At 60.3% G+C, this 56,179-nt stretch carries 60 protein-coding genes and 1 pseudogene (1 of these 61 running past the window's edge); 2 read left to right on the top strand and 59 right to left on the bottom strand.

All coding sequences use genetic code 11. The features are described 5' to 3' along the window. Positions 1-734: 734 nt before the first annotated feature. The 10 genes from AC07XF_RS09100 to ccmA all read right to left on the bottom strand — a co-directional run bounded on the left by AC07XF_RS09100 (position 735) and on the right by ccmA (position 8,102). Positions 735-1,142, bottom strand: a complete 408-nt coding sequence (locus AC07XF_RS09100) for a hypothetical protein (protein WP_495026224.1) — start codon at positions 1,140-1,142, stop codon at positions 735-737. 15 nt (positions 1,143-1,157) lie between these two features. Beyond that, positions 1,158-2,360 (bottom strand): c-type cytochrome biogenesis protein CcmI, encoded by a 1,203-nt coding sequence (gene ccmI / locus AC07XF_RS09095; protein WP_495026223.1) that lies wholly within the window; start codon positions 2,358-2,360, stop codon positions 1,158-1,160. Continuing rightward, on the bottom strand, positions 2,353-2,826 hold the full coding sequence (locus AC07XF_RS09090) for a cytochrome c-type biogenesis protein (protein WP_409078493.1): 474 nt from the start codon (positions 2,824-2,826) through the stop codon (positions 2,353-2,355). The genes ccmI and AC07XF_RS09090 overlap by 8 nt, the downstream gene beginning before the upstream one ends. After that, complete coding sequence (locus AC07XF_RS09085) at positions 2,823-3,359, bottom strand: DsbE family thiol:disulfide interchange protein (protein WP_495026222.1); 537 nt, start codon at positions 3,357-3,359, stop codon at positions 2,823-2,825. The genes AC07XF_RS09090 and AC07XF_RS09085 overlap by 4 nt, the downstream gene beginning before the upstream one ends. Next, complete coding sequence (locus AC07XF_RS09080; RefSeq protein WP_495026221.1) at positions 3,356-5,344, bottom strand: heme lyase CcmF/NrfE family subunit; 1,989 nt, start codon at positions 5,342-5,344, stop codon at positions 3,356-3,358. The genes AC07XF_RS09085 and AC07XF_RS09080 overlap by 4 nt, the downstream gene beginning before the upstream one ends. A 3-nt stretch (positions 5,345-5,347) precedes the next feature. Then, positions 5,348-5,803, bottom strand: a complete 456-nt coding sequence (gene ccmE / locus AC07XF_RS09075; protein WP_046037679.1) for a cytochrome c maturation protein CcmE — start codon at positions 5,801-5,803, stop codon at positions 5,348-5,350. Then, entirely contained in the window at positions 5,800-5,976 is a 177-nt protein-coding gene (gene ccmD / locus AC07XF_RS09070) for a heme exporter protein CcmD (RefSeq protein ID WP_060541438.1), read from the bottom strand. The genes ccmE and ccmD overlap by 4 nt, the downstream gene beginning before the upstream one ends. Continuing rightward, complete coding sequence (locus AC07XF_RS09065) at positions 5,973-6,728, bottom strand: heme ABC transporter permease (RefSeq protein ID WP_495026220.1); 756 nt, start codon at positions 6,726-6,728, stop codon at positions 5,973-5,975. Before AC07XF_RS09065 ends, ccmD begins: the two co-directional genes overlap by 4 nt. 73 nt (positions 6,729-6,801) lie before the next feature. After that, entirely contained in the window at positions 6,802-7,470 is a 669-nt protein-coding gene (ccmB, locus tag AC07XF_RS09060) for a heme exporter protein CcmB (protein WP_007983326.1), read from the bottom strand. Further along, positions 7,467-8,102, bottom strand: a complete 636-nt coding sequence (gene ccmA / locus AC07XF_RS09055) for a cytochrome c biogenesis heme-transporting ATPase CcmA (RefSeq protein WP_495026219.1) — start codon at positions 8,100-8,102, stop codon at positions 7,467-7,469. Before ccmA ends, ccmB begins: the two co-directional genes overlap by 4 nt. 199 nt (positions 8,103-8,301) lie before the next feature. On the opposite strand from ccmA, the gene fliK reads away from it, so the two are divergent. Then, the gene (fliK, locus tag AC07XF_RS09050; RefSeq protein ID WP_495026218.1) at positions 8,302-9,876 is read left to right on the top strand and encodes a flagellar hook-length control protein FliK; all 1,575 of its coding nucleotides are present in this window, start codon (positions 8,302-8,304) and stop codon (positions 9,874-9,876) included. Further along, entirely contained in the window at positions 9,873-10,202 is a 330-nt protein-coding gene (locus tag AC07XF_RS09045; RefSeq protein WP_495026217.1) for an EscU/YscU/HrcU family type III secretion system export apparatus switch protein, read from the top strand. Before fliK ends, AC07XF_RS09045 begins: the two co-directional genes overlap by 4 nt. Before the next feature lie 176 nt (positions 10,203-10,378). On the opposite strand, the gene AC07XF_RS09040 is transcribed toward AC07XF_RS09045, so the two are convergent. The 49 genes and pseudogenes from AC07XF_RS09040 to AC07XF_RS08800 all read right to left on the bottom strand — a co-directional run. Further along, positions 10,379-10,759 (bottom strand): hypothetical protein, encoded by a 381-nt coding sequence (locus AC07XF_RS09040; protein ID WP_495026216.1) that lies wholly within the window; start codon positions 10,757-10,759, stop codon positions 10,379-10,381. A 351-nt stretch (positions 10,760-11,110) separates the two neighbouring features. Beyond that, positions 11,111-11,503: a DUF2802 domain-containing protein gene (locus tag AC07XF_RS09035; RefSeq protein WP_495026215.1), complete on the bottom strand. Its 393-nt coding sequence runs from the start codon at positions 11,501-11,503 to the stop codon at positions 11,111-11,113. Further along, a complete protein-coding gene (locus AC07XF_RS09030) occupies positions 11,504-11,989 on the bottom strand; it encodes a chemotaxis protein CheW (protein WP_007980742.1) in 486 nt (161 codons plus the stop codon). It abuts the gene before it with no gap. A 73-nt stretch (positions 11,990-12,062) separates the two neighbouring features. Further along, positions 12,063-12,983, bottom strand: coding sequence for a CheW domain-containing protein (locus tag AC07XF_RS09025; RefSeq protein WP_495026214.1), 921 nt, complete (start codon positions 12,981-12,983; stop codon positions 12,063-12,065). Between the two features lie 126 nt (positions 12,984-13,109). After that, a complete protein-coding gene (locus AC07XF_RS09020; protein ID WP_115948140.1) occupies positions 13,110-13,898 on the bottom strand; it encodes a ParA family protein in 789 nt (262 codons plus the stop codon). 43 nt (positions 13,899-13,941) lie between these two features. Further along, a complete protein-coding gene (gene motD / locus AC07XF_RS09015; RefSeq protein ID WP_495026213.1) occupies positions 13,942-14,832 on the bottom strand; it encodes a flagellar motor protein MotD in 891 nt (296 codons plus the stop codon). A 12-nt stretch (positions 14,833-14,844) separates the two neighbouring features. Then, a complete protein-coding gene (locus tag AC07XF_RS09010) occupies positions 14,845-15,585 on the bottom strand; it encodes a flagellar motor protein (RefSeq protein WP_495026212.1) in 741 nt (246 codons plus the stop codon). Next, entirely contained in the window at positions 15,585-16,712 is a 1,128-nt protein-coding gene (locus AC07XF_RS09005; protein ID WP_495026211.1) for a protein-glutamate methylesterase/protein-glutamine glutaminase, read from the bottom strand. The genes AC07XF_RS09010 and AC07XF_RS09005 overlap by 1 nt, the downstream gene beginning before the upstream one ends. 48 nt (positions 16,713-16,760) lie before the next feature. Then, complete coding sequence (locus tag AC07XF_RS09000; protein ID WP_495026210.1) at positions 16,761-19,025, bottom strand: chemotaxis protein CheA; 2,265 nt, start codon at positions 19,023-19,025, stop codon at positions 16,761-16,763. Positions 19,026-19,072: 47 nt separating this feature from the next. Continuing rightward, positions 19,073-19,861 carry a protein phosphatase CheZ gene (locus tag AC07XF_RS08995; protein ID WP_495026209.1) on the bottom strand — a complete coding sequence of 263 codons (789 nt, stop codon included), beginning with the start codon at positions 19,859-19,861 and terminating at the stop codon, positions 19,073-19,075. Between the two features lie 21 nt (positions 19,862-19,882). Beyond that, a complete protein-coding gene (locus AC07XF_RS08990; protein WP_003183998.1) occupies positions 19,883-20,254 on the bottom strand; it encodes a chemotaxis response regulator CheY in 372 nt (123 codons plus the stop codon). 168 nt (positions 20,255-20,422) lie between these two features. Next, positions 20,423-21,163: an RNA polymerase sigma factor FliA gene (gene fliA / locus AC07XF_RS08985; RefSeq protein WP_007894214.1), complete on the bottom strand. Its 741-nt coding sequence runs from the start codon at positions 21,161-21,163 to the stop codon at positions 20,423-20,425. Then, positions 21,160-21,990 (bottom strand): flagellar synthesis regulator FleN, encoded by an 831-nt coding sequence (gene fleN, locus AC07XF_RS08980; RefSeq protein ID WP_008001746.1) that lies wholly within the window; start codon positions 21,988-21,990, stop codon positions 21,160-21,162. The genes fliA and fleN overlap by 4 nt, the downstream gene beginning before the upstream one ends. Positions 21,991-22,106: 116 nt before the next feature. Continuing rightward, a complete protein-coding gene (gene flhF, locus AC07XF_RS08975) occupies positions 22,107-23,435 on the bottom strand; it encodes a flagellar biosynthesis GTPase FlhF (protein ID WP_204932381.1) in 1,329 nt (442 codons plus the stop codon). A gap of 11 nt (positions 23,436-23,446) precedes the next feature. Then, on the bottom strand, positions 23,447-25,576 hold the full coding sequence (flhA, locus tag AC07XF_RS08970) for a flagellar biosynthesis protein FlhA (RefSeq protein WP_495026208.1): 2,130 nt from the start codon (positions 25,574-25,576) through the stop codon (positions 23,447-23,449). Positions 25,577-25,812: 236 nt separating this feature from the next. Continuing rightward, positions 25,813-25,920: pseudogene (locus AC07XF_RS08965) on the bottom strand (hypothetical protein); the annotation flags it as partial. Between the two features lie 145 nt (positions 25,921-26,065). Further along, the gene (gene flhB, locus AC07XF_RS08960; protein ID WP_495026207.1) at positions 26,066-27,205 is read right to left on the bottom strand and encodes a flagellar biosynthesis protein FlhB; all 1,140 of its coding nucleotides are present in this window, start codon (positions 27,203-27,205) and stop codon (positions 26,066-26,068) included. 3 nt (positions 27,206-27,208) lie between these two features. Further along, positions 27,209-27,991, bottom strand: a complete 783-nt coding sequence (gene fliR, locus AC07XF_RS08955) for a flagellar biosynthetic protein FliR (protein WP_495026206.1) — start codon at positions 27,989-27,991, stop codon at positions 27,209-27,211. A 3-nt stretch (positions 27,992-27,994) separates the two neighbouring features. Then, positions 27,995-28,264, bottom strand: coding sequence for a flagellar biosynthesis protein FliQ (gene fliQ, locus AC07XF_RS08950; RefSeq protein ID WP_057398373.1), 270 nt, complete (start codon positions 28,262-28,264; stop codon positions 27,995-27,997). Then, positions 28,261-29,019, bottom strand: a complete 759-nt coding sequence (fliP, locus tag AC07XF_RS08945) for a flagellar type III secretion system pore protein FliP (protein ID WP_495026205.1) — start codon at positions 29,017-29,019, stop codon at positions 28,261-28,263. The genes fliQ and fliP overlap by 4 nt, the downstream gene beginning before the upstream one ends. Next, a complete protein-coding gene (gene fliO / locus AC07XF_RS08940; RefSeq protein ID WP_495026204.1) occupies positions 29,019-29,474 on the bottom strand; it encodes a flagellar biosynthetic protein FliO in 456 nt (151 codons plus the stop codon). The genes fliP and fliO overlap by 1 nt, the downstream gene beginning before the upstream one ends. Beyond that, on the bottom strand, positions 29,475-29,921 hold the full coding sequence (gene fliN, locus AC07XF_RS08935; protein WP_057398370.1) for a flagellar motor switch protein FliN: 447 nt from the start codon (positions 29,919-29,921) through the stop codon (positions 29,475-29,477). A 66-nt stretch (positions 29,922-29,987) separates the two neighbouring features. Beyond that, on the bottom strand, positions 29,988-30,956 hold the full coding sequence (fliM, locus tag AC07XF_RS08930) for a flagellar motor switch protein FliM (RefSeq protein WP_057398369.1): 969 nt from the start codon (positions 30,954-30,956) through the stop codon (positions 29,988-29,990). A 9-nt stretch (positions 30,957-30,965) separates the two neighbouring features. After that, positions 30,966-31,469 carry a flagellar basal body-associated protein FliL gene (gene fliL, locus AC07XF_RS08925; protein WP_495026203.1) on the bottom strand — a complete coding sequence of 168 codons (504 nt, stop codon included), beginning with the start codon at positions 31,467-31,469 and terminating at the stop codon, positions 30,966-30,968. 183 nt (positions 31,470-31,652) lie between these two features. Further along, positions 31,653-33,023 (bottom strand): flagellar hook-length control protein FliK, encoded by a 1,371-nt coding sequence (locus tag AC07XF_RS08920; protein ID WP_495026202.1) that lies wholly within the window; start codon positions 33,021-33,023, stop codon positions 31,653-31,655. 100 nt (positions 33,024-33,123) lie between these two features. Beyond that, the gene (locus tag AC07XF_RS08915; RefSeq protein WP_495026201.1) at positions 33,124-33,474 is read right to left on the bottom strand and encodes an Hpt domain-containing protein; all 351 of its coding nucleotides are present in this window, start codon (positions 33,472-33,474) and stop codon (positions 33,124-33,126) included. Between the two features lie 30 nt (positions 33,475-33,504). Beyond that, a complete protein-coding gene (locus AC07XF_RS08910; RefSeq protein WP_495026200.1) occupies positions 33,505-35,211 on the bottom strand; it encodes an ATP-binding SpoIIE family protein phosphatase in 1,707 nt (568 codons plus the stop codon). 5 nt (positions 35,212-35,216) lie between these two features. Beyond that, positions 35,217-35,525: an STAS domain-containing protein gene (locus AC07XF_RS08905; protein WP_495026199.1), complete on the bottom strand. Its 309-nt coding sequence runs from the start codon at positions 35,523-35,525 to the stop codon at positions 35,217-35,219. Positions 35,526-35,725: 200 nt separating this feature from the next. Further along, positions 35,726-36,175, bottom strand: a complete 450-nt coding sequence (gene fliJ, locus AC07XF_RS08900) for a flagellar export protein FliJ (RefSeq protein ID WP_495026198.1) — start codon at positions 36,173-36,175, stop codon at positions 35,726-35,728. 6 nt (positions 36,176-36,181) lie between these two features. Continuing rightward, entirely contained in the window at positions 36,182-37,540 is a 1,359-nt protein-coding gene (gene fliI, locus AC07XF_RS08895) for a flagellar protein export ATPase FliI (protein WP_008052871.1), read from the bottom strand. Beyond that, the gene (gene fliH, locus AC07XF_RS08890; RefSeq protein ID WP_495026197.1) at positions 37,530-38,327 is read right to left on the bottom strand and encodes a flagellar assembly protein FliH; all 798 of its coding nucleotides are present in this window, start codon (positions 38,325-38,327) and stop codon (positions 37,530-37,532) included. The genes fliI and fliH overlap by 11 nt, the downstream gene beginning before the upstream one ends. A 4-nt stretch (positions 38,328-38,331) precedes the next feature. Next, entirely contained in the window at positions 38,332-39,351 is a 1,020-nt protein-coding gene (gene fliG / locus AC07XF_RS08885) for a flagellar motor switch protein FliG (RefSeq protein WP_007983391.1), read from the bottom strand. Continuing rightward, positions 39,344-41,131, bottom strand: coding sequence for a flagellar basal-body MS-ring/collar protein FliF (gene fliF / locus AC07XF_RS08880; protein ID WP_204932407.1), 1,788 nt, complete (start codon positions 41,129-41,131; stop codon positions 39,344-39,346). The genes fliG and fliF overlap by 8 nt, the downstream gene beginning before the upstream one ends. Positions 41,132-41,147: 16 nt before the next feature. Further along, positions 41,148-41,474 carry a flagellar hook-basal body complex protein FliE gene (fliE, locus tag AC07XF_RS08875; RefSeq protein ID WP_008021337.1) on the bottom strand — a complete coding sequence of 109 codons (327 nt, stop codon included), beginning with the start codon at positions 41,472-41,474 and terminating at the stop codon, positions 41,148-41,150. A 238-nt stretch (positions 41,475-41,712) separates the two neighbouring features. Next, a complete protein-coding gene (locus AC07XF_RS08870) occupies positions 41,713-43,098 on the bottom strand; it encodes a sigma-54-dependent transcriptional regulator (protein WP_495026196.1) in 1,386 nt (461 codons plus the stop codon). A 5-nt stretch (positions 43,099-43,103) separates the two neighbouring features. Next, complete coding sequence (locus tag AC07XF_RS08865; protein WP_495026266.1) at positions 43,104-44,297, bottom strand: sensor histidine kinase; 1,194 nt, start codon at positions 44,295-44,297, stop codon at positions 43,104-43,106. 128 nt (positions 44,298-44,425) lie between these two features. Next, the gene (locus AC07XF_RS08860; protein WP_495026195.1) at positions 44,426-45,901 is read right to left on the bottom strand and encodes a sigma-54 dependent transcriptional regulator; all 1,476 of its coding nucleotides are present in this window, start codon (positions 45,899-45,901) and stop codon (positions 44,426-44,428) included. Positions 45,902-46,073: 172 nt separating this feature from the next. Further along, the gene (fliT, locus tag AC07XF_RS08855; protein WP_007983402.1) at positions 46,074-46,370 is read right to left on the bottom strand and encodes a flagellar protein FliT; all 297 of its coding nucleotides are present in this window, start codon (positions 46,368-46,370) and stop codon (positions 46,074-46,076) included. Between the two features lie 10 nt (positions 46,371-46,380). Continuing rightward, positions 46,381-46,776, bottom strand: coding sequence for a flagellar export chaperone FliS (gene fliS, locus AC07XF_RS08850; protein WP_495026194.1), 396 nt, complete (start codon positions 46,774-46,776; stop codon positions 46,381-46,383). Positions 46,777-46,905: 129 nt separating this feature from the next. Further along, a complete protein-coding gene (fliD, locus tag AC07XF_RS08845; RefSeq protein WP_495026193.1) occupies positions 46,906-48,342 on the bottom strand; it encodes a flagellar filament capping protein FliD in 1,437 nt (478 codons plus the stop codon). A gap of 82 nt (positions 48,343-48,424) precedes the next feature. After that, positions 48,425-48,778, bottom strand: coding sequence for a flagellar protein FlaG (locus AC07XF_RS08840; protein ID WP_495026192.1), 354 nt, complete (start codon positions 48,776-48,778; stop codon positions 48,425-48,427). A gap of 72 nt (positions 48,779-48,850) precedes the next feature. Continuing rightward, positions 48,851-49,702 carry a flagellin domain-containing protein gene (locus AC07XF_RS08835; RefSeq protein ID WP_495026191.1) on the bottom strand — a complete coding sequence of 284 codons (852 nt, stop codon included), beginning with the start codon at positions 49,700-49,702 and terminating at the stop codon, positions 48,851-48,853. A 242-nt stretch (positions 49,703-49,944) separates the two neighbouring features. After that, the gene (locus AC07XF_RS08830; protein WP_495026190.1) at positions 49,945-50,211 is read right to left on the bottom strand and encodes a hypothetical protein; all 267 of its coding nucleotides are present in this window, start codon (positions 50,209-50,211) and stop codon (positions 49,945-49,947) included. Continuing rightward, positions 50,208-51,500 carry a motility associated factor glycosyltransferase family protein gene (locus tag AC07XF_RS08825; RefSeq protein WP_495026189.1) on the bottom strand — a complete coding sequence of 431 codons (1,293 nt, stop codon included), beginning with the start codon at positions 51,498-51,500 and terminating at the stop codon, positions 50,208-50,210. The genes AC07XF_RS08830 and AC07XF_RS08825 overlap by 4 nt, the downstream gene beginning before the upstream one ends. A 91-nt stretch (positions 51,501-51,591) precedes the next feature. Beyond that, complete coding sequence (locus AC07XF_RS08820; RefSeq protein WP_495026188.1) at positions 51,592-52,518, bottom strand: ketoacyl-ACP synthase III; 927 nt, start codon at positions 52,516-52,518, stop codon at positions 51,592-51,594. A gap of 227 nt (positions 52,519-52,745) precedes the next feature. After that, positions 52,746-53,798 (bottom strand): pseudaminic acid synthase, encoded by a 1,053-nt coding sequence (gene pseI / locus AC07XF_RS08815; RefSeq protein WP_495026187.1) that lies wholly within the window; start codon positions 53,796-53,798, stop codon positions 52,746-52,748. Beyond that, entirely contained in the window at positions 53,791-55,296 is a 1,506-nt protein-coding gene (gene pseG / locus AC07XF_RS08810; protein ID WP_495026186.1) for a UDP-2,4-diacetamido-2,4,6-trideoxy-beta-L-altropyranose hydrolase, read from the bottom strand. Before pseG ends, pseI begins: the two co-directional genes overlap by 8 nt. Beyond that, the gene (gene pseF, locus AC07XF_RS08805; RefSeq protein ID WP_495026185.1) at positions 55,293-56,000 is read right to left on the bottom strand and encodes a pseudaminic acid cytidylyltransferase; all 708 of its coding nucleotides are present in this window, start codon (positions 55,998-56,000) and stop codon (positions 55,293-55,295) included. The genes pseG and pseF overlap by 4 nt, the downstream gene beginning before the upstream one ends. Continuing rightward, a protein-coding gene (locus tag AC07XF_RS08800) for a pseudaminic acid biosynthesis-associated methylase (protein WP_495026184.1) crosses the window boundary here: on the bottom strand, positions 55,997-56,179 show its final stretch. The gene runs 438 nt beyond the window's last position; only the last 183 of its 621 coding nucleotides appear in the window; its start codon lies beyond the right edge, outside the window; its stop codon occupies positions 55,997-55,999. Before AC07XF_RS08800 ends, pseF begins: the two co-directional genes overlap by 4 nt.

The raw sequence follows: 56,179 nt of genomic DNA, 5'->3' as shown, positions 1-56,179 counted from the left end.
TTCCCTGTAGGAGCTGTCGAGTGCAACGAGGCTGCGATCTTTTGGACTTGATACATCCACAAAATTCCAGTCGGCTGTTGGGCTGCCTTCGCGAGCAAGCCCGCTCCCACAGGGACCCAGTACATCCGATAGATTCTGGTCGGCTGGCAGGCCGCCTTCGCTGGCAAGCCAGCTCCTACGAGGAGCAGGAGCAGATCGGCGTACACCCGCGCTCTTCACCACTCATCAGGCCGAGCGTTAGCTCGCCTGCAGCTTTTGATCTTGATCCACCCGCCCCCTCGGGAGGCTGAGCGGAGGCGTTCATCCGGGGGTGGGCGCGCAGCGCCGTTCGGCGAAGCCGAACACATCGAGAGGAGGTCGAAGCGAAGCCGACCGGAGGCGATGCCCCCGGATGAATGCCGGAGCGAAGGAACCCCGAGCCTCAGCGAGGGGCCGGACGCAAGGGGCGAGACCTTTGGTTCCTTTGGGGCGTTTGCCAAAGGGACTCGCCGTAAGGGCGAAACCGCCAGCCGCCGTTACCGCAGGAATGGATATGTACGCAGTCAGCAAAACATAGGTCGGCTGTCAGGCCGCCTTCGCGAGCAAGCCCGCTCCCACAGGGATCGAATACATCTGCAAGAATCAGGTCGGCTGTCAGGCCGCCTTCGCTGGCAAGCCAGCTCCTACAGGAGTTGGGGTTGAGCCGAACTATTCAGCAGCCAAGAAAAAGGCGACCCGAAGGTCGCCTTAGTGCGTTACTGCCCGAATTGCCGTCCCAGCCCACCCGGTACACCGTGAATATCAGTCTCCTCCCAAGGCCCCTTCGGACTGATCGACCGGCTCCATCCGTTATCCCAACGGTAATAGGTACGCTGCCGATAGAAGGTATTGGGCTGATCATCCAGCACATAGACCCCAAGTTTCGGGTCCCAATGGCTGTTGCCCCCCGGAGGCGGCGCGAAGCTGGCAGACGTGCGTGGCAACGGCTTGGAGGGTTTGGCCGGGATGGTCGGCTTGCCCGGTGCCGGCGACGTCGATGGCGTGGGGCTGGGCTGCGACGGCGGGATTGGCGGCGGCGCCGTTTGCTCCGGTGGCCGTTGGACCGCACAAGCGCTTAACCCCAATACGACACTGAGCAGGGTGATGCGAGCGAATGCGGTCATGTTTGCGTTTTCCTGTTATTTGTCCGGGCTGTCGATGGTCAGTGTTTGCGGCGCGGTGGTGCTGCTGGCCAGGGGCTGGCTGCGACCGATCCATTCGCCGGCGGTGGGTTTGCCGGCACGGGAAATGCGCGCAACCAGTTGGACTTCAGGGAAGTTCGACAGTTTCAATTGCGGCATCATTGCGTCGGCATCGCCCAGTTCAACGGTCACCGGCAAGTCGGCCACGGTCATGCGCTTGACCGCCAGCGGGGCCGGCGGACCGGAGATCGCACGGGCGAAGATGAACACGCTGTCGCCAGGCTGGACCTTGGTTTTGAGCTCCGCAGCCAGATCGACGCTGACCTTGAGCAACGCCGAGGCCTTGGCCGCCGGTGCTTGCGCAACCTTGCCGCCACTGGCCACCAGTTTTTCCGTGGCCCGGGTGATCCCGCCTTGTAACGCCTCGCGGGATGGGTCGTCCGCCGGCAACTGCGCCAACAGGCGATTCCAGTAATCGATGGCGTCCTGATAACGCTCGCCTTCAAACGCGGCAATGCCGAGCAGGCCGAGGCTGGTGACTTCTTTCGGATCGGCCTTGAGCGCTTCGTCGGTCAGGGCCTGGACCTTGTCCGACCACTTCTTGCCATCGGCAAAGTACAGGGCCTGGGCCCATTGACCCAGCAGCTCGGGCTGACGACCGGCCAGGTTCACCGTGCGTTCGAACATTTTCGCCGCGTCCGCCGGGCGGTCCTGAGCCATGTAGGTACGACCGAGGAAGTACATGCCTTCGGCGGATTCCGGTTGAGCCGCGACCACACGTTCCAGGCGCTGGGTCATCTCTTCCATCGACTTGGGCGCCTGGGAGAATTCGCGGGTCAGTTCGACCTTGTCGCTGGCACCGAAATGCAGATACAGGCCCAGGCCGATGACCGGCACAAGTATGGCCGCCAGCAACGGCAAGGGTTTGCCCAGTCGCGACACCTGCGGCGCTTCGACACCCTCGGTGTCCGCCAGCAGCTCACGGGCAGCTTCAGCGCGACCGGTGTCCATTTGCGCCGCATCGAGCACGCCCTCTTCCTGCTGAGTCTGCAACTCAGCCACGCGCTCCTGATAGAGCGCGACGTTCAGGGCGGTACGATCCTCTTCGCGCTGGGCACGACGACTGCGCAGAACCGGGATCAACAGAAAACTCAGGGCAACCAGAAGCAGCAGACCTGCAGCGAGCCAGAAATCAATCATTCTTGGTTTTATCCAACAGGTGGTCGAGGCGCGAGCGCTCCTCGGCAGAAAGCGAGCCCGGGGTGCCGGCGCGTTGCACGCGACGACGGCGAACGATCACCGCGATGATCACGACACCGCCCAACAGCAGGCCGGCGGGGCCGAACCAGAGCAAAGCAGTCTTGGCATTCAGGGCAGGCTTGTAGCGGACGAAGTCACCGTAGCGGTCGACCATGAAGTCGATGATCTGCTGATTGTCCTTGCCCTCGCCGAGCATGCGAAAAATCTCTTTGCGCAGGTCGGCGGCAATTGGTGCGTTGGAATCGGCGATGTCCTGATTCTGGCACTTGGGGCAACGCAGCTCCTTGGTCAGCTCGCGAAAACGCTCGCGATCACCTTCCTTGGCGAACTCGTAGGTGTCGATGGCCGCGTGGGCCACGCCCGCCAGGCTCAAGCCCAGAACAACGGCAGCAATCCAGCGTTTCATGGCTTGACCTCGTCGACCAGCGCCTGGTACTTGGCCGCCAGTTTTTCGCGCCAGACCTGCTCGTCGATCACGCCGACGAACTTGTCGCGGATGATCCCCTTGGCGTCGATGAAGAAGGTTTCCGGCGCGCCGTACACGCCGAGATTCAGGCCCAGCGAGCCTGCGTCGTCACGAATATCCAGTACATACGGGTTGTGGAAGTCCGTCAGCCACTTCAAGGCATCGGCGTTGACGTCCTTGTAGTTGATGCCGTAGATCACCACGCCTTGCTGGGCCAGCTTGTTCAACACCGGGTGCTCGACCCGGCAGGAAATGCACCAGGTTCCCCAGACGTTGACCAACGCCGGTTTGCCGAGAATGTCCGCCTTGGTCAGGGTCTTGTCGCCCTGCACCGCTGGCAGGGAAAACTCCGGGAACGGCTTGTTGATCATTGCCGACGGCAGCTCGGCCGGATCCAGGTACAACCCACGGTAAAGGAATACAGCAACCACCAGAAAAATCGCCAGTGGCAACAACATCAACCAACGCTTCATGCAGTGGCTCCCGACATGCCCAGTGCTTCACGCACGCGGCTTTTTACCTTGACCCGATAACGCCGGTCCAGCGCCGCCAGCAAACCGCCGAAGCCGGTCAGCAAGCCACCGAACCAGATCCAGCGCACGAACGGCTTGACGTGCACGCGCACAGCCCACGCGCCATTGCCCAGCGGTTCACCGAGAGCGACGTAGAGGTCACGAGTGAAACCGGCGTCGATCCCGGCTTCGGTCATTACCGAGTTCTGCACGGTGTACAGGCGTTTTTCCGGGTGCAGCACGCTGACTTCCTTGCCGCCCTTGATCACCCGGATGGTGCCCTTGTCGGACGTGAAGTTCGGGCCTTCGAAGTGCTTGGCGCCTTCAAAGATGAAGTGGTAACCGGCCAGGTCCATGGACTCGCCCGGGGCCAGGCGCAGGTCGCGCTCGGCACTGTTCTGGCTCGACAGCACGACACCCAGCGCACACACAGCAATGCCCAGGTGCGCAATCTGCATGCCCCAGTAGCTGCGGGTCAGGGTCGGCAGGCCTTTGATCAGGCCTTTGTGGCGGGTCTTGTCGAAGATGTCACGCACACCGGCCAGCAACACCCATGCCGCGAGCATGAAGGTCGCGAGCACCGCCCAGTTGAAATCGCCGTACGCCACGCCAGCCACCACGGCCATGGCGGCGCTGCCGAGCAATACCGGGGTGAGCATGCTCACCAGCCATTTCACCGGGGTGTCTTTCCAACGCACGATCACGCCGACCGCCATCACCAGCATCAGCAACGCCATCAACGGAATGAACAGCGCGTTGAAGTACGGCGGGCCGACCGACAACTTGGCACCGGTCATGGCATCGAGAATCAGCGGATACAAGGTGCCGAGCAGGATCATCGACGCCGCCACCACCAGCACCAGGTTGTTGCCCAGCAGCAGGGTTTCCCGGGACCAGAGGTTGAATCCCACCTGGCTCTTGACCACCGGCGCGCGCAAGGCGAACAGCGTCAGCGAACCACCGACCACAAACAGCAGGAAAATCAGGATGAACACACCACGTTCCGGGTCGGAGGCAAACGCGTGAACCGACGTCAGCACGCCGGAACGCACGAGGAACGTCCCCAGCAGGCTCAACGAAAACGCAGCGATGGCCAACAGCACGGTCCAGCTCTTGAACACGCCACGTTTTTCCGTGACCGCCAACGAGTGAATCAATGCCGTGCCCACCAGCCATGGCATGAACGAGGCGTTTTCAACCGGATCCCAGAACCACCAGCCGCCCCAGCCGAGTTCGTAGTACGCCCACCACGAACCGAGGGTGATGCCGATACCGAGGAACGCCCAGGCCACGATGGTCCACGGACGCGACCAGCGCGCCCACGCGGCATCCAGGCGACCGCCCATCAGCGCGGCGATGGCGAAGGCGAAGGCCACCGAGAAACCGACGTAGCCCATGTACAGCATCGGCGGGTGAACGATCAGGCCGATGTCTTGCAGCAACGGGTTGAGGTCGGCACCGTCGCTGGGCACTTGCGGCAGAATGCGCTTGAACGGGTTGGACGTCATGATCAGGAACAACAGGAAACCGGTGCTGATCATGCCCATCACCGCCAGCACGCGGGCCAGCATGACCTGCGGCAACTGCCGGGAAAATACCGACACCGCGAAGGTCCAGCCACCGAGGATCAAGGCCCACAACAGCAAGGAACCTTCGTGGGCACCCCACACGGCGCTGAACTTGTAGTACCACGGCAACGCGCTGTTGGAGTTGTTGGCCACATAGGCCACGGAGAAATCGTCGACCATGAAGGCATAGGTCAGGCAACCGAAGGCAAACACCAGAAAGGTAAATTGCCCCCACGCGGCCGGCTGGGCCAGGCTCATCCACAGGCGGTCACCGCGCCAGGCACCGAACAACGGCACCACGGCCTGGGCCAGGGCAAAGCACAGGGCCAAAATCATCGCCAGGTGGCCAAGCTCGGGAATAAAGATGCCGGATGTCATGGATCAACCCTCCTTAGCAGGCGTTGGAGCCGATTGACCGCTGTCTTTCAACGCCTTGGTCACTTCCGGCGGCATGTACTTCTCATCGTGCTTGGCCAGCACTTCATCGGCCACCACCACGCCATCGGCATTGAGCTTGCCCAGGGCGACGATGCCCTGCCCTTCACGGAACAGGTCCGGAAGGATGCCGCGATAGGTGATAGTCACGGATTTATTAAAGTCGGTGACGACGAATTTCACATCCAGGGAGTCGCTGGAACGCTCCAGCGAGCCCTTCTCGACCATGCCGCCGGCGCGAATGCGCGTGTCTTGCGGGGCTTCGCCGTTGGCGATCTGGGTCGGTGTGTAAAACAGATTGATGTTCTGCTGCAGGGCGCTCAGGGCCAGACCGACGGCAGCGCCGACCCCGACCAGGATCGCGAGAATGATGATAAGACGCTTTTTTCGCAGCGGATTCACTTGCCGTTCTCCCGGCGCAGACGACGCGCCTCTTGTTGCAGATACCGCTTGCGGGCCAGGATCGGCGCCGCCACGTTGAGGGTCAATACCGCCAGGCAGATGCCATAGGCTGACCAGACATACAGACCATGATGGCCCATGGCGATGAAGTCGCCGAATGAAGCAAAACTCATCGAGCGACCTCCAGGCTGCTTTCCACTTCGGCTTTGACCCAACTGGCCCGGGCTTCGCGCTTGAGCACTTCAAGACGCATGCGCAGCAGCAGGACCGCGCCGAAGAAACAGTAGAACCCCAGCGCCGTCAGCAGCAATGGCAGCCACATTTCGGCAGGCATTGCCGGTTTTTCAGTGAGGGTGAAGGTCGCGCCCTGGTGCAGGGTGTTCCACCACTCCACCGAGTACTTGATGATCGGGATGTTGATCACGCCGACAATCGCCAGCACCGCACAGGCCTTGGCCGCGCTGTCACGATTGCTGATGGCGTTGCCCAGTGCAATCAGGCCGAAATAAAGGAACAGCAGAATCAGCATAGACGTAAGGCGTGCATCCCAGACCCACCACGAGCCCCAGGTCGGCTTGCCCCAGATAGCGCCGGTGACCAGCGCCACCGCGGTCATCCACGCACCGATGGGCGCCGCACATTGCAGGGCGACATCGGCCAGTTTCATCTTCCATACCAGCCCGACGATGCCGCACACGGCCGCCATCACGTAGATGGACTGCGCCAGCATGGCGGCCGGAACGTGGATATAAATAATGCGAAAGCTATTGCCTTGCTGGTAGTCCGGCGGCGCGAAGGCCAGGCCCCAGACCACGCCGACACCAATCAGCAGCAATGCCGCAATGCTCAACCACGGCAGCATTTTGCCGCTGATGCCGTAAAACCATTTGGGCGAGCCGAGCTTGTGAAACCACGTCCAGTTCATACTGTTTCCATCACGGTTGCTCTTTACTGTGAAGAGCCAGGGTCTTTACTGGTTAAAAAATAACCAGACCTCATTATTCGCCGACGCTGATCTTCAGGCCAGCAGCTATTGCAAAAGGTGTCAGGGTTATCGCCAGGGCGGTCAGGCTGCCCAGCCACAACAGATAACCGGTCGCCGGCATCCCCTGTAAGGCAGCCTGCAAGGCGCCACTGCCAAGGATCAATACCGGGATGTACAGCGGCAGAATCAGCAGGGCCAGCAACAGGCCACCGCGCTTCAAGCCCACCGTCAGTGCCGCGCCCACCGCACCGAGCAGGCTCAGTACCGGTGTACCGAGCAGCAACGAAAGCAGCAACACCGGCAGACAGGCGGCAGGCAAACCGAGCATCAACGCCAGCAAAGGTGCGAGCAAAACCAGTGCCAGGCCGGAAAAAGCCCAGTGTGCCAGCACCTTGGCCAAAACCAGAAGAGGCAGGGGGTGCGGCGAAAGGACCCACTGTTCAAGCGATCCATCCTCGAAATCACTGCGGAAAAGCCCGTCCAGCGAGAGCAAAACCGATAAAAGTGCCGCGACCCAGACCAGTCCCGGAGACAAGGTTTGCAACAATTGAGACTCGGGTCCGACCGCCAGCGGGAACAGCGAAACGACGATCGCGAAGAAGACGAGCGGATTGGCCAGTTCCGCCGGGCGACGGAACAGCAGACGAGCCTCGCGGGCGACCAGCAGGCCGAAAACACTCATACGGCCCAGCTCCCCAGATCAATGTCGCGATAACCGGCCGGCTTCCGGCCCAGCGTGTGGTGGGTGGTCAACACCACCATGCCGCCGCGTTCGCAGTGGCCGGCCAGGTGTTCTTCGAGTTGCGCCACGCCCTGTTTGTCGAGGGCGGTAAAGGGTTCATCGAGGATCCACAGCGGCGGGCTGTCCAGATACAGCCGCGCCAGCGCGACGCGGCGCTGTTGACCGGCAGACAGGGTATGGCAAGGCACATCCTCAAATCCGCGCAGGCCTACCGCGGCCAGCGCCTGCCAGATCGCTGCATGGGTCGCCGGGTGATGCAAGGCACACAGCCAGCTCAGATTCTCTTCCGGCGTCAGCAAATCCTTGATCCCGGCGGCATGGCCGATCCATAGCAGGTTGCGCGCCAGTTCGCCGCGCTGTTCGTTCAGCGGCTGGCCATTGAGCAACACCTGACCGGCGGTCGGCTGCATCAGCCCTGAGAGCAGGCGTAACAGACTGGTCTTGCCGCTGCCGTTGGGGCCACTGATTTGCACCATTTCGCCACTGGCCAGTCTCAAATCGAGATTTTCGAAGAGCAGCCGAAGGTCTCGCTCACAGGCAAGGGCAACGGTTTGCAGGACAGGACTGGTCAAGGGTTCACGGGCCTTATACGGTTCAAGTCGGCTCTGGCGCGGCCGTTAAAGAGATGCAGCATAGTTGCAATGACGACTTGTTCTAGAGAGCTGCGTCAAACTATTGCAAAGTTTTCGCCATTTTTGGATACAACGGCGCGGCATTATACATGCCAAGCCTTACTCTAAAGAGTGCATTTTCCTCAGGTTGTGACCGCGTATGACAGGCGAAATGAACATCCTCCCGCTACCGCAAACCGCCCCGGCGACTTCGCGCCCGCAGGTGCTCAGCGGTGAGTTGCTCAAGTTACTGACGCCGGTGGAGGGGCTGATCAGCGTCGGTCAAACCGCCCAGGCCGAGGTGCTGTCACTCAAGCAGGCGGATCAGACTTTCCAGATGCTGCTCAAGGTCACCCTCGACAGCGGCCGCCAGACCACGGTCCAGACCACCGGTAATCAACCGCTGGCCCAGGGCACCACGCTGCTCGTCACCCAGCCCTCGGCCGGCAATCTCGCCGTGACGGTGCAACAGGCCATTGCCGCCAGCGTCGCCACCCTCACCCGCCTCGACACCGCACAACTGCCGGTCGGCACCCTGCTGCAGGGTAAAGTGCTGACCTCGCAAGTGCTGCCACAGGTGCCCGGCCAGCCTATGGTGTTCCGCTCGATGGTGAGCCTGCTCAATACCGCACTGAGCGGCAGCACCTTGAGCATCGACAGCCCGCAGCCATTGCGCATCGGCACCTTGCTGAGCGCGCAGGTGCAGGACGCCCAGACCTTGAAGTTCGTGCCGCTGAGCAGCCGTCAGGAACAACTGGCAGTGACCCGGCAACTGGTCGACCAGCAAAGTCGCCAGGGGTCGCTGGATGGCTTGCTCAAACTCCTGCAGAACCTTCCGCCCGCGGACCAGACATCCGTTGAATTGCGTAGCGCCGCTGCCCGGTTGCTCGCCGGCCTGCCGGATGTTCAGCAATTGAGCACCCCCAAGGGCCTGGCCCAGGCCCTGGCCAGCAGCGGTGTGTTTCTCGAAAGCAAACTGCTGACCGGGCAAAATCCGACGCTTGCACCGGACTTGAAAGCCGATCTGCTCAAGCTGATCGCACAACTCACGCCGGGGCTGCCGGCCAGCACCAATCTCAGCGCGATCATCGCCGCCAACACCCTGGCCCAGGCCATGCCGAATTTTGTCCGTAATGCCCTGGGCATGCTCGGCCAGGTCAGTGCCAAGCCGTCGCCGACCGTTTTCCCGTTGCCTGAACGTTTGCTGCAAAGCGCTGAGGGTGAAAACGACCTTGAACACCTGCTACGCCTGGCCGCCGCTGCGGTTTCACGCCTGCAAAATCATCAGCTGTCGAGCCTGGAACAAACCGGCGTAACCGCCGACGGACGGCTGATGAGCACCTGGCAACTGGAAATCCCGATGCGCAATATGCAGGACATCGTGCCGTTGCAGGTCAAGTTCCAGCGCGAAGACGCGCCCGAAAAAGAACAGCCGAAGGAGCGTCGCGAAGAACGCGAACCCAAGCAACAGCTGTGGCGGGTGGAGCTGGCGTTCGCCATGGAGCCTTTGGGGCCGCTGCAAATCCAGGCGCAGTTGATCAAGGGCAGCCTCTCCAGCCAGCTCTGGGCCGAACGGCCTTATACCGCGAGCCTGATCGAAAGCAATCTGAGTGGGCTTCGTGACCGTTTGCTCTCCGCCGGCCTGAACGTCGGCGATCTGGACTGCCACCTCGGCACACCGCCCCAAGGCCCGCAAACCCGCCTCGATCAACGCTGGGTCGACGAAACCGCATGAGAAACCCCAACGCCCCACGCCAGGCCATCGCCCTCAAATACGACGGCACCCACGCCCCCACTCTCACCGCCAAGGGCGACGATGAGCTGGCGGAAGAAATCCTGAAAATCGCTCGCGATTGCGAAGTGCCAATCTATGAAAACGCCGAGCTGGTGAAGCTGCTGGCGCGCATGGAGCTGGGTGACAGCATTCCGCAGGAGCTGTATCTGACGATTGCCGAGATCATTGCGTTTGCGTGGAATTTGAAGGGGAAATTTCCGACGGGGCATGATCCGGATGCGCTGATTGTCGAGAAGGACATTACCGAGCGCGGGGATAATTATTGAGCTTACGAACCACTTATGTACTTGCCGACGAACAAAGCCGTGAATGTTGCACCGATCATTTAGCCGCCTTCGCTGGCAAGCCAGCTCCTACAAAGCGCAAAAGCTTGAAACTGTGACCAATAACCAATCCATTGATAAGGCCAGCCCCCAGTGCCGACCATGCCGTCATCGGAAATTCATTGGCCATTTCCGGATACACCGTTGCCTGATAGCCAAGGTAGTAACGCCATGCAAAGAAGCCCCCAATACACCATCAATACCTTGACTGTACCGCCCAACTCCAACGTTTCCCCCACGCACTTCACATTCGTGTATGAGTAAAAACGCAATGCGAGTAACCATCCTGCCAATAGCCCGAGTACGTAGGCCGAGAGGGGAATGACTACACCTTGGGAGAGATTCAGAGAAGTCAGGGACAGGGTCAAGAATATCACCGGTGTGATCTGCAATGACCTTTTCGACGCGTGATTCTTGAAGCAGGCAATGACACCGTAATAAGTCAGGATCAGAAAAACCGCATAAACCCACAGCGGTGTACCGCGCAAAATGTCGATCATTAGCCTCCTTGGCACTGCATATTTTGAACAAGATGATCAAACTACTGATGGCGGGTTGCGATCACAAGATAGCGAAATCTGAAAAAACTATAGGCAGGAGACTACCGCAGCGTAATCCCCGTCTGAGGATAGAGAGGAATGCGTCGGATCGCGGGGAAGATTGCTGCGCATTCGAAGACGCCTTCGCGAGCAAGCCCGCTCCCACAATTGACCCTCAGTGAACACGTGTTCTGTGTCCGACATAGAACCACTGTAGGAGCGAGCTTGCTCGCGATGGACGTATGAACGCCGCGTTTCTTCAGGAAGCCCGCGTCATCGTTGACGTCCATCGCGAGCTCGCTCCTACAGCTGTCAGTTCTTGTGCAACTTACTCATCAACTCCGCCTCAGCCTGGGTCAAGCCGCAGGACTGGGTCAGTTCGTCGACGCTGGCGCCCATCCCGACCAGTCGTGCCGCCTGGGCAAACGACAGGCTGGAAGGGTCGCGCTGTTCCAGCTGAGCCAGTTTGTCCGGCAACGGCGCAACGATCGCGCGTAGCTCATGCAAGTCCTCGCCCATGCGCACATTGCCGTTCTGGTAGTCGTCGACCCGCTTGGCCAGGTCCTTGATGCGCTGATCCCGCAGCGCATCACCCTGGGCCTGTTGTGCGGCGATCTGCTTTTGACCGCGAATGTACGCCAGGAACATTGCCAGCGTGCCTGCCCAAAACAGGAACAGGACAATGACTGCAACCTCGAGAATCAATCAGATACTCTCCAGTTCCGACCATTCTTCTTCGCTCATCATCTTGTCCAGCTCGACCAGGATGAGCAATTCGTTGTTCTTGTTGCACACGCCCTGGATGAACTTGGCGGACTCTTCGTTACCCACGTTCGGCGCGGTTTCGATTTCCGACTGACGCAGGTAAACCACCTCGGCCACGCTGTCGACCATGATCCCGACCACTTGCTTGTCGGCTTCGATGATGACGATACGGGTGTTGTCGCTGATCTCGGCATTCATCAGGCCGAAGCGCTGGCGGGTGTCGATCACGGTCACGACGTTGCCGCGCAGGTTGATGATGCCCAGCACGTAGCTCGGAGCACCCGGGACCGGGGCGATTTCGGTGTAACGCAGGACTTCCTGGACGCGCATCACGTTGATGCCGTAGGTCTCGTTGTCCAGCTTGAAGGTGACCCATTGCAGGATCGGATCTTCGGAACCTTTTGCCGCCGTCGCCTTATCATTCATACCCTGACCCCTCAAGAAACCGCCCTGGCGGTGTGTGTTCCGTGCAATGGCATCGAGTGCCGTCGCCTGTTGTTTATTTAATGTTTGTCGGTTTGTGGTTCGGCTTGCTGCCGGACATGTGCTTTGCCCCGCCACTGGCGATCAACTCGGCCAATGAGGCGACGTCGAGCAAGGCGCACATGTGTTCAATCACCGTGCCGGCGAGCCATGGCCGCTGACCCCGATGACTTCTCCATTTGATTTCATTCGGGTCCAGACGCAACGAACGGCTGACCTGATGCACCGCCAGGCCCCATTCGTAACCCTGGACCGAAATCACGTATTGCAGGCCCTGCCTGAAATCGTCGCGGTAACGGTCGGGCATGACCCAGCGTGCGGTATCGAGCACCTTGAGGTTGCCGGCCTGGCTCGGCAGGATGCCAAGGAACCATTCCGGCTGGCCGAACAACGGCGTCAGCTCGTGACCGGCCAGGGAGTAAATCGACCCCAGGCACACCAGCGGCACCGCCAGGGTCAAACCGGCGACATCGAACAGCAGGCACTCAAACGGTTCGGCCGCCCAGGACGGACGACCGTCGGACTCAACCGGGGGCGGCGTGTTGCTTGGCGGCAGATGCACTTCGACGACTGGCGCCACCAGGGTCTGCTGCACCTCGACGACGGCTGCCTGCGCCTCGACAGGTGGTGGCACCAGGGCTTGCAGCAGCGGGGCGATGGTCGAGACCGGCGCCATGACGGGTGCAGGGGCTTCGATCACCGGTGCCTTGAACGCTGGCGCTACCGATGCCTGCACCGGGACGGCCGCTGCGGCATCGCGGGCCTGCTCTTCGAGCACCGCTGCCTGGAACTCGTCCAGCACCTCTTCGGTGGCGATCTCCTCGGCCGCTGCCTCTAACGGCAGCGTCAATTCTTCGGTCACTTCCTGCAGCAAGCTGTCCAGATAAGACTGCAACGCCAGTTGCGGGCGCGATGTGGTCTTTAACGGCCGATTCATGAGCGCTCACCCGTAGGAGCGAGCTTGCTCGCGAAAAACTTCCGGAAAACGCGATCATTCAGACAGCGTGCGCTATCGTTGTCGTCCATCGCGAGCAAGCTTGCTCCTACAAAAGCCAGGCTCATGTCATGCCACCTGCGGAACAAGTTGCGCCGCCAGCAAGTGCTTGAGCAATGCGCGGTATGCGAGAACGCCACGGCTCTTGCCGTCGAACTGCGAAGGCGTCAGCCCGGCACGGCTGGCATCACGCAGACGCGTGTCCACCGGGATGTAGCCCTGCCAGATTTCGTCGGGGAATTTGTCGCGCAGGACACGCAACGTCCCGAGGGACGCCTGGGTGCGGCGGTCAAACAGTGTCGGAACAATGGTGAATGGCAGCGCCTGTTTGCGTGAGCGGTTGATCATTGCCAGGGTGTTGACCATACGCTCAAGGCCTTTGACTGCCAGATGTTCGGTCTGCACCGGGATCACCAGTTGCTGACTCGCCGCCAAGGCATTGACCATCAGCACGCCGAGCAATGGCGGGCTGTCGATCACGGCGTAATCGAAGTCTTGCCACAGCTGCGCCAGGCTCTTGGCAATCACCAGGCCCAAGCCACTCTGCCCGGGCGACTGGCGCTCAAGAGTGGCCAGCGCGGTGCTGGACGGCAACAGGGAAATGCGTTCGTCGCTGGTCGACAGCAGCAGTTGACCCGGCAGGCCTTGCGGCACGTTGCCCTTGTGCAGGAACAGGTCGTAGTTGCTGTGTTCCAGGCTGTCCGGATCGTAGCCGAAGTAGCTGGTCATGGAGCCGTGGGGGTCGAGGTCGACCACGACCACGCGCTTGCCCGCCTCCGCCAGCAAGCCGGCTAAAGCGATGGAGGAAGTGGTTTTACCAACACCACCCTTTTGATTGGCGACTGCCCAGACTCTCATTCGGATTGTTCCTCCCGACCGAACGGATCGACCGAGAAATAGCTCAACGTGTTAATGCGGGTGACGGAGAATTGACGGCGCTCTCTCGTCCCGGCGACTTGACCGGGGTTGGTGCAGTTTGTGTGCCAGCACGCTTCAATGCGGCATCTGGCTGCGCATGGGCGGTTCCGGTGCCGGTCAGGCTGCGGCGAACATCGAGGTTGCGCGACACCACCAACACCACGCGACGGTTGCGGGCGCGGCCTTCAGCGGTGGCATTGTTGGCCACCGGCTGAAACTCGCCATAGCCCACCGAAGCCAGGCGTCCGGGATTCACCCCTTGCATCGCCAGCATGCGCACGATGCTGGCCGAGCGGGCCGAGGACAACTCCCAGTTGGTCGGATACTGCGCGGTGCGGATCGGTTGATCGTCGGTGAATCCTTCGACATGAATCGGGTTGTCGAATGGCTTCAGGATCGCGGCGACCTTGTCGATGATGTTGAACGCGATGTCGCTGGGCATGGCATCGCCGCTGCCGAACAACAGGCTGGAGTTGAGCTCGATCTCGACCCACAGTTCGTTGCCGCGTACGGTCATCTGATTGGAGCTGATCAGGTCACCGAACGCCGCGCTGATGTCGTCGGCGATGCTTTTGAGCGGATCGCTGGCGCCGGCGACACCGGCATCGACCTGGTCACTGTCCTTGACCAACGGCTTGGCCGGGGTCACGGTCTTCGGCCGCTCGTCACCGATGGGGATCGGCTTGAGTGCGCGATCGGTATCGGTGAAGACGCCGATCAGCGCTTCGGAAATGACCTTGTACTTGCCTTCGTTGATCGACGAAATCGAGTACATCACCACGAAAAAAGCGAACAGCAAGGTGATGAAGTCCGCGTAAGACACCAGCCAGCGTTCGTGGTTGACGTGTTCTTCATGCTGGCGACGGCGTGCCATGAGGTTATTCCCTTAATCCATGAAGCCCTGAAGCTTCAACTCAATAGAGCGAGGGTTTTCACCTTCGGCGATCGACAGGATCCCTTCCAGCAACATTTCGCGATATCGCGACTGGCGCAACGCGATGGATTTGAGTTTGGCGGCAATCGGCAGCAGCATGAGGTTGGCACTGGCCACGCCGTAGATAGTGGCGACGAAAGCCACGGCGATGCCGCTACCCAGTTGCGACGGATCACCCAGGTTGCCCATGACGTGAATCAGGCCCATCACCGCACCGATGATGCCGATGGTCGGCGCATAACCGCCCATGCTTTCAAAGACCTTGGCAGCTTCGATATCGCGGCTTTCCTGGGTGTAGAAATCCACTTCCAGAATGCTGCGGATCGCTTCCGGTTCGGCGCCGTCAACCAGCAGTTGCAGGCCTTTGCGCGCGTAGTTGTCGGGTTCGGCATCGGCGATACCTTCAAGACCCAGCAGGCCTTCCTTGCGTGCCGTCAGGCTCCAGTTCACCACGCGGTCGATGCCACCGGCCAGGTCGACACGGGGTGGAAACAGGATCCACGCGAGGATCTGCATGGCGCGTTTGAAGGCGCTCATCGGCGATTGCAGTAGCGCGGCGCCAATGGTGCCGCCGAGCACGATCAGCGCTGCCGGGCCGTTGGCCAGGGCGCCGAGGTGACCACCTTCAAGGTAGTTGCCGCCGATGATGGCGACAAAGGCCATGATGATGCCGATCAGGCTTAGAACATCCATCAGATGCACGCCTCGACCAAGTGCTTGCCGATATCGTCGAGGCTGTACACCGCGTCGGCGAGCTCAGCTTTGACGATGGCCATCGGCATGCCGTAGATCACGCAACTGGCTTCGTCCTGCGCCCAGATCGAACTGCCGCCCTGCTTGAGCAGGCGCGCGCCTTCACGTCCGTCGGCACCCATGCCGGTCAGGACGACCGCCAGAACTTTGTCGCCGTAGGACTTGGCTGCCGAACCGAACGTGATGTCCACGCACGGCTTGTAATTCAGACGTTCGTCACCCGGGAGGATTTTCACCGCGCCGCGACCGTCGATCATCATCTGCTTGCCACCCGGTGCCAGCAGCGCCAGGCCCGGACGCAGGATGTCGCCATCCTCGGCTTCCTTGACGCTGATGCGGCAGAGCTTGTCCAGGCGCTCGGCGAAGGCTTTGGTGAAGGCGGCCGGCATGTGCTGGACCAGCACGATCGGGGCCGGGAAGTTGGCCGGCAATTGGGTCAACACCCGTTGCAGGGCAACGGGGCCGCCGGTGGACGTACCGATGGCCACCAGTTTGTAGTTTTTGCGTTTCGGCGCGGGCGACGACGGGGGGGCAGCATGCGCACGCGCAGGAATCGGCGCCGGTGCCGGACGCACGGGCGCATTACTGCCGTAAGTGCTGCTGGAAGGCATCGGCGTCGGGGCAGGTGCGACCACCGGAGCCGGCGCACTGTAGGCACTGACACGACGGTTACTGCGCGAGATGCTGAGGATCTTCTCGCACAGCAGCTGCTTGACCTTCTCGGGGTTGCGCGAGATGTCTTCGAAATTCTTCGGCAGGAAGTCCACGGCGCCGGCATCCAGCGCGTCGAGGGTGACCCGGGCACCTTCGTGGGTCAGCGAGGAGAACATCAAGACCGGGGTCGGGCAGCGCTGCATGATGTGCCGCACCGCCGTGATGCCGTCCATCATCGGCATCTCGTAGTCCATGGTGATCACGTCGGGCTTGAGGGCCAGCGCCTGATCAATCGCCTCTTTGCCGTTGGTCGCCGTGCCGACGACCTGGATATTTGAATCCGCTGAAAGAATTTCCGAGACGCGGCGGCGGAAAAACCCCGAATCGTCCACCACCAGGACTTTGACTGCCATAAACACTCCATTAGATGGAGCGAGGCCAGGCGCCCCGCTCCACCAGAATCAAATACGCCGCGTGGCGTAACGCTTGAGCATGCTCGGAACATCGAGAATCAGTGCAATGCGGCCGTCACCGGTGATGGTGGCGCCGGACATGCCCGGAGTTCCCTGGAGCATTTTGCCCAATGGCTTGATGACCACTTCTTCCTGGCCCACCAGTTGATCGACGACAAAGCCGATCCGTTGCGTGCCCACCGAAAGGATCACCACATGGCCTTCGCGCTGCTCTTCGTGAGCGGCGGAGCTGACCAGCCAGCGTTTGAGATAGAACAATGGCAGTGCCTTGTCCCGCACGATCACCACTTCCTGGCCATCCACGACGTTGGTGGTCGACAGGTCGAGGTGGAAGATCTCGTTGACGTTCACCAGCGGGAACGCAAACGCCTGGTTGCCGAGCATGACCATCAGCGTCGGCATGATCGCCAGGGTCAGCGGCACCTTGATGACGATCTTCGAACCCTGGCCCTTGGCCGAGTAGATGTTGATCGAACCGTTGAGCTGGGAAATCTTGGTTTTCACCACGTCCATGCCCACGCCGCGACCCGACACGTCGGAGATCTCGGTCTTGGTCGAGAAACCCGGGGCGAAGATCAGGTTGTAGCACTCGGTGTCGCTCAAGCGATCGGCCGCATCCTTGTCCATCACGCCGCGTTTTACCGCGATGGAACGCAGGACGTTCGGGTCCATGCCTTTGCCGTCATCGGAGATCGACAGCAGGATGTGATCGCCCTCCTGCTCGGCCGCCAGGATCACCTTGCCGCCACGGGCTTTGCCCGAGGCTTCGCGTTCTTCCGGCGATTCGATGCCGTGGTCGACCGCGTTGCGCACCAAGTGGACCAGCGGGTCGGCCAGGGCTTCGACGAGGTTCTTGTCGAGGTCGGTTTCTTCGCCGACCAGTTCCAGGTTGATCTCTTTCTTGAGCTGGCGAGCCAGGTCGCGAACCAGGCGCGGGAAGCGCCCGAAAACTTTCTTGATCGGTTGCATCCGGGTCTTCATGACCGCGGTTTGCAGGTCGGCCGTAACCACGTCGAGGTTCGACACGGCCTTGGACATGGCTTCGTCGCCGCTGTTGAGGCCCAGGCGGACCAGGCGGTTACGTACCAGTACCAACTCGCCGACCATATTCATGATTTCGTCGAGGCGCGCGGTATCGACACGCACGGTGGTCTCGGCTTCGCTCGCCGGTTTTTCTGCAGGTGGCGCGGCCGGGGCGCGGGCAGCAGTCGGCGCAGCGGCGGCCGCGGGAGCCGGCGTTTCGGCTTTTGGCTCCGGTGCCTTGGCCACAGGTTTCGGCGCCGCAGCCTTGGCTGCCGGTGCCGCAACAGAAGCGTTCGAACCGTTGGCCACCGTCGCGGTACCGACTTCGCTGAACTTGCCTTTACCGTGCAATTCGTCGAGCAGCGCTTCGAACTCGTGATCGGAAATCAGATCGCTGCCGGCTGCCGCTGCACTGGGTGCTGCGGGCGCAGGCACGGAAGCAATGGCCGACTCCAGTGCCTCGACAGCAAAGTTGCCCTTGCCGTGCAGTTGGTCGAGCAGTGCTTCGAATTCGTCGTCGGTAATGTCGGAGCTGTCGCCCGCCACTTTCGGCGCTTCCGGAGCAGCAGGTGCCGGGACCACCGCATCAATGGCGAACTGGCCTTTACCGTGCAACTGATCGAGCAACGACTCGAACTCGGCATCGGTGATTTCGTCGCTGGCAGCGGCATCGCTGGCAGGCACTGGAGCAACCGCCGGAGCCTCGGCCTGCGCCTTGACGGCGTTCAGCGAGTCCAGCAGTTGTTCGAATTCATTGTCGGTGATGTCGCCCGACTCGCTTTCAGCCACGGGCTCTTCAATCACTTCGGCGACAGGCGCCGGTGCGGCTTCGTCTGCCGATTGCGGCTCGGCCAGACGGGCCAGTGCCGCGAGCAATTCAGGTGTCGCAGCCGTGATCGGGCTGCGCTCGCGGACTTCGCTGAACATGCTGTTTACCGCGTCCAGCGCTTCGAGAACCACGTCCATCAATTCCGAGTCGACGCGCCGCTCACCCTTGCGCAGGATGTCGAACACGTTCTCGGCGATGTGGCAGCACTCCACCAGCTCGTTGAGCTGGAGGAAGCCGGCGCCCCCTTTTACAGTGTGAAAACCGCGAAAAATTGCATTGAGCAAATCCGCATCATCCGGACGGCTTTCCAGCTCGACCAGTTGCTCGGACAGTTGCTCTAGAATCTCGCCGGCCTCAACCAGGAAATCCTGAAGGATCTCTTCATCGGCGCCGAAGCTCATCAGGGGGGTGCTCCTAACAGGTCTAAAAACCTAAAATACCTAAAAGTCTAAAACCCTAGGCTGGATAGCAAATCGTCCACATCGTCCTGACCGGACACAACGTCTTCTCTTTTATCGGCATGAATCTGCGGACCTTCACCCTGAGAGAGATGTTTTTGTGGATCTTTTTCCGCAAGCATCGCTTCACGGTCATGTTCGATGCCCGCAAAGCGGTCCACCTGACTGGCCATCAGCACGAGCTTGAGCAAGTTGCTTTCAACTTCAGTGACCAACTGGGTCACGCGCTTGATCACTTGCCCTGTGAGGTCCTGGTAATCCTGGGCAAGCAGGATGTCGTTGAGATTGCCCGACACCGCACGATTGTCCGTGCCGCTGCGTGCCAGGAAGCCGTCGACCCGCCGGGCCAGCTCGCGGAACTCTTCCGCACCGACTTCGCGACGCATGAAGCGCCCCCAGTCCGTGCTCAAGGCCTGGGCTTCATCCGCCAGGCCATTGACCAGCGGCGTGGCACTTTCCACCAGATCCATGGTGCGGTTGGCCGCAGCTTCGGTCAGCTTGACCACATACCCCAGACGCTCGGTGGCATCGGTGATCTGCGACACCTCTTCGGCTTGCGGCATGTGCGGGTCAATCTGGAAATTGACGATCGCGCTATGCAGCTCGCGAGTGAGCTTGCCTACCTCCTGATACAGGCCGCGGTCACGGGTCTGGTTGAGCTCATGGATCAATTGCACCGCGTCGCCGAACTTGCCTTTTTCAAGGCTCTCGACCAATTCGACGGCGTGTTTTTTCAGGGTCGACTCAAAATCGCCCAATGAAGTTTCGTTATTGCCCATAGCTCCCCCGTGGCGCACTCATCAACCGATGCGTTCGAAAATCTTCTCGATTTTTTCTTTCAACGCCTGGGCTGTGAAGGGTTTGACCACATAGCCGTTAACGCCGGCCTGGGCCGCTTCGATGATCTGCTCACGCTTGGCTTCAGCAGTCACCATCAGCACCGGCAGGTGCTTGAGCTTTTCATCGGCACGCACGTGGCGCAGCAGATCGATACCGGTCATGCCAGGCATGTTCCAGTCCGTTACCAGAAAGTCGATGCTTCCGCTGTTGAGCACCGGAATGGCGGTAGTGCCATCGTCGGCCTCGACGGTGTTGGTGAACCCAAGGTCACGCAGCAGGTTCTTGATGATCCGCCGCATCGTTGAGAAGTCATCAACGATGAGGATTTTCATGTTCTTGTCCAATTCGACCTCCAAGCAGTCTTAAACGCGCCCAGCACCTGGACGCGCCATTTCAATCAATCCGGCAAAGCACTCAATGACTGTCTGGAGCACAACAGATCGGGACCGGCGCAGTTCAACACCACACCAGCCTCTTTCGCAGTGTCCCCCACACTGCCTTCAGCGCGCTCGCCACTCCCCCAAACGCCCCCGCAAACGGGCCGCGCACTGGCTGTGTAACTGGCTGACCCGAGATTCGCTGACCCCCAGGACCTCACCGATTTCCTTGAGGTTCAACTCTTCGTCGTAGTACAGCGCCAACACCAGTCGCTCACGCTCCGGCAAATTGGCAATCGCATCCGCCAGCGCAGCCTGGAAGCGTTCATCCTCCAGGTCGCGTGACGGCTCGAGATGAGCACTCGCGCCATCCTCGTGCAGCCCTTCGTGTTCGCCGTCCTGCAAGAGATCGTCGAAACTGAATAACCGGCTGCCCAGGGTGTCGTTCAAAATCCCGTAGTAATCATCGAGACTCAATTGGAGTTCGGCCGCAACTTCGTGATCTTTAGCATCACGGCCGGTTTTCGCTTCAATCGAGCGAATGGCGTCGCTGACCATGCGCGTATTGCGGTGAACCGAACGTGGCGCCCAGTCCCCCTTGCGCACTTCATCGAGCATGGCGCCGCGGATTCGAATGCCCGCGTACGTCTCGAAACTGGCGCCTTTGCTGGCGTCATATTTGGTCGACACTTCAAGCAGGCCGATCATCCCGGCCTGGATCAGGTCTTCGACCTGGACACTGGCCGGCAAGCGCGCCAGCAAGTGGTAGGCAATGCGTTTAACCAGCGGCGCGTAACGCTCGATCAGCTCGTACTGCGCATCACGCGCCGATTTTTTGTAGAGGTTGTAACCGCTGGCCGTCATAGAACAGGTCCTGCTGTCTGTTGCACCAGGCGCTCGACGAAAAACTCCAGGTGCCCGCGCGGGTTGGCGGGCAGCGGCCAGGTATCGACTTTCTGTGCGATGGCCTTGAACGCCAGCGAGCACTTGGAACGCGGGAAGGCTTCGTAGACGGCGCGCTGCTTCTGCACGGCCTTGCGCACGCTTTCGTCGTAGGGCACCGCGCCGACGTACTGCAGGGCGACGTCGAGGAAGCGATCCGTGACCTTGGTCAACTTGGCGAACAGGTTGCGCCCTTCCTGCGGGCTCTGGGCCATGTTGGCCAGGACACGGAAGCGGTTCATGCCGTAGTCGCGATTGAGCAACTTGATCAAGGCGTAGGCATCGGTAATCGAGGTCGGTTCGTCGCACACCACCAGCAGCACTTCCTGGGCTGCGCGAACGAAACTGACCACCGAGTCACCAATGCCCGCAGCAGTGTCGATCACCAGTACGTCGAGGTTGTCGCCGATATCACTGAAGGCCTGGATCAGGCCGGCGTGTTGCGCGGGGCTCAGATGCACCATGCTCTGAGTGCCGGATGCGGCCGGAACGATACGGATGCCGCCTGGCCCCTGCAGCAGTACGTCGCGCAGTTCGCAGCGGCCCTCGATTACGTCGGCCAGGGTACGTTTGGGTGTCAGGCCCAGCAGAACGTCGACGTTCGCCAACCCCAGGTCGGCGTCCAGCAACATGACGCGCCGGCCAAGCTCAGCCAAAGCCAGGGACAAGTTCACTGACACGTTAGTTTTCCCGACGCCACCTTTGCCGCCGGTCACCGCGATCACCTGTACGGGATGCATGCTGCCCATGTTATTTCTTTACCTTGTCTTGCATAGACGGAGGCCACATTACTGGCTGCGCGTTCGCAAACGGAACAATGCATGGCAGACCATCGATGTAGGTACAAAAACTGTTCATTATTACCTCAGCCAACCTGCTTGGTCGGGCTGTGGTAGATGTCAGCGAACATGTCAGCCATGGCTTCTTCGCTGGGTTCTTCCTGCATTTGCACACTCACGGCGCGACTGACCAACTGGTGACGACGCGGCAGATGCAAATCATCCGGAATCCGCGGGCCATCGGTCAGGTAGGCCACCGGCAGCTCATGACTGATGGCCAGGCTCAACACCTCGCCCAGGCTTGCCGTTTCATCCAGTTTAGTCAGAATGCAGCCAGCGAGCCCACAACGCTTGTAACTGTGGTACGCGGCCGTTAGAACCTGTTTCTGGCTGGTGGTTGCCAGGACCAGATAATTTTTCGAGCGGATGCCACGACCGGCCAGGCTTTCGAGCTGCATGCGCAGTGCCGGATCGCTGGCCTGCAGGCCGGCGGTATCGATCAGCACCACGCGCTTGCGCAGCAAGGGCTCCAGCGCCTGCACCAGGGACTGGCCAGGATCGACGTGGGTCACCGACACATTGAGAATGCGCCCCAGGGTCTTGAGCTGCTCCTGGGCACCGATGCGGAAGCTGTCCATGCTCACCAGCGCAATGTTCTGCGCGCCGTACTTGAGCACGTAACGGGCAGCCAGCTTGGCCAGGGTGGTGGTCTTGCCCATACCGGCCGGGCCGACCATGGCGATCACACCGCCCTCTTCCAGCGGCTCGACTTCCGGCGTAACGATCATGCGCGCCAGGTGCGCCAGCAACATGCGCCAGGCCTGACGAGGCTCTTCGATTTCGGTAATCAGCGCCAGCAGATCGCGCGACAGCGGGCCAGACAGGCCAATGCGTTGCAGGCGGCGCCAGAGGTTGGCCTGGTCCGGACGACTGCCTTGCAGCTGATTCCAGGCCAGGGAGCCCAGCTGGACTTCCATGAGTTCGCGCAGGCTGTTGAGTTCGAAACGCATCGAGTCGAACGCTCGCGGGTCCACACCCGTGGAGGCTGGCGCCGCAGCCGGTGCAGGGCGACGGGGTTCGGCGTACGTCGGTTCGATCAACGGTTCGGCGGCGGTCAGCGGCAGGCCGGCGAACAACTGACGGTTAGTGCTCTTGTCGCTCTCGCCATCGCTACGCAGGCTCAATTCGGCCTGGGCGGTGACGATCCGCGACTGAGTCTTGCGCAACTCGTCTTCGAGCTCCATGTTCGGAACCCGAGGTGCCAGCGCCGACAACTTGTAATCCAGCGCAGCCGTCAGCTCGACACCACCGGCGATCCGGCGGTTGCCAATGATGGCGGCATCGGCGCCCAGCTCATCACGAACCAGCTTCATGGCCTGACGCATATCGGCGGCGAAAAAACGCTTAACTTGCATAAACCACTACCTCAGCCGTTGGGCCCTACTGTCGCAACGATGGTCACTTGCTTGTTGTCAGGAATTTCCTGGTAAGCCAACACGTGCAAACCCGGGACTGCGAGCCGGCCAAATCGCGAGAGCATCGCGCGAACCGGACCGGCCACCAGCAGAATCACCGGCTGACCCTGCATCTCCTGGCGCTGCGCCGCGTCGATCAACGAGCGTTGCAACTTCTCAGCCATGCTTGGCTCCAGCAGAACGCCCTCTTCCGAGCCTTGTCCTGCCTTTTGCAGACTATTGAGCAATATCTGTTCCAACCTTGGCTCCAGCGTGATTACTGGCAGCTCCGACTCAGTGCCTACAATGCTTTGGACGATTGCACGGGATACGCCAACCCGCACGGCAGCCACCAGCGCGGCGGTATCTTGACTCTTGGCGGCATTGTTGGCGATGGCCTCGGCAATGCTGCGGATATCGCGCACAGGCACTTGTTCGGCCAACAACGCTTGCAGCACCTTGAGCAACTGCGACAGCGAAACCACGCCCGGCACCAGCTCCTCGGCCAGTTTCGGCGAGCTTTTGGCCAGCAATTGCATGAGTTGCTGTACTTCTTCGTGACCGATCAGCTCACTGGAATGCTTGTAAAGTATCTGGTTCAAATGAGTGGCCACTACTGTACTGGCATCGACCACCGTATAACCGAGCGATTGCGCCTGCGCACGCTGGCTGATTTCGATCCAGACCGCCTCCAGACCGAAAGCCGGATCTTTGGCGGTAATACCGTTGAGCGTACCGTAGACCTGTCCCGGGTTGATCGCCAGTTCGCGATCCGGATAAATCTCCGCTTCGGCCAGGATCACCCCCATGAGGGTCAGGCGATAGGCACTCGGTGCCAGGTCGAGGTTGTCGCGGATATGCACCGTCGGCATCAGGAAGCCGAGGTCCTGGGACAGCTTCTTGCGCACCCCCTTGATCCGCGCCAGCAACTGGCCGCCCTGGTTGCGGTCCACCAACGGAATCAGGCGATAACCCACTTCCAGGCCGATCATGTCGATTGGCGTCACGTCATCCCAGCCAAGCTCCTTGGTTTCCTGGGCACGAGCCGGCGACGGCAGCAGTTCCTGCTGGCGCTTGACCTCTTGCAGGGCCTGAACCTTGGCGACGTTCTGCTTTTTCCAGAACAGGTAGGCGCCACCGGCCGCCAGGGCCGCCATGCTCAGGAACGAGAAGTGCGGCATGCCGGGCACCAGGCCCATGACCGCCATCAAGCCTGCCGCCACCGCCAGCGCCTTGGGCGAGGCGAACATTTGGCGATTGATTTGCTTGCCCATGTCTTCCGAACCGGAAGCACGGGTCACCATGATCGCGGCCGCTGTCGATAACAACAGTGATGGCAATTGCGCCACCAAACCGTCACCGATGGTCAACAGCGCATACACCTTGCCGGCGTCGGCGAAGTTCATGTTGTGCTGGAAGATACCGACCGCCATGCCGCCGATCAGGTTGATGAACAGGATCAACAGGCCGGCAATGGCGTCACCCCGGACGAATTTGCTGGCACCGTCCATGGAGCCGTAGAACTCGGCTTCCTGCGCGACTTCCGAACGGCGGGCCTTGGCCTGGGCCTGATCGATCAGTCCGGCGTTGAGGTCGGCGTCGATCGCCATTTGCTTGCCGGGCATCGCATCGAGGGTGAAACGCGCGCTCACCTCGGAAATCCGCCCCGCACCCTTGGTCACCACGACGAAGTTGATGATCATCAAAATCGCGAAAACCACGATACCGACCACGTAGTTACCGCCGATCACCACCTCACCGAACGCCTGGATCACCTTACCGGCAGCGGCGTGACCATCCTGGCCATGGAGCATGACCACCCGCGTGGAGGCCACGTTCAATGCCAGGCGCAACAGCGTCGCCACCAGCAGAATGGTCGGGAACACCGCGAAATCCAGCGGCCGCAAGGCGTAGACGCAGACCAGCAGCACGACGATGGACAGCGCAATGTTGAAGGTGAAGAACACGTCCAGCAGGAACGGCGGCACCGGCAACATCATCATCGCCAGCATGACCAGCAGCAACAGCGGCACGCCCAGATTGCCTCGACTGAGGTCGGCAATGTTGCTGCGGGCACTGTTGATTAACTGAGAGCGATCCACCGGTTTTCCCCGTTCCTTTAAAGCAAACTTTTGACGCCTGAAGCAGGCGCAGAGCGGCTACTGCAAGAAGCTTTCCAACTTTTGCGGGGTTTGAAATAGAGGGGTCTATCAACGAAATGAGCGCGTGAATCATCCGTAGCAGCTGCCGAGCCCGCGAGGCTGCGCAGCAGTCGTCGGTTCCCGGCGAGGACTGCGTCCTCGAACGCAGCCTCGCGGGCTCGGCAGCTGCTACAAACTCAGGAATCGCAGCGTAGATCCGGCGGAATCGGTCGTTTACCCTTGCTCGCCCGGTACTGTCGAATCTGATAAACGTAAGCCAGCACCTGCGCGACTGCCAGATAGAGGGGTCTGTCAACGAAATGAGCGCGTGAGTCATCCGTAGCAGCTGCCGAGCCCGCGAGGCTGCGTTCGGCTGCGCAGCAGTCGTTAGTTCCCGGCGAGGACTGCGTCCTCGAACGCAGCCTCGCGGGCTCGGCAGCTGCTACAAACTCAGGAATCGCGGCGCAAATCCGGCGGAATCGGCAGGTCATCCTTGAGCGGATCCGGTCGTTTACCCTTGCCCGCCCGGTACTGTCGAATCTGATAAACGTAAGCCAGCACCTGCGCGACTGCCAGATAGAGCCCGCCGGGAATTTCCTGCTCAAGCTCGGTGGAGTAGTAGATCGAACGTGCCAACGCCGGCGACTCCAGCAGCAGGATCTCGTTGGCCACCGCGATCTCACGGATCTTCAGGGCCAGGAAGTCACTGCCCTTGGCCAGCAACACCGGCGCACTGCCCTTTTCCGGATCGTACTTGAGGGCCACGGCGTAGTGGGTCGGGTTGGTGATGACCACATCGGCCTCGGGGATCGCGGCCATCATCCGCCGCTGGGACATCTCGCGCTGCAGCTGTCGAATCCGCTGCTTGACCTCCGGTCGCCCCTCTTGATCCTTATGCTCGTCACGCACTTCCTGCTTGGTCATCAGCAGTTTTTTGTGGCTTTCCCAGAGCTGCACCGGCACGTCCACCACAGCAATGAGGATCAGCCCGCAAGCCATCCACAAGGTGCTCCAGCCTACGACTTGCAGGCTGTGAATGATCGCCATGTCCAGGGGCTCATGGGCGATGCGCAGCAGGTCATCGATGTCCGACGACAATACCGCCAGCGCCACGAACAGAATGATGATGAACTTGGCCAGGGCCTTGAGCAGTTCGACCAGCGACTTGGTGGAGAACATGCGCTTGAGGCCGGGACCGGGGTTCAAGCGGCTGAACTTGGGTGCCATGGAACTCGCCGCGAACAGCCAGCCGCCCAGGGAAATCGGGCCGATGATGGCCGCCAGCACCAACGTGATCATTACTGGCTGGATCGACCACAGGGCAATTTGCCCCGAGCGCATCAGATAGGTCGCCATGGAGCGCTGATCCAGAATCACCTCCCGCGGCAGCGAGAAGTTGATGCGCATCAGCTCCATCATGTCCTGCGCCATGGCGCCGCCAAAAATCAGCAACGCCGAGGCACCGACCAGCATGATCGCCAGGGTGTTGAGCTCCTTGGACCGTGCTATCTCACCCTTTTCACGAGAGTCCTGCTTGCGCTTCTCCGTGGGGTCTTCTGTTTTGTCCTGACCGCTTTCGCTCTCAGCCATGACTCAGCTTGCCCGTGCCATTTCGCGTAAAAACTGCAAGGCCTCGGAGGCCAGCGGTTGATACTGATTGAGAATGTCCGCCAGCCCGACCCAGACGATGAACAGCCCAAGCACCAGAATCAGCGGGAAGCCGACAGAGAAAATATTGAGTTGCGGCGCCGCCCGGGTCATGACGCCAAACGCGATGTTGACCACCAGCAACGCGGTGATCGCCGGTAGCACCAGCAACAACGCCGAGCCGAGTACCCAGCCGAGCTTGCCGGCCAGTTCCCAGTAGTGATTGACCATCAAGCCGCCACCCACCGGCAACGTGGTGAAACTCTCGGTGAGGATCTCGAACACCACCAAATGACCGTTCATGGACAGGAACAGCAGCGTCACCAGCATGGTGAAAAACTGCCCGATCACCGCCGTCGATACGCCGTTGGCCGGGTCGATCATGGAGGCGAAGCCCATGCCCATCTGAATAGCGACGATTTGCCCGGCCACCACAAAGGCCTGGAAGAACAACTGCAAGGCGAAGCCCATTACCGCACCGATGAGGATTTGCTCGGCAATCAGCATCAGCCCGCTCAAATCCAGCGCACTCACCGGGGGCATCGGCGGCAGGCCCGGCGCGATGACCACGGTAATGGCCAAGGCGAAATACAGGCGAATGCGCCGAGGCAGCAGGGTCGTGCCAAACACCGGCATGACCATCAGCAAGGAGCCGACGCGAAACAGCGGCAACATGAACGTCGCCACCCAGGTGCTGATCTGCGTATCGGTCAGCGCAAGCAGTGACATGGTTTAGCCAATGACCTGAGGAATGCTGCCGTACAGCTGCAGGATGTAATCCATGAAGGTCTGCACCAGCCACGGGCCGCCGACGATCAATGTCACCAGCATCACCAACAGACGCGGCAAAAAGCTCAGGGTCTGTTCGTTGATCTGGGTAGCGGCCTGGAACATCGCCACCAGCAGCCCCACCAACAGACTCGGAATCACCAGCACCGCTACCATCATGGTGGTCAGCCACAGCGCTTCGCGGAAGATATCGACGGCGACTTCAGGCGTCATGGCGAGACACCGCCGAAGCTGCTGGCCAGCGTGCCGATGATCAGCGCCCAGCCATCGACCAACACGAACAACATGATCTTGAACGGCAGGGAAATGATCAACGGCGAAAGCATCATCATACCCATGGCCATCAACACGCTGGCCACGACCAGGTCGATGATCAGGAACGGAATGAAGATCATGAAGCCGATCTGGAACGCCGTTTTCAGCTCGGAAGTCACGAAAGCCGGCACCAGGATGGTCAACGGAGCCTGATCCGGCGTCGCAATGTCAGTGCGCTTGGACAGGCGCATGAACAGTTCCAGGTCGCTGGTGCGGGTCTGGGCGAGCATGAAATCCTTGATTGGCACCTGCGCCTTGGCGACCGCATCCTGAGCCGTCAGTTTTTCCGCCAGATACGGCTGCAAGGCATCCTGGTTCACCCGGTCGAACACCGGTGCCATGATGAACAGGGTCAGGAACAGCGCCATGCCGGTGAGGATCTGGTTCGATGGCGTCTGTTGCAGGCCCAGGGCCTGGCGCAGGATCGAGAAGACAATGATGATCCGGGTGAAACTGGTCATCAGCATGACAAACGCCGGGATAAAACTCAGCGCGGTCATGATCAGCAGGATTTGCAGGCTGACCGAATATTCCTGCGCACCCTGCGCATTGGTGCCCAGGGTGATCGCCGGGATCGACAGCGGATCGGCGGCGTATGCCAGCGGCGCAACCAGCATCAGGGCCAGCGTCAAGACGATGCGTAGCGCACCCATTACTTCTTATCCTTCTGATCTTTACCCAGCATCTCCAGCAGGCGCTGTGCAAACTCCGGCGTCGGCTTCTCGGTACTCGGCACTTGCACCGGCTCCTTGAGAACGTGCAGCGCAGTGATGCTGCCAGGGCTCAGGCCCAACAGAATCTGTTCGTTTCCGACCTGCACCAGCATCAGGCGGTCGCGAGGCCCCAGCGCGCGGGAGCCGACAATCTCGATCACCTGCCCTTTACCAGCCGGCCCGGCCTGCTGGACCCGACGCAGCAACCAGGCGAGGAGGAAGATCAGCCCCAGCACCAGCAATAAGCCGAACACCAGTTGCGTCAGTTGGCCAGCCGCGCCACTGCTCACCGCCGGCACAGCGACCGTGGTCGCCGTGGCAACCGGTTCGGTCGCCAGCACGCTGATCGGCATGGCCAACGCGGCACCCAGCAAAGCCCCCAGAACCTTTTTCACTCAGCGCAGCTTCTTGATGCGTTCGCTTGGGCTGATCACGTCCGTCAGGCGGATGCCGAACTTCTCGTTGACCACCACCACTTCGCCATGGGCGATGAGCGTTCCGTTGACCAGCACGTCCAGCGGCTCACCGGCCAGACGATCAAGCTCGATCACCGAACCCTGGTTCAGTTGCAGCAGGTTGCGGATGTTGATGTCGGTGCTGCCCACTTCCATTGAAATCGACACCGGGATGTCGAGGATCACGTCCAGGTTCGGGCCTTCGAGGCTGACCGGATCGTTGTTTTTCGGCACGCTGCCGAACTCTTCCATTGGCAGACGGTTGGACGCGGAACTGCCGGAATCGGCTGCCAGCAAGGCGTCGATATCGGCCTGCCCGGCATCACCGGTTTCTTCCAGGGCCGCGGCCCACTCATCGGCCAAAGCCTGGTCGTCTTGCGTGTTCATATTGTCAGTGTCCTCGGCGAGCAAAAGTTCAGAATTCGGTTAATCGCGAATGGGTACGAGCGCCGGTCAACGGCGCTCGATCGGCTCGATCACTTGCAACGCCAGGTTGCCCTTGTGCGAGCCCATCTTGACCTTGAAGGCCGGCACGCCGTTGGCGCGCATGATCATTTCTTCCGGCATCTCGACCGGGATCACATCCCCCGGCTGCATGTGCAGGATGTCGCGCAGGCGCAACTGACGACGAGCCACCGTCGCACCGATCGGCACGTCGACGTCGAGCACGTCCTGGCGCAAGGCGTTGACCCAGCGCTCATCCTGATCGTCGAGGTCCGACTGGAAGCCGGCGTCGAGCATTTCGCGCACGGGCTCGATCATCGAGTACGGCATGGTCACGTGCAGGTCGCCGCCACCGCCATCGAGTTCGATGTGGAAGGTCGACACCACAATGGCTTCGCTCGGGCCGACGATGTTGGCCATGGCCGGGTTCACTTCCGAGTTGATGTACTCGAAGTTGACTTCCATGATCGCCTGCCAGGCTTCCTTCAAATCGACGAACGCCTGCTCCAGCACCATGCGCACAACACGCAGTTCGGTCGGCGTGAATTCACGTCCCTCGATCTTTGCGTGCCGGCCGTCACCGCCGAAGAAGTTGTCCACCAGCTTGAATACCAGCTTGGCGTCGAGGATGAACAGCGCCGTGCCGCGCAAGGGTTTGATCTTGACCAGGTTGAGACTGGTCGGCACGTACAGCGAGTGCACGTATTCGCCGAACTTCATCACCTGCACGCCGCCGACCGCCACGTCTGCCGAGCGACGCAGCATGTTGAACATGCTGATGCGGGTATAGCGGGCGAAACGCTCGTTGATCATTTCCAGAGTCGGCATGCGTCCACGGACGATGCGATCCTGGCTGGTCAGGTCGTAGCTTTTGACGGTGCCGGGTTCGGCAGCGTTTTCGGTCTGTACCAGACCATCGTCGACGCCATGCAACAGCGCGTCGATCTCATCCTGGGACAGCAGGTCCTGCACGGCCATGTCGTGTTCCTACTGCAGTACGAAATTAGTGAAAAGCAACTGTTCGATCACCACTTTGCCGAGCTCTTTCTGCGCCACTTCCTGCACGCTGGCGGTGGCCTTCTGCCGCAGCATTTCCTGACCGACTGGTGACGCGAGGGTCGCAAAGTCCTGCCCGGAGAACAGCATGACCAGGTTATTGCGGATGACCGGCATGTGGACCTTGAGTGCATCCAGATCCGCCTGGTTACGGGCGAGCATGGTGATGCTCACTTGCATGTAGCGCTGGCGACCGTTCTGGTTGAAATTGGCCACGAAAGCCGGCGCCATCGACTCGAAAATCGCTGGCTGCTTGCCGACGGGAGCGGTTTCCGTCACGGCGGCGGCAGGCTTGCTCTGAGCGCTGTGCATGAAGTACCAGGTCGCCCCCACGGACACACCGATCGCCAGCAGCAGGGCCACCACGATCAAGATAATCAGCTTGAGTTTGCCTTTGGTTGCGGGGTCTTTCACTGCTGCGTCGCTCTTCGCCATGCCAATAATCCGTCACTATTCGGGTTTTCACAGTCGCACGGCAAGGCAAGAGCAAGTGTTATGCCATGTAGGAGCGAGCTTGCTCGCGATGAATTCAAGAGCGCCGCGTTTAGCCAGTAAACACGCGTTATCGCTAACGATCATCGCGAGCAAGCTCGCTCCTACAGGGGGTTTTGCGTTTGATCAGGCGTAGTAATCGACCGCACTGGAGCCGATCACGCTGGTGGTATTGGCAGCCACCTCGGCGATGCCCGGGGCCGTGTCGTCATCCATTGAATCGAGGCGACCGCCGCTGGCGCTGGTCCGCCCGCTTTGACTTTGTCGGGCTTGTTCCTGCCCTTGCTGCGAACCACGGGACTGGTCCGAAACATTGACATCGACCTGCCCCATGCCCTGCTGCGCAAACATGTCGCGCAAGCGATGCACCTGACCGTCCAGCGCTTCACGGACACCCGGATGCGCACTCATGAACGTGACCTGGGTCTGCTGGTCGGGAACCATGTTCACCCGGATGTCCAGACGCCCGAGTTCAGCGGGCTGCAATTGGATGTCCGCGGCCTTGAGATTGGCGCTGGACAGGTACATGACCCGGTTCACCACTTCTTCGGTCCAGCCGCTCTGGTGCATGGCGATCGGCTGGTTCACCGGCAAGGCATTGGCGGTCTTCGGTGTGGCCGCCTGGGTCAGCGCGGCCAGACGGTTGGCGAAATCATCGACACGGGTGTCGCTGCTGGCGGATTTGAGGTCCTTCAGACCGTCATCGATCAACCCGCTGAAAGCCTTGTCGTCGCCCTGGCTGGTGCTGTTCTTGTCGGCCTGAACATCCAGCATGGTCGCCATGCCGGCGGCAAAGTTTTGCGTTGATGTCAGCTCACCGTCAGCCTGGGCTTGCGCCTGTGTCGGAGCAGTCTTGGGCTGCGCCTGACTGGAAGCCGATACGTGACCGCTCTGCTCCATCGCCAGGCGCACCGCCGGCAATGCATCAAGAGGATCGGTCGAGGGATCGAAATCGCCATCGGCAATGGCCAGCGCCGGAACGGCTGGAGTCGAAGCCGTGGCTGTTGCGGCAACCGGCGCTTCAACGGCAGGTTGCACGGTGTCAGCCACGGCGGGTGCGGCCGGTGCCGGCGCCAGCACTACTGGCTGCAGGGCTTGCTGCAATGAGGGATCAAGCGCCGGATCGAGCGGTGCGTCATCAACGACCGAAGCCTGGCCGGCACCTGACGCATCATCGTCGGCGGACTTGTCGTCAGCCTGCACCGGCGGGTCGGCAGGCAAGGATTTGCCGCCATCGGCAACCACCGGTTCCCCGGCGGCAGATTTGTCGTCGCCAGCGTCTTTTTTTCCGGCGACATCAGAGGTTTTGTCGCGACTCGGCTTGACCGAGGCATCCGCCGACGCATTGGGCTTGTTCTGGGCCTGATTGGCATAGACATGAGCGAAGCTTGCGGCCTTGTCCCCGGGCTCAGCGGCCAGCGCCGGAGGATTGGCGGAGGCGGCCTGAGCCTTGGCCTGCCTGGAGGCCTGAAGCAGAATATTGGGGGTAACGGGCATGAAAAGGTCTCCGCTGCACGGGGCTCGTAAGTACAGTTGGATGAATTAACTGCAAGGGTCGAGCCAGTTTCACTCGAAGGAGAGCAAGTGCAGCGAATGCTCAGATTTTCGCCGGGCAACGCTGTCGTTCAGCTTCGTACAGAGGCCGGATACCGGCGAACTCGCGATCGATTTCGCGAATCAGTTCCTGAACGGCGGCGCAGGGCGAGTTTTTGGCCTGCTGCTCAAGTTGATGGCATAGCTCGGTCAGCCTGAGTGCGCCCATGTTGCTGCAGCTGCCTTTGAAGCTATGGGCGGTTTCAGCAAGCAGTGCGGCACTCTCAGCCGTTCTCAGGACTTTCAGGCGCCCTTCGGAGTCCGCAAGAAAGACATCCAGCAGATCCGGATAGCCATCTTCCATCACTTCCTGCAATGCACTCAGTGCGGCGCGATCCACATGTGTGTCGTCCACTTGTTCACTCCTTGATCAAGAATGCGCGGATTATGCCTGAGCCTCCCAGACAAACTCCACGCGTGCACTTCGACCATCGTCGGTCCAGCGGGCATTACGTCCCAACTGGCGGATCAGACTGACCCCACGTCCCGACAGGCGGATATCGTCCACAGGCCTTGCCATCACCCGCTCGACATCGAAACCCTTGCCGCTGTCTTCGATGTGAATCGTCAGGCAACCGCCGTCGTCTGTTGGCGCCACCTGCAAATGTAACCGAACATAGCCTTCTTCAAGCCCGTCGAGCCGGGTATTGCGCTCCTGATAATATCGCGCAAAACCCGAGGCATTGCGTTTGAGGTTCGAATCCAGCCCCAGTACGCCATGCTCCAGCGCATTGGAATAGAGCTCCGCCAGCACGCTGTAGAGCGCACCGCTCTGAGCCCGAAGGCCATGAACTTCAAGCAGCAACTGCAACAGATAGGGTAACGGATTGAAACGCTTGAGCGTGGCGGCGCGAAACTCGAAACTCACCGACCAGTCCAGCGGACAAGACTGGCCGCTGTCGGAGTAGACCAACGCCGGTGGGGTGATCTGCGCCGGCTCCAGCAGGCTGATTTCGACCATGCTGATATCGTCGCGCGCTTCTCCGCCGAAATGACGCAGCGCCCGCTCGATTTCTTCGAACAGCGCATCCGGCTGGCGATTGGCGGCAAACACCTGCTGCAATCGCTGTACGCCAAACAACTGATCATTGGCGTCGCAGGTGTCGATCACACCATCGGACAGGAGAAACACCCGATCCCCGAGCGCCATGGGAAACACATCGGTACGCTCATCGAAGGATTCCGGGCTCAGCACCCCCAAAGGCAGATGCCGCGCCGGCAGAGGCGTGCGCTCGCCACTGGCAATGCGATGCAGGTAACCGTCCGGCATTCCGCCGTTCCAGACTTCCACCGAACGACGCTGAAAACTCAGGCACAACAACGTGGCACAACAGAACATGTCCACCGGCAGGATGCGCTTGAGCTTGGCATTCATCTCGCGCAGGGTTTCTGCCAGGCCGTAGCCCTTGGCGGTCATCCCGTAAAAGACTTCGGCCAAGGGCATGGCGCCCACCGCCGCTGGCAAGCCGTGGCCGGTAAAGTCACCCAGCAGCACGTGCATGTCTCCGGCCGGCGTGAACGCGGCCAGCAGCAGGTCGCCGTTGAACAGCGCATAGGGCGATTGCAGATAACGGATATTCGGAGCGGCATTCAGGCAGCCCGAGTGCGCCACCTTGTCGAAAACAGCCTTGGCCACGCGCTGCTCATTGAGCAGGTAGTCGTGATGCCTGGCGATCTGGTCACGCTGTTGCAGCACGGTATCCTGCAGGCGCCGCAAGCGATCCATTGCCTTGATCTTGGCGGCGAGAATCACCTGGTTATAGGGTTTCGCCAGAAAGTCGTCACCGCCAACCTCCAGACAACGGGCCAGGGCTTCGCTTTCGGACAACGAGGTGAGGAAGATGATCGGCACCAGGGTTTCCCCGGCCAGGGCCTTGATTTGCCGGGCCGCCTCGAAGCCGTCCATGACCGGCATCATCGCATCCATCAACACCAGGTGCGGTTGTTGCTGGCGAAACGTGTCGACCGCTTCGGCGCCGTTGGCCGCCGTCAGCACTTCGTGCCCCTGGCGACGCAGGATGCTCGACAACAACATGCGATCGGCGGCGCTGTCCTCGGCAATCAGGATCGTCAGCGGCTCCAGTGGCTGCATGGCAATCAACTGATGTCGAACAGCTTGTCGAAGTTGGAGATGGCGAGGATTTTGCGCACGTCGGTACTGCTGTTGACGACGCGCACATCAGAGTCGTCGCCACCGGCATGATCACGCAGCAAGAGCAGCATGCCCAGGGCCGAGCTGTCCAGATAGGTCGCGTCTTTCAAATCGACGACTATCGAACTCGGCAACTTGCCGTCGGCGCGCTCATAAGACTCACGAAATTCCTGATGCTTGGCGAAATCGAATCGTCCTCTGATCGATATCGTCAGCTTTTGCCCATCGGGTGAGACTTCTGTAACAACTGACATGTCATGGCTTCCTTGTCATTGATAAACCTGCTTGTACAAGGTTTAGCAGTTGGTAGGGGTTGGGGCAAGGCTGGAAATATGTGGCGTCAGCGAGATCGCTTTCGTCGTAGGAGCGAGCTCGCTCGCGATGGTCGTCAACGATGACGCGGGAAACCTGACACCCCGCGGTGCTCCCGGATTCATCGCGAGCGAGCTCGCTCCTACAGGTGATCCTGCCGCGGCAAGCGCTGGGACAATTCATCCAGCAATTTCTGTTCGCGCCTGTCTTCAAGCGCCCGCGCCTCATCGGCATAGCGTTGAACCAGCTTGCGCAAACCTTCGACCCGGGCGAATGCCTGCTGCCAGGTTTCCCGGGCCTTGTTCAGGTTGTTCTGATGCCAGGCCAGGCTTTGCCGCTGCTGGTCGATGGCCGTGCCCAGTTGCGCGAGAAAGCCCTGATAACCCAGCAACCATTGGCCCGAGACACCGCCACTGCCGCGCACGATCCATTGTTCCTGATAGTCGAGACGAAAGGCTTCGAGGTCGGCGAGTTTACTTTCCGCCAGGCGAACCTGTCCTTGAAAATGCCCCAGGCGCTGGACTGCGGTTTTCTCGGCCTTTTCGGCCATTTCCACCACCGGCGCCAGCCGTCCCGCCCGACTCAGGGCCATGACCGCTTATCCGCCCGCCGCGGGCGCGAATATCGAGGCGAGATACGCTTCGCTTTCGCCCAGGCTAATGCTGTCGTTAAGGCCTTGGCGCAGGTACTTGACCAATTGCGGTTGCAGGGAAATCGCCAGGTCGGTCTCGCGATCGCCGCCGGCGACATAGGCGCCAACACTGATCAGGTCGCGGCTTTGCTGATAACGCGACCACAGTTGCTTGAAGTACTGTGCGCGGGCCATGTGTTCCGGCGATACCACCGCCGGCATGACCCGGCTGATGGACGCCTCGATATCAATGGCCGGGTAATGCCCTTCCTCGGCCAGGCGCCGGGACAACACGATGTGTCCGTCGAGCACGCCCCGCGCCGAGTCGGCAATCGGGTCCTGCTGGTCATCCCCTTCGGACAACACGGTGTAGAACGCGGTGATCGAACCACCGCCCTTCTCCGCGTTGCCGGCCCGCTCCACCAGTTTCGGCAGCTTGGCGAACACCGATGGTGGATAACCCTTGGTCGCCGGCGGCTCGCCGATGGCCAGGGCGATTTCCCGCTGGGCCTGGGCGAAACGGGTCAGGGAGTCCATGAGCAACAGGACATTCTTGCCCTTGTCGCGGAAATATTCGGCGATGCGCGTGCAGTACATGGCGGCGCGCAGACGCATCAGCGGCGCATCGTCCGCCGGGGATGCCACCACCACTGAACGCTTGAGCCCTTCTTCACCGAGAATATGCTCGATGAACTCTTTAACTTCACGACCCCGCTCACCGATCAGACCGACGACGATAATGTCGGCCTCGGTAAAGCGCGTCATCATGCCCAGCAACACCGATTTACCGACACCGGTGCCGGCGAACAGGCCGAGCCGTTGGCCGCGACCGACCGTCAACATGCCGTTGATGCAACGGATGCCCACGTCCAGCGGTTCGCTGATCGGCTCACGCTTGAGCGGGTTGATGGTCGGGCCATCCATCGGCACCCAGTCTTCGGCCTTCATCCCGCCCTTGCCGTCCAGTGCACGACCGGCGCCATCGAGCACCCGCCCGAGCATGCTCATGCCCATGGGCAGGCGGCCGGTATCGGCCAAGGGAACCACGCGCGCACCGGGCGCGATGCCGGCGACACTGCCGACCGGCATCAGAAAGACCTTGCTGCCGGAGAAGCCCATCACTTCGGCCTCAACCTGCACCGGGTGATAACTGTCGTCGTTGATGACCATGCAGCGGCTGCCCATGGCGGCGCGCAGGCCTTCGGCTTCGAGGGTCAGGCCGACCATGCGCAGCAAGCGGCCCTCAAGGATCGGCGCTCCGGCCAGTTCAGTCGCCTCGGCGTAACTGCCCAGGCGTTTGGCGAAACTGGTGCGTTCAAGGCGCATCAGGCGCATCCGGTTCTGGCGCGGTAGCCGGTTTGCTGTCGATCGGCAACTCCAGGCTCAAGTCCGGTGCGGCCGGGTGCAAGGACTGCTCGTGCAACTGATCGAACAGCTTGTCCATCACCCGCGCAACGCGGGTTTCGACCGTGGCGTCGATGCGGCTGTGTTCTGTCTCGACCCGACAACCGCCGGGCAACAACGACTCGTCCTCGACGATGCGCCAGGTTTCTTCATGGCGTTCGCGAAGGGCTTTGACCTGTTCGAAATCCTGCGGATTGATGTACAGGCGCACATTGCCCACGCCCAAAGGCAAGAGCTTGAGGGCATCACGCATGACGTGTTCGATCTGCGTCGAGTCAATGGCCAGTTCGCGCTGGATCACCTGTTTGGTGATGTGTTGCACGAGGTCGACCAGGGACTTTTCGATCTCGGTGTCCTGCTCGGCGATGGGCTCGAACAGATGGGCCATCAACTGCTCCAGCGCCGCAATCTTGGCCGTCAGGGCCACTTCGGCTTCCTGGCGGACCTTGAGCGTGGTGCTGTGGAAACCTTCCTTCTCACCCACCGCGAAGCCTTCGTTGTAGGCTTCCTGGCGAATGCTTTCGAGCTCTTCGAGAGTCAGTGGCTGGACTTCCTCCAGCGGCACTTCCTCCATCTCCGGCGGCTCGGGTTCCGGCGCAGGTTCTGGCTCAGGTTCCGGCGGATCGAAACTGGGCAGTGCCCAGGACTCGAAGCCACCGACATCCCTGGCCCGGATCAGGTCAGTGGGTGCATCATCATTCTTGACCATGGTGTTAGATCATTTCCTCGCCGCCCTTGCCGCCGAGAACGATTTCTCCGGCTTCGGCCATACGGCGGGCGATGGTGAGGATTTCCTTCTGCGCGGTTTCCACGTCGCTGACGCGCACCGGGCCTTTGGCTTCCAGGTCGTCGCGCAACAGTTCGGCCGCACGCTTGGACATGTTTTTGAAGATCTTCTCCTTGACGCCTTCGTCCGAACCCTTGAGGGCCAGTACCAGCACGTCGGAAGACACTTCGCGCAACAGTGCCTGGATCCCGCGGTCGTCGACGTCGGCCAGGTTGTTGAAGACGAACATGAGGTCTTCGATCTGACCGGACAGGTCTTCGTCGACTTCGCGAATCGAATCCATCAACTGGCCTTCGATCGAGCTGTCGAGGAAGTTCATGATGTCGGCCGCACGCTTGATACCGCCCAGGGTGGTGCGCGAGGCATTCGAGTTGCCGGAGAACTGCTTCTCGAGAATCTGGTTGAGTTCTTTCAGGGCCGCTGGCTGTACGGTGTTCAGCGAGGAGACCCGCAGGATGATGTCCAGTCGAACCTTGTGATCGAAGTTGCCAAGTACTTCACCGGCCTGATCCGGATCGAGATACGCCACCACGATTGCCTGGATTTGCGGGTGCTCATAACGGATCACATCGGCGACGGCGCGCGGTTCCATCCACTTCAGGCTGTCGAGGCCGCTGGTGTTGCCACCGAGCAGGATGCGGTCGATCAGGCCGTTGGCCTTGTCTTCGCCCAGGGCCTGGGTGAGCATTTTGCGCACATAGTCGTCGGAGCCGACGCCCAGGCTGGTCTGGTCGCCGACGATATCGACGAACTCGCTCATCACCTGCTCGACCTGCTCGCGGTGCACATTCCCCATCTGGGCCATGGCCACACCCACGCGCTGGACCTCTTTAGGCCCCATGTGGCGCAGCACCTGGGCGGCGTCGGTTGAGCCCAGGGACAGCAACAGGATTGCGGCCTTGTCGACCTTGGACAGTTTGGCGGCAACGGCTCGGTTATCACTCATCTGCGTTAATCCACTCTTTCACGACCTGGGCCACACGGCCCGGATCTTCTGCCACCAGACTCTTGATTGCGTTCAACTGAGCGTCATAGCCTTCGCTCGGGCTCGGTAGCAGAATGCTTTGCGGACCGCCGAGGCTGACGCGATCGTTGGCCAACTCGCCATCCAGACCGCCCATGCCGCCCAACTCGACGTCGCTACCGATACCAGCCAACTGCTTGCCTTTGCCGCCACCGGTGATGTTGTTGAGCACCGGACGCAGGACACCGAATACCAGCACCAGAATGAACAGCACACCCAGCACTTGCTTGACGATGTCCCAGAACCACGGCTGGGAGTAGAACGGAATATCGGCAATCACCTCACCGCGCTCGGCAGAGAACGGCATGTTGATTACGCTGACACTGTCACCACGGCTGGCATCGAAACCGACCGCGTCCTGAACCAGGCGAGTGAAGCGCGCCAATTCATCTGCGCTCCACGGCGCACGGGTAGTTTCGCCATTGGCCGGGTTGATCTTGACCTGGTCATCAACGACGACCGACACAGACAGGCGATTCAATCGGCCCTGCTGCTGTTTGGTATGGCTGATGGAACGGTCGAGTTCGAAGTTCTTGGTCGATTGTTGACGCTTGTCCGCCGGGTACGGTGCGAGCATTGGCTGGCCGGTGGCCGGATCCATGATTTGCTGGCCGTTGGCATCGATCAGCGGCTGGCCTGGCTGCACCATGCCGGCCGACGCGGTGGCGCCACCGGTGGTTTGCGGCGCTGAGGCCGGCGACGGCGGTTGGTTGCTCAACGCTCCCGGCACACCTTGCGGGCCGTTGCTGGCGGTACGCTGTTCGTTGACCGACTGTTCGCTGCGCAGGGCAGGCTGGTCCGGATTGAACTGCTCGGAAGTCGACTCGACGGCGCTGAAATCCACGTCGGCCGAAACTTCGGCCTTGTAACGATCATTGCCCAGCACCGGCTGCAGGATGTTGTGCACACGCTGGGTGAGCATGCTTTCCATGCGACGGCTGTAGTCGAACTGCTTGCCGGCCATGGTCAGTTCGGAGTTTTCCGCTTGATCCGAGAGGAGGTTGCCCTTCTGGTCGACGACAGTGATCTGCGACTTGCTGAGCTCGGGAACGCTGGTCGCCACCAGGTTGATGATGGCCACGACCTGGCCCGGCTCCAGGGAGCGACCGGAATAGAGTTCAACCAGAACCGAAGCGCTAGGCTTGCGTTCGTCGCGCACGAACACCGAACTTTTCGGGATCGCCAGGTGCACGCGGGCACCCTTGACGTTGTTCAGGCTGGAAATGGTGCGGGCCAGTTCGCCTTCAAGGCCGCGACGATAACGGGTCGCTTCCATGAACTGGCTGGTGCCCAGCCCCTGTTCCTTGTCGAGAATTTCAAAACCGATGTTGCCGTCGCTGGGAGTGACACCAGCGGCCGCGAGCTTGAGCCGCGCACGGGACAGGTCATCGGCCTTGACCAGCAAGGCACCGGAATTGGGTTCGACGGTGTACGGAATATCGGCGGAGGCCAGGGTCTCCATGACCTGCTTGGCGTCCATGCCGGCAAGGCTGCCGTACAGAGGCCGGTAGTCCGGTTGCTGGGACCACAACACCACGGCAAAACCAATCGCCACGCTCGCAGCCAGGCCGACCAACAGGCCCACCTGACGCAACATGGTCATCTCGGAGAGGTTTTCCAGGAAGGACAACCCGAACAGCGGCGGCTTGCCGTCTATCGGTGTGGCCTTGGCCGGAACGTTATCGGCGACTGCTTCTGCCATGACTCAATCTCGTCCTTTAAACGGGCATCTGCATGATGTCCTGGTAGGCCTGAACCAGCTTGTTGCGCACCTGGGTCAACGCCTGGAATGACACACTGGCCTTTTGCGAGGAAATCATCACGTCTGTCAGGTCGACGCCGCTTTTGCCGATTTCGAAGGCACTGGCCAACTGAGTGGAAGCCTGTTGGGTGTCATTCACTTTATTGACGGCCTGACCGAGCATGTCGGAAAAACTGCTACCCGCCACTTCAGGGACGGCAGTCGATTTCGGCGCAGACATGGCATCCATCTGCATGGCGCGCATATCCAGCATCAACCGATTGAATTCAATACCTTGGCTCATGGTTTCTCTCTTTGACGACCCGCAATTTTTTGACACTCACTCGGCGGGTAATGAGGTGTTAGCAACAAGGGTGCCAGCTCTATGGCCACTCTGAACAAAAGCCCTTGTCGCACTCCATGCAAACTTCTGTAGGAGCTGGCTTGCCAGCGAATCGGTGGTGGCCGTGACGCAGCCTTCGCTGGCAAGCCAGCTCCTACATGGATCGCGTTGCGGTATGAGTGGTTAGCCAACTGACACATCAGGTCGCGAACAAAAAGGCTTCCACATCCATGCCGGCATCGCGCATCTGCGCCAGCTTGTAGCGCAGGGTTCGCGGGCTGATCCCCAGGCGCTCGGCCGCTTCCTTGCGGCGACCGCGTTCGGCGCGCAGGGTATCGATGATCATCTGGAACTCACGGCGACGCAGGTCATCACCCAGCGCGCCGGCCGACTCGGACTCGACTTCCACAGGACGCACCGCCGCCGGGGCCAATACCGGCAATGGAGCGCAAGTCACCGACCCGGCCAGGCAGAAATCCTGTGGCTGGATCAAGCCACCCTGCTGCAGAATCAGCGCACGCTGAATCGCGTTGTCCAGCTCGCGCACATTACCCGGCCATGGATAACCGATCAGGCACGCCTGAGCCTCGGGCGACAATCTGGCAGCCGCATGCTTCATTTTATTGACGTGTTTGGACAGCAGACGCTCGGCCAGCGGCAGGATGTCGGCGGTGCGCTCGCGCAACGGACGCCAGGCCAGGGGAAACACCGACAGGCGATAATAGAGATCTTCGCGAAAGCGCCCCGCCGCCACCTCACCCGCCAGGTCGCGATTGGTGGTTGCGACCACGCGAATATCCAGTGTGATCGGTTTGCGCGCCCCAACCCTTTCAACCTCGCGTTCTTGCAGCACGCGCAGCAATTTGGCCTGGAGCCCCAGGGGCATTTCGGAAATTTCGTCGAGCAGGAGGGTGCCGCCGTCGGCCTGCTCGAACTTGCCGGCTTGCGCGGCAATGGCGCCGGTAAAGGAACCCTTCTCGTGACCGAACAATGTCGCTTCGAGCATGTTGTCCGGGATCGCCGCGCAGTTGATCGCAATGAACGGCTGGCTGGCGCGATGAGAATGCTGATGGATGTAACGCGCCAGCACTTCCTTGCCTGTGCCCGATTCGCCCGATATCAACACCGTGGAATCGCTGCGTGCAACCCGCGCCGCCAACTCGAGCAACTGCGCGCTCGCCGGCTCGAACGCCACCGGCCCCTCACCCTCTGTCAGGCCAAGATTGCCCAGGGCATGACGCCCCACCAGATCGAGCAACGCCTTGGGCTCGAATGGCTTGACCAGGTAATCCGCTGCGCCCTGGCGCATCGCATCGACCGCACGCTCGACCGCACCGTGAGCTGTCATCAACAACACCGGCAATTGCGGCTGCCGCGCTCGCAACATGCCGAGCAACTGGTGGCCGTCCATGCCCGGCATGTTGACGTCGCTGACCACCAGGCTGAAAGCCTCGCTGCCGACGGCAGCCAACGCCTCTTCCGCTGACCCCACTGCCTTGTAATCGTGCCCCGCCAGCAATAGCGTATCAGCCAGTGCCTCGCGTAACGCACGGTCGTCCTCGACCAGCAGAACCTTGATACCCATCTGTGTCACTCCGCTCCTTGAGCGCTGCTGAACAACGGCAGGATCACCTGTGCGCAAGTGCCGCGACCGAGCCGCGAACGCAGCTGCAATTCTCCTTGATGAGCTCGCGCCACTGCCTTGACCACGGTCAGGCCAAGACCTGTGCCGGTGGTCTTGGTGGTAAAAAAGGGCTCGCCCAATCGCGCCAGAACGGCGGCATCGATACCGCTGCCACTGTCACTGACGCACAGGCGCAGGTTGTTGCCGCGGGTATAGAGGTGAATCTTGAGGCGCAATTGACCGGCACTGGCCTGAATGGCGTTTTCGATCAGGTTGAGGATCGCTCCGACCAGCGTGTCGCGATTGCACAGCAACTCCCCCGAATGACTGTCGCACTGCCAGCGGATCGGCAGGTCCTGCACGTGGGTCAGCGCTGCCTCTCGCAACGACTGCATCAATTGACCCGGCGTCACGCGGTCGGTCAGCGGCAACTCGCCACGGGCGAAGACCAACATGTCGCGCACCTGGTGCTCCAACTCGTGCAGGCGCTCCTTGAGGCGCCCGGCAAAACGCTGCTGGGTAGCGACCGGCAGCTCTTGTTCGGTCAAATGACTGGCGTACAGCAACGCGGCGGACAACGGCGTGCGTATCTGATGAGCCAACGAAGCGACCATGCGCCCCAGCGACGACAGACGCTCATGGCGGGCCAGTTGATCCTGCAGATGGCGGGTTTCAGTCAGGTCGTTGAGCAACACCAACTGGCCGGGCTCGGCGTCCAGCGAGCGCGTGGCGATCGACAGACGCCGACCATCCTTGAGGGAGATTTCATGACCATCGTCTTCGCGAGGTGCAAAACAACGGGCAATGACATGGCGCCACAATTCACCTTCGAGCGGCAGCCCCAGCAACTCGCACGCCGCCGGATTGGCTTCGCGCACGATGCCCTGGGCGTCTATGACGATGACACCGCCGGGTAACAGATCAAGGAGGTTTTGCAGGCGGTTGGCCAGACGTTCTTTTTCCGCCAGCTCCTGCATGCGTTGGGCGCTGACCACCGCCAGTTCACCCTTGAGCTCGGTCACCCGGGCTTCAAGCATGCTGTAGGAGTCGGTCAACTGGCTCGACATCTGATTGAACAGCGCGAATGCCTGCTCAAGGCCAAGCCGGCTCGCTTGCTCTACGGACGACGGTTGCCCCGAAGCATCAGGAACAGGAGACATCTGGGCGGCTTGGGGCATCGTGCTCTCTCGCTTGGCTGACCGTCAGTTAAACGGAACGTTGCGAGGGACGTAGCAATACCCGTGCCTAAAAAAAACTTCTTATAAATGAATGAATTGAAAAACAGGCGTCAATCATCCGCCTGCTCATCTCCATCTCGACGGCTCATGCCGTACTTGCGCATCTTTTCCACCAGCGTGGTGCGACGAATACGCAGGCGCTCGGCCGCGCGCGCCACAATGCCATTGGCATCATCCAGCGCCTGCTGAATCAACCCTTGCTCCAGACCACCGAGGTAGTCCTTCAGGTCCAGGCCCTCCGGCGGCAACAGGGCGTTGGCCGTGAAGTCCTGCGTATGACCATTGATGGCCACGCGCTCTTCCAGATCGCTGCGCAGACTGTCGACCATTTGCTCGTCTTCATCGTCGACGTAGCGGAACTTCTTCGGCAACTCGACCACGCCGATCACACCGTACGGATGCATGATCGCCATGCGCTCCACCAGGTTGGCCAGCTCACGGACATTGCCCGGCCAGCCATGACGGCACAGCGACATGATCGCCGCCGAGTTGAAGCGGATTGAACCGCGCTTCTCGTGCTCCATGCGCGAGATCAGCTCGTTCATCAGCAACGGAATGTCTTCGACGCGCTCACGCAGCGGCGCCATTTCGATCGGGAACACATTCAGGCGGTAGTACAAGTCTTCGCGGAACGTGCCGATCTCGATCATGCTTTCGAGATTCTTGTGGGTCGCAGCAATGATGCGCACGTCGACGCTCTGGGTCTTGTTGCTGCCCACGCGCTCGAAGGTACGCTCCTGCAACACGCGCAGTAACTTGACCTGCATCGGCAGCGGCATATCGCCGATTTCATCAAGGAACAGGGTGCCACCATTGGCCAGCTCGAATCGACCGGCACGGCTGGTGATCGCCCCGGTGAAGGCCCCCTTCTCATGACCGAACAATTCGCTTTCCAGCAACTCGGCCGGGATCGCCCCGCAGTTGACCGGCACGAACGGTGCCTCGCGGCGCTTGGAATGGTAATGCAGGTTGCGCGCAACCACTTCCTTGCCGGTGCCGGACTCACCGAGGATCAGCACGCTGGCATCGGTATCGGCGACTTGCTGCATCATCTGGCGGACGTGTTGAATCGCCCGACTGGTGCCGACAAGACTGCGGAAAAGGTTGGGTTCGCGATGACGACCGCGCTCGCGGGCCTGATCGTACATCTCGCGATAGACCTGGGCACGGTGCAGCGAGTCGAGCAACTTGCTGTAGCTGGGCGGCATTTCGAGGGTCGAAAGCACTCGACGACGCTGGTCCTCCGGCAGGTCAATGGAAGAATTATCGCCCATTAACAAAACCGGAAGGAACTCATCCCAGGTCGAGAGTGTCTTTAACAAGCCCAGAAGCGCACCAGGAGCATTTACCGTCCCGATGAGGACACAGATTACTTCACGACTTGACGACAAAGAGCCGACAGCCTGCTGCCAGTCATGGCTACCGCAGGGTAAATTTTCTTCGCCGAGAAAATTTAAAATCACCGCCAGGTCGCGGCGGCGGACGCTATCGTCATCAATCAGCAGAATTTTGGTTTCACGCCACATGCAATAGCAACTTCCCTAGTCAACTCAATGCCCAAAATGCTGGGGCAAGCTAGACGCTTGCAGACACGTTATGCCTGAAGACGACTGAAATCTGGAACCAGCCACTAGTTAAGTCAAAAAACCGTGCACAGTCAAATTTATGGCGCACATATCTGGATTAACTTGAGGTTAATTATCCAAACAGATGGTAAACCTTTGCCGCGTTCCGCGCTTGCTGGATCTGAGACATTTCATCGACTATCGCCTGCCTCTCACCCATCGCCACCTCAAGCAGCTGCTTGTAGACATACAGCAACTCCTCAAGGTTGTTGCGCAGTAACTCCTCGTCCAGCGAAGCCTCGCTCAAAACGTCTTCCATGCAGGAACGGCAATCCAGGTCCAATTGACCGATGGCCTCCCAGTTGCGCTCGGCCAGAGCACCGACCAGCGCTTCGCGAGTTTGTTCTATTCGCTGCAATACAAGACTCATGGCGATCTCCTTAGAACTGCGGACCTGGCTCAGCAATGCCGTCCCAGCCTTCTTTCACCGTGCGAAGCAAGCCCGCGACCTCATCGAGAATCTTCGAATCGCTGCTGACGTTCGCCTCGGCCAGGCGCTTCATCATGTAGATGTAAAGACTGTCGAGTTCGCCCACGGTATCGGCGCAGTTTTCAAGATCCAGGCCTTCACGCAAGCCACCGATGATGCCAATCGCCTTGCTGATCGACACGCACTTGCCAGGAATGTCCTTGCGCTCCAGGGCACCTTTGGCCTGGGCGATACGGTCCAGGCCACCCTCCATGAGCATTTGCACCAAACGATGCGGACTCGCTTCGGACGTCTGGGCGTGCGCACCCACTTTCTGATACTGCCGAAGGGCTAACATTGGATTCATGTTCTACCTCATTACCACAATGACTCGTATGAGCAGTGTATCGTCCGCGAACCAAAAAACTTTAGATCAAAAGACAAAAACCCGGCACACGCCAAAATGCGTAGCCGGGTTTTTGTCGTCAGCTCATGACTAGCTGTTGGACTTCTGGGCGTTCAGGGTAGTGAAGAACGAGGTGATGCTCGTCGCTGTCGCTTTCATTTGCCCGACCAAAAGGTCCATGGCGTTGTATTTGGCGGTCAGCGTCTTGGTCATGTTGGCGACACGCAAGTCCAGTGCAGACTGCTGACTTGAAAGGTTCTTGCTGACGCTTTGCAGGTTGGTATTGCGCTGATCGAGCAACCCGCCCGTCGACACATAAGGCTTGATGGCAGTGCCCATGCGCGCCAACAGACCATTGGTAGCATCCGTACCGTTGAACAACTGCTGCACCTGGCCGCTCATGCCGTTGGTGGCCATTGTCTTGTTGAACGCCGTTGTGTCGAATGCGAGGTTACCGGTGTTGCGATCGGTCATCACGCCGATTTGCGACAACACGGCCAATGGACCGCCCGCCCCCGGAGCCGTCAGCACGCCGCGGATATCGGAGATCAGTGCGCGCGGCATCGAGTCACCGGTAAACGCCGCCTGAACCGTCAGTTTGCCATTGGCATCCGCTGTCGCCTTGGACAGGGAATTGATGGTGTTCATCAGGGTGTTGTAGGAATCAACGAACGACTGGATCGACGTCTGCAAGCCGGTGGTGTTGGTCGCGACGGTGACGGTCGCCGCCGCCGGTGGCGTACCTGGGCTCACAGACGCCAGGTTCAGGGTCAAGCCACTCACTGCACCAGTTACCGTGTTGCTCTTGCTGGTCACTGCCAGACCGTCGATGGTCAGCGACGCATCCACGGCAATCCCGTTGACAGCGCCCGAAGCGGACGCCGAAGGGTTAGTGCCCATCGGTTGAGTGCCATCGATATCAAGGCCGGCAATACCGCTGACGGTCAGGTCGGAACCCGCGCCTGTCTTGCTGGAGCTGATCACCAGGCGCGACGCACCGGTGCTGTCGGTCACGATGTTGGCAGAAATGCCATTACTCGCCTGCGCGGTGTTGATCGCATCCCGAGTGCTCTGCAAGGTCGCATTGGCTGGAATCGTGACATTGTAATCAGTGCCATTCTGACTGATTTTCAGAGTACCACTCGGAATGGCACTGGCGGCACCGCCGGCAAAAGAAGCACTGGCTACTTTCGAGCTGGTGGCCAGGTTATTCACAACAACGCTGTAGGTACCGGCAACTGCGGTGTTGTCGGAAGTAGCACCCAGAATCGACGGAGTACCCGAAGTGGCGGTAAAGCCAGAAAACGCAGGATTGGTCTTGCTACCGAGATTGGTCAGCGCCGTCTGAAAGGCCGTCAGTGCGCTTTTCAAGGAACCGACACCAGAAATCTTCAGCGTGTTGGTTTTGGTCTGAGTATCGATCTGCGTCTGTTTCGCCGATTTGTCGGCGTTGACCAGCGCAGTGACGATCGCACCGATATCCAGGCCAGAGCCTAAGCCCGTACCCGGTAAAATTGGACTTGCCATTTTGCGTCTCCCTTCAGGTTGCTGCCGCTCTTTTGACCAATACCTGCGCCCAAGAACGTACAAACACTATTCATGCCAGCTATCAGACTTTGGCGTCGAACAATACATGGCTCGCATTGCTCAGGCTTTCCGCCAGCTTGAGGGCCTCTGCGGAGGGAATCTGGCGCACGACTTCGCCCGTTTCGCTTGCAATCACTTTGACGACGACCTTTCCGGACTGCTCGTCTATCGAAAACTCCAGATTGCGCTTGATCGACTGTACAAACTTTTCGATCTGCTGCACCGCCTGTTTCAAATGGGTGTCATCCGCTTCCAGTTTTTTATCCGCCACTGGAGTCACGCTCTCGGCTTTAGGCTTTTCCGGCGCTTTATCCGAAACGGTGCTCGCTGGCTGGGGAGCCGGATAAGACACGCCAAGCTTTACGCTCATCTCCATGCCCATCACCTCTTAACGTAAAAAGCGAGAGAGCGTGACCAGCACACTCCCCCGCCTAAACTCATTCCGAAATTACTGAAGCAGTTTCAGTACAGCGGAAGGCAGTTGGTTGGCCTGAGCCAGAACCGAGGTAGAAGCCTGTTGCAGGGTTTGCTGCTTGGTCAGGTTCGCGGTTTCTGCGGCGAAGTCGGTGTCTTGTACACGGCCTTGTGCAGCAGTGGTGTTTTCCACGATGTTCTGCAGGTTGGAGATGGTGCTGGTCAGACGGTTCTGCGAAGCACCCAGGTTTGCGCGGGTGGCGTTGATCGATGCCAGAGCAGCGTCGATCGCGGTGATCGCGTTGTCGATGTTGGCAGACAGGGCAGCGGAAGTCGCACCGGTCAGAACAACAGTACCGCTGCCTACGGACAGGGATACGGCGTCGAACTTGGAGCTCAGTACCAGGTCGATGCGGTTGGCCGAACCAGTGTTGGCGCCAACTTGCAGTTGCATGGTGCCAGCCGAACCGTCCAGCAGGTTTTTGCCGTTCAGGTTGGTGGAAGCAGAGATACGAGTGATCTCGTCAGACATCTGAGCGAATTCGGAGTTGGTAGCGGTCTGGTCAGCAGTGCTGTTGGTACCGTTCCGTGCTTTAACAGCCAGTTCACGCATACGCTGCAGAATGTCGGTCGAAGCTTGCAGCGCGCCTTCAGCGGTCTGGGCAACGGAGATACCGTCGTTGGCGTTCTGCACTGCCTGGTTGCCACCACGAATCTGTGCAGCCATGCGAGTTGCGATCTGCAGGCCAGCGGCGTCGTCTTTAGCGCTGTTGATTTTCAGGCCGGAAGACAGGCGAGCCATCGAAGTCGACAGAGCGTCGGTAGCGCGGTTCAGGTTCTTCTGAACGTTCAACGACGTGGTGTTGGTGTTTACTGTTAAAGCCATGACGAATTCCTCGTTGGTTGGGTACTGCGGCTTCCGGCCCTGGCAACCGCCGGGTATGGCCTAGAGAACCTTCGTAATAGTTATCGTCGGGTTGGCAGGTTGCTTGAGGGCTTTTTTAAAAAAAATTGCCATCACCCTGCCACCTCCGAGAAAACAAGGGCTTAGCGCCCCTCAACCGCGAAAAAATGACGCCATAAAACTGTCCAGCCCGAAAACGCCCGTGCCAAAGCTGTTGCTGCCCCTCAGGCCGGCATGCTTTCGAGCAATTCGATCAACTCATATTCCATGAAGTCGGCGAGCCCCAGCCAATCCTGACGCTCCTGGCACGCCAGCATTTGGCTGAGCATCAAAGCCCAGGCCTGCTGAACATCCCGGGGCGCCTGTGCAAACAGCTGCTGCGCCTCATCGAACAGATCAACCATGTCCAATGCCGCTTCGACATCACGCCCCAGGCGAAACAGTCCTGCGCACTGCCGGTACTCATCGATGCCTTTCACTTGAGGTTTCATTGCACGAAATCCTGATTGAATTGCGTACCGGCAATCATTGCCCCAGCCCGACTGCTATTGAAAAAAAGCACCTCGGGATGCCTGGCAATGTAACGCTCCAGCTCGCACAGGTAACTGCGGAAATTCAATTGCGTCTTGACCTTCTGTCCATGACCATCGTGCACCCAGTGCCTGGCCTGGTTCACTGGCGGCCCCAAATCACCATCATTCCAGCCGGTATGGGTCCTGTTCATTGGAAAGGAAAAATCGGCACCGAAAAGCGTGATACGCGGCGCGCCCATCTTCACCGCCAGATCGACCGCCGGATGGATCACACTGCCGCTGACGTAGAGTTGCGCACGCGGGTATTGCTCACGCAATGTGGCGTAGATCGGGCTGGCGGAGTAGCCGCCATAACGCTTGCCTTTCCAGCCCTTCAACATGTGCGGATCGCTCAACGGCAAGTACACCAGCGGAATGCCTTCGGAGTCCTCGCCCGGCAAGTGCAGCACACTGATGCGCTGATCGATGCTCACGACCAGGTCCGGTTTGATTCCGTGCTCGCGAAGGGGTCTGTAGGCGGTATCGACACTGATGAACAGCGGTCGCGGTGTTTGATTGCGCATGGCGGCCAAACGCTCGAAGTTGCTTTCAAGGCTGGGCCCTGTGCCGATCACATAGATTTCACGCTCGGTACAGGTGCCAAACAGCTGCGCCACATCATCATCGGCAAGCAGCACTTCGAGGGTGTCCTGCAAGCGCTGCTGAATGACCGGCGATTGCGGGTCGAATTCACGATTGTTGAAACTCAAGTGCACTTCGCTGACCAGGCGATCACGAATCTTCGCGCTGAAGTCATCCGCCAGCAGCATTTCAGCCGGCAATGCAAAAAACGGTGTGCAGATGTCCGACAGATCGCCGGCATACAGCAGCTGCACGCGCGGATCGCCCAGCCACTGGCGTTGATCGATCAGTTGCAACACCAGTGCGAACAGCGCGCCGTTGAGAATGTGGACATAGAGTTTTTCAAGCCCGGCGCGCTCCAGCAAAACCGCAGGCAAATCGCCGAAGCCAGTGCCGTAAACGTGCAACTGTGGCTTGTCGAGCGGGAGGCTGGCGGCCTGTAAACGGGCCTCGTGGAGACGATCGTGACGGCTGGTGAGCTGGATGCCACCCACGCACAACGTCGAGTCCCGCCCCTCGACCAGGTCGACCTCGACGGCCAGGCGATCTTCCGTTTTCAATCGCGCATACAGCGACGGCCAGCGCCGCTGGATAACCTGAGCATTGTCTTCAAAGCATTCGCTCATGCTACCTCGCATTCCTTACAAGCAAAAAAGCGCTCAAGGTTAACCCTTGAGCGCTTTTTTGTACCGGCCTTTTTTATTAAAAGACTTTCATTCAAGGACGATAGATGATCGCCGAACCCCATGACAGCCCCACACCGAAACCGCTGAGCGCAACGCGCTTCCATTCGGAATCGAGAATATGTTTCTCCAGCAGCAATGGGATGCTCGACGACACCGTATTACCGGTCTCGACCATGTCCTTGATGAACTTCTGCGGGCATTCTTCGAAGCGCCGCGCGACCGCATCGACAATCGCCGCGCTGCCCTGGTGAATGCAGAACGCATCGATGTCGTCAGCGCTCAGTTGCGACTCGCCCAGCAACTCATGCAAATGTGCCGGCACCTTGAGCAGTGCGAAGTTGAACACTTGGCGGCCGTTCATGAAGAACACACCGTCGCTGACTTTCAAATGTGGAGCGCCGGAACCGTCGGTGCCGAACTTGGCCTTGCCCAGTGCCCAGATCGGGTTTTCACCCATCCAGGTCGCGGTGGCGGCATCGCCAAACAGCATGGTGGTGTTGCGGTCTTCCGGGTCGACGATCTTCGAATACGGGTCGGCAGTGATCAGCAGGCCGTTCTTCAGGCCAGCGGCCTCCATGAAGCCCTTGATCGCATAGATGCCGTAGACGTAACCGGAACAGCCCAGGGAAATATCGAACGCGGCGACGTTGGTCGGCAGGCCGAGCTTGTCCTGCACGATGGCCGCGGTATGCGGCAGGCCTTCTTCGTCACCGTTCTGGGTGACGACGATCAACGCATCGATGGATTCACGTTTCAGATCAGGGTTGCTGGCAAACAGCGCATTGGCCGCTTCAACGCACAGATCGGAAGTTTCCTGATCAACGCCCTTGCGCGGCAGGAAGGCCGAACCGATCTTGCCCAGGATGAATTCTTCATCCTTCTCGAATTTTGCACCTTGTGCGTAATTGTCCACGCCGGCTACAGGAACGTAGCTCGCAATGCTTTTTATGCCAATCATTACGGCTTCCCAATAATAAACAGCCCAATACCACCACTCGCAAGGAATCGAGGGGCGCCGACAAACCTGGATTTCCGTCACCCCAAGGCGACGGCCGGGAAGCGTAAAGGGCTATCACTGAACCCGATAAAGGGTCAGGCGCCATCTTCCCGGTCAATACAATACAGTGAAGATGCGCGTTATGACTCGCAGGTCACGCGATTTTGCCGAATCAGCCCGGCAATGGGTTATTCGACCAACGACCAATCCAGCGCTGTTCCACGCTTGATAGCCTGACGGGCACGGCGTCCCAGGAGGCTTTGCGCATGCCTGGGCGCCAGCCCGAGCCCCGGACGGATGGCTCTCAGATTGGTCGCATCGAAGGGCTCGCCGGCCGCCATATCCTGGGTGACATATAACGATCGACGGTACACCAGGGATTGGCGCTCAGCCTCGGTGACGCCGTAATGCACCTGCCCCATGGCTTGCCAGGCGCGCTCGGTTTCAATCACCAGGCTGGCCAGTTCAGAGGGTTCCAGGGAGAAACTGGCGTCGACGCCACCCGCCGCACGCTCGAGGGTGAAATGCTTTTCCACCACCGTTGCGCCCAACGCCACCGCCGCCACGGACACACCAACGCCCATGGAGTGATCGGACAGCCCCACCTGGCAATCGAACAACTCGCGCAAATGCGGGATCGTGCGCACGTTGCTGTTCGCCGGTGATGCCGGATAGGTGCTGGTGCATTTGAGCAGCACCAGATCCTTGCACCCGGCCTCGCGGGCGGCGCGCACGGTTTCATCGAGTTCGGCGATGCTGGCCATGCCGGTGGAAATGATCAGCGGTTTGCCCGTGGCGGCTACCCGGCGTATCAGCGGCAGGTCGGTGTTTTCGAAACTGGCGATCTTGTAGGCCGGCACGTCGAGGCTTTCGAGAAAGTCCACGGCGCTGTCATCGAATGGCGTGGAGAACGCCAGCAGGCCCAGTTCTCTGGCGCGAGCGAAAATCGGCGCATGCCATTCCCATGGCGTGTGTGCCTTCTCGTACAGCGCGTACAGCGAAGTACCAGCCCACAGGCTGTTCGGGTCTTTGATGAAAAACTCGCCCTCGGCCAGGTCCAGGGTCATGGTGTCGGCGGTGTAGGTCTGCAACTTCAACGCATGGGCACCGGCCTTGGCCGCGGCCTCGACGATTTTCAGCGCCATGTCCAGGGACTGGTTATGGTTGCCGCTCATCTCGGCAATGATGAATGGCGGCGCATCGGCACCGATCAGGCGCTCGCCAATCTTGAAGCTATTCATCTGCGTGATCCTTCAATACGCGCGTGAACGCGCAGGCACTCTGGGTAAAACCGGCTTCGCGAAAGACATTCAGCGATGGCTGGTTAGCGGGCAAGACCTGGGCGGTGAGCGACTCCAGTTCTGGCCAGTGGGCCTTCACATGGGCTTCCCCACGGGCCAGCAGCGCCCTGCCCCAGCCCAGGCCGAACCGGCCTTCGAACAGATAAATCGACACTTCGGCGCTCAAGCCACGCACGTCATAACGCAGCACACCGACAGGACCGTCATCGGCCTCGGCGATCAATAACAGCCGCCGGGGATTGCTCAGGCTCGCGGCCAGCCAGTTTTGATGCGCAGGCCATTCGATCACGCCGGTCTCCAGCGAACCGCGACGCACGGCCTCGGTGTTGCGCCCGTCAAACAACAGCTGCGCATCCCCCAGGGTCGCCGGGCGCATCCTCAGCACCGCGCCGGCCAGCGCAGCTGCCACCCGCTGCGCGCCCCGGCCATCGACAAGCTGTCGCGACTGCTGTGCCAGGCTCTGACGCAAACCCTGGTTACCCGCGACAAAGCCGATGGCCAGGCGCAACTGCTCGACTGTGACGTGCTCGCGGGCCCCCATGAACACATGGGCGCCCGCGGCCGCCATGACCTCGCCGTTGGCCTGTTGATTGTTCGATACGGCAATGCAAATCGTCGGCAGCCCCATCGCCGCCCGCTCCCAACTGGTGCCGCCTCCCGCCCCGACAAACAGGTCGGCCTCGGTCATCAATCGATAAAAGTCGCTGACAAAACTGTGCAGGCGCCAATGCGGGCGACTCGCCGCCAACGCCTGCATCTGCGTCCAGGCCGGATTACCCGCGCCGGCGACAAAATCGACTTCCAGTTCAGGAAAATCCGCCAGCGCCAGCATCGCATGATGGGTCTGCATGGCCGCGTCGAAACCGCCAAAATTCACCAGCACACGCCGGGCTTGAGGCTTGATTTCGATGGCCGGGCAACGGAACTCGTCGCGCAACATGGCAAAACGGGGACCGAGCAATGTCCGGCAACCTGGCGCCAGCAGCGACGTATAAGCCTCTGGCGTACCCGATAGATTCTGGTTCAACAACAAATCGGCGCTGTAGGTCCGCGTGGCGAGATCATCCACCACGGCGATTCGTGGTGCCCAGCGCCGGGCGGCCGTTTGCCAGTGATGATCGAGGCCGTAGTGGTCGACAATGATCCAGTCAAACGCCGGCTGGAGTTCCAGCAACGGCCCGAGCGCGGCGATGTCCGCCTGCCATGGCAGCATGGATTCGATGGCTTGCTGCGGGTCTTCGTCGCTGTAGCGCTCGGGCAGCGCGAAGGTTTCGAAACCTTCGGCCCGCAGTGCCTCCAGTCGATGCCCCGGTAACAGGCGACAGGCGAAAGCCACATGACTGCCCTGCCCGCGCAACACCCGGGCCAGGCATAGGCAACGCGCGATATGGCCGCTGCCGATGGTCGGCGAGGCATCGGAGCGAATCAGCACTCTCATTGCAGCTCTCCCCCGGCCTTCAGCGCGGCATACAGGTATTCCGCGCGTTTCCAGTCCTCCGGTGTGTCGATGTCCTGCACCAGATGACGCGGCAGGATGACCGGCAGGCTGTACGGTGAATACAACACCTCGCCACGCAGCCAGGCATCGCTGCAGCCCCAGTAGAACTGCCCGGCATCCTGATAGGCGATCGATAAATCCTGGGAGCGGGTGTCACGATACTGCGGATACAGTGCCGTCAATGCGCCCTGATCATCAAGGGTCAGGGCCCGCTGAACCGGAAAACCGAAGTCGCACACCGAGAATGCAAAAGACTTGTCGGGATGCTGTTCCAGCAGGCTCAGCCCCTGGACAAGAAATCGCGATTGCAACAACGGCGCGGTCGCGTAAATGCAACAGGCGCGATCAAAATTATCCCCCTGTTCGCGCAATGCTTGCAGGGCATGGGCGATCACCGCGGCGGTGCCTGTGAAGTCGTCGGCCAGTGCCGCCGGGCGCATGAAGGGCACCTGGGCGCCACAGTCCCGCGCCAGCCCGGCAATTTCCTCGTCGTCGGTGCTGACCACCACCCGGGAAAACAACCCGGATTCGAGGGCGACCTGAATCGAGCGGGCAATCATCGGCACGCCGGCGAACGACTTGAGGTTCTTGCGGGGTATGCGTTTGCTGCCACCGCGGGCCGGTATGATGGCGACGTTGTTCAACGGCGTTTTTCCAGGACAAACCAGGTGATGTCATCCACCGGGAATTGCGGATCGCGGTGGTAGCCAAAACCGTAGTCGACCAATTGCAGGTCGTCATATCGATCGAGCATTTCGCCAGCAAAATCGCGCTTGAACAATTTGCCGCTGTTGCCGCGATACGAGACCTCGACCGGCGCCGG

Source organism: Pseudomonas sp. GW821-FHT01C01, from assembly GCF_059422645.1.
The sequence above is the reverse complement of the archived record's forward strand: the minus strand, read 5'-3'. Positions and strand labels throughout refer to the sequence as shown.

Bases quoted from the DNA above. Each gene is read 5' to 3' on its own strand.
- fliD (WP_495026193.1), bottom strand. From the start codon at position 48,342: ATGGCAAGTCCAATTTTACCGGGTACGGGCTTAGGCTCTGGCCTGGAT.
- motD (WP_495026213.1), bottom strand. From the start codon at position 14,832: ATGGCACGCCGTCGCCAGCATGAAGAACACGTCAACCACGAACGCTGG.
- AC07XF_RS08825 (WP_495026189.1), bottom strand. From the start codon at position 51,500: ATGAGCGAATGCTTTGAAGACAATGCTCAGGTTATCCAGCGGCGCTGG.
- AC07XF_RS09085 (WP_495026222.1), bottom strand. From the start codon at position 3,359: ATGAAGCGTTGGTTGATGTTGTTGCCACTGGCGATTTTTCTGGTGGTT.
- fliE (WP_008021337.1), bottom strand. From the start codon at position 41,474: ATGAGCCAAGGTATTGAATTCAATCGGTTGATGCTGGATATGCGCGCC.
- AC07XF_RS09005 (WP_495026211.1), bottom strand. From the start codon at position 16,712: ATGGCAGTCAAAGTCCTGGTGGTGGACGATTCGGGGTTTTTCCGCCGC.
- AC07XF_RS08860 (WP_495026195.1), bottom strand. From the start codon at position 45,901: ATGTGGCGTGAAACCAAAATTCTGCTGATTGATGACGATAGCGTCCGC.
- AC07XF_RS09065 (WP_495026220.1), bottom strand. From the start codon at position 6,728: ATGAACTGGACGTGGTTTCACAAGCTCGGCTCGCCCAAATGGTTTTAC.
- fliA (WP_007894214.1), bottom strand. From the start codon at position 21,163: ATGACGGCCAGCGGTTACAACCTCTACAAAAAATCGGCGCGTGATGCG.
- fliH (WP_495026197.1), bottom strand. From the start codon at position 38,327: ATGGTCAAGAATGATGATGCACCCACTGACCTGATCCGGGCCAGGGAT.
- pseI (WP_495026187.1), bottom strand. From the start codon at position 53,798: ATGAATAGCTTCAAGATTGGCGAGCGCCTGATCGGTGCCGATGCGCCG.
- AC07XF_RS08840 (WP_495026192.1), bottom strand. From the start codon at position 48,778: ATGGAGATGAGCGTAAAGCTTGGCGTGTCTTATCCGGCTCCCCAGCCA.
- AC07XF_RS09020 (WP_115948140.1), bottom strand. From the start codon at position 13,898: ATGAGAGTCTGGGCAGTCGCCAATCAAAAGGGTGGTGTTGGTAAAACC.
- AC07XF_RS08905 (WP_495026199.1), bottom strand. From the start codon at position 35,525: ATGTCAGTTGTTACAGAAGTCTCACCCGATGGGCAAAAGCTGACGATA.
- AC07XF_RS09010 (WP_495026212.1), bottom strand. From the start codon at position 15,585: ATGGATGTTCTAAGCCTGATCGGCATCATCATGGCCTTTGTCGCCATC.
- flhB (WP_495026207.1), bottom strand. From the start codon at position 27,205: ATGGCTGAGAGCGAAAGCGGTCAGGACAAAACAGAAGACCCCACGGAG.
- AC07XF_RS09040 (WP_495026216.1), bottom strand. From the start codon at position 10,759: ATGATCGACATTTTGCGCGGTACACCGCTGTGGGTTTATGCGGTTTTT.
- AC07XF_RS09000 (WP_495026210.1), bottom strand. From the start codon at position 19,025: ATGAGCTTCGGCGCCGATGAAGAGATCCTTCAGGATTTCCTGGTTGAG.
- AC07XF_RS08865 (WP_495026266.1), bottom strand. From the start codon at position 44,297: ATGTCTCCTGTTCCTGATGCTTCGGGGCAACCGTCGTCCGTAGAGCAA.
- fliJ (WP_495026198.1), bottom strand. From the start codon at position 36,175: ATGGCCCTGAGTCGGGCGGGACGGCTGGCGCCGGTGGTGGAAATGGCC.
- AC07XF_RS09100 (WP_495026224.1), bottom strand. From the start codon at position 1,142: ATGACCGCATTCGCTCGCATCACCCTGCTCAGTGTCGTATTGGGGTTA.
- fliS (WP_495026194.1), bottom strand. From the start codon at position 46,776: ATGAATCCAATGTTAGCCCTTCGGCAGTATCAGAAAGTGGGTGCGCAC.
- fliL (WP_495026203.1), bottom strand. From the start codon at position 31,469: ATGGCGAAGAGCGACGCAGCAGTGAAAGACCCCGCAACCAAAGGCAAA.
- AC07XF_RS09090 (WP_409078493.1), bottom strand. From the start codon at position 2,826: ATGAAACGCTGGATTGCTGCCGTTGTTCTGGGCTTGAGCCTGGCGGGC.
- fliP (WP_495026205.1), bottom strand. From the start codon at position 29,019: ATGGGTGCGCTACGCATCGTCTTGACGCTGGCCCTGATGCTGGTTGCG.
- AC07XF_RS08920 (WP_495026202.1), bottom strand. From the start codon at position 33,023: ATGCCCGTTACCCCCAATATTCTGCTTCAGGCCTCCAGGCAGGCCAAG.
- AC07XF_RS08820 (WP_495026188.1), bottom strand. From the start codon at position 52,518: ATGATTGGCATAAAAAGCATTGCGAGCTACGTTCCTGTAGCCGGCGTG.
- flhF (WP_204932381.1), bottom strand. From the start codon at position 23,435: ATGCAAGTTAAGCGTTTTTTCGCCGCCGATATGCGTCAGGCCATGAAG.
- fliK (WP_495026218.1), top strand. From the start codon at position 8,302: ATGACAGGCGAAATGAACATCCTCCCGCTACCGCAAACCGCCCCGGCG.
- pseG (WP_495026186.1), bottom strand. From the start codon at position 55,296: ATGAGAGTGCTGATTCGCTCCGATGCCTCGCCGACCATCGGCAGCGGC.
- fliM (WP_057398369.1), bottom strand. From the start codon at position 30,956: ATGGCCGTGCAGGACCTGCTGTCCCAGGATGAGATCGACGCGCTGTTG.
- fliQ (WP_057398373.1), bottom strand. From the start codon at position 28,264: ATGACGCCTGAAGTCGCCGTCGATATCTTCCGCGAAGCGCTGTGGCTG.
- fliR (WP_495026206.1), bottom strand. From the start codon at position 27,991: ATGTCACTGCTTGCGCTGACCGATACGCAGATCAGCACCTGGGTGGCG.
- AC07XF_RS09030 (WP_007980742.1), bottom strand. From the start codon at position 11,989: ATGAATGATAAGGCGACGGCGGCAAAAGGTTCCGAAGATCCGATCCTG.
- ccmI (WP_495026223.1), bottom strand. From the start codon at position 2,360: ATGATTGATTTCTGGCTCGCTGCAGGTCTGCTGCTTCTGGTTGCCCTG.
- AC07XF_RS08830 (WP_495026190.1), bottom strand. From the start codon at position 50,211: ATGAAACCTCAAGTGAAAGGCATCGATGAGTACCGGCAGTGCGCAGGA.
- fliF (WP_204932407.1), bottom strand. From the start codon at position 41,131: ATGGCAGAAGCAGTCGCCGATAACGTTCCGGCCAAGGCCACACCGATA.
- fliT (WP_007983402.1), bottom strand. From the start codon at position 46,370: ATGAGTCTTGTATTGCAGCGAATAGAACAAACTCGCGAAGCGCTGGTC.
- fliI (WP_008052871.1), bottom strand. From the start codon at position 37,540: ATGCGCCTTGAACGCACCAGTTTCGCCAAACGCCTGGGCAGTTACGCC.
- ccmD (WP_060541438.1), bottom strand. From the start codon at position 5,976: ATGAGTTTTGCTTCATTCGGCGACTTCATCGCCATGGGCCATCATGGT.
- AC07XF_RS09080 (WP_495026221.1), bottom strand. From the start codon at position 5,344: ATGACATCCGGCATCTTTATTCCCGAGCTTGGCCACCTGGCGATGATT.
- ccmB (WP_007983326.1), bottom strand. From the start codon at position 7,470: ATGAGTGTTTTCGGCCTGCTGGTCGCCCGCGAGGCTCGTCTGCTGTTC.
- AC07XF_RS09045 (WP_495026217.1), top strand. From the start codon at position 9,873: ATGAGAAACCCCAACGCCCCACGCCAGGCCATCGCCCTCAAATACGAC.
- AC07XF_RS08870 (WP_495026196.1), bottom strand. From the start codon at position 43,098: ATGGGTATCAAGGTTCTGCTGGTCGAGGACGACCGTGCGTTACGCGAG.
- fliN (WP_057398370.1), bottom strand. From the start codon at position 29,921: ATGAACACGCAAGACGACCAGGCTTTGGCCGATGAGTGGGCCGCGGCC.
- AC07XF_RS08910 (WP_495026200.1), bottom strand. From the start codon at position 35,211: ATGCAGCCACTGGAGCCGCTGACGATCCTGATTGCCGAGGACAGCGCC.
- AC07XF_RS08835 (WP_495026191.1), bottom strand. From the start codon at position 49,702: ATGGCTTTAACAGTAAACACCAACACCACGTCGTTGAACGTTCAGAAG.
- fliG (WP_007983391.1), bottom strand. From the start codon at position 39,351: ATGAGTGATAACCGAGCCGTTGCCGCCAAACTGTCCAAGGTCGACAAG.
- fleN (WP_008001746.1), bottom strand. From the start codon at position 21,990: ATGGGCAGCATGCATCCCGTACAGGTGATCGCGGTGACCGGCGGCAAA.
- AC07XF_RS08995 (WP_495026209.1), bottom strand. From the start codon at position 19,861: ATGGGCAATAACGAAACTTCATTGGGCGATTTTGAGTCGACCCTGAAA.
- AC07XF_RS08990 (WP_003183998.1), bottom strand. From the start codon at position 20,254: ATGAAAATCCTCATCGTTGATGACTTCTCAACGATGCGGCGGATCATC.
- AC07XF_RS09025 (WP_495026214.1), bottom strand. From the start codon at position 12,983: ATGAATCGGCCGTTAAAGACCACATCGCGCCCGCAACTGGCGTTGCAG.